Genomic DNA, 57,671 nt, shown 5'->3' with positions numbered 1-57,671 from the left:
CGCGCGTGAAGATCGGCCTCGCAGCGTTCACGACGATCATCGTCGCGCCGACGATCGGCGCGCTGCCGCAGGTCACCGTGTTTTCGGCGGACGGCGTGTGGATTCTCGCCAACCAGTTCCTGATCGGCATCGCGCTCGGCGTGACGATGCAGATCGTGTTCCAGGCGATCGACGCGACCGGCTATTTCATCGGCCTCGGCATGGGTCTCGGCTTCGCGACCTTCTTCGACCAGCAGGCGACCGGCTCGGGCGTCGTGATCTCGCGCTATATGACGACGATCGCGACGCTGGCGTTTCTCGCCGTCGATGGTCATCTCCAGATGATCGCCGCGCTCGTCACGACGTTCCAGTCGGTGCCGGTGTCGGCCAACCTGCTCGCGCCGCACGGCTGGCAGACGCTCGCGAACTGGGGCAGCTCGATCTTTTCGGCGGGGCTGCTGCTGTCGTTGCCGGTCGTCGTCGCGCTGCTGATCGCCAATCTGGCGCTCGGCATTCTCAATCGCGCGGCGCCGCAGATCGGCGTATTCCAGATCGGCTTTCCGCTGACTATGCTGGTCGGCCTGCTGCTCGTGCAACTGATGCTGCCGAACATGATCCCGTTCTTCGTGCGGCTGTTCGATAGCGGCATCGATGAGATGGGACGGGTCGCGGCGGCGCTCAAATAACGCTGAAAATCGCGGACATAAAAAAACCGGCTCGAGTTCATCGCGCCGGTTTTTTAATCGCGCCGCCGAAGCGGCATCAGCTGCCGATGTACTGGAACAGCGACATGTTCTGGATCTTCACGAACGCTTGCTGCGAAGCCTGCAAGGCCGCCTGCTGCATCGTGTACTTGCTGATCGTCGAGACCATGTCGGTCTGCGTCAGGTCCGAGAGATTGCTTTGCGTTTGCAGCGAGTTGGTCTGCGTGACCGTTTGCAGCGCCTTGACTTCCTGCTCGCGGCCGCCCACCGATGCCTGCACCGCGGTGATGTTGTCCAGCGTGTTGCCGAGCTGCGACAGGCCCGTGTTCAACGCGTTCTGCAACGTCGCCGCGGCCGCGGGGTTGCCGCTCACCGGCTGCTGGAGCGCGGTGATCATCGCGTTCAGGTTCGCAAACACATTGGTGCCCGCCTTGTTGGCCGGCTGTACCGTGAAGGTGTCATTGGCGGCCGGCGTGCCCGAGATCTGGACCTTTTGGCCGGCGATCGTGATATCCGAGCCTGACGTGTATGGCTGGGCCGTAGCAACCGGGGCGTTGGTGGTCGTGTCGGTGATCGTGTACGTGAGCGAGCTGCCGCTGCCGCTGAACTGGATCTGGTACGAGTGCGCGTTCCCCGCGTTGGTCGGATCGTTGACCGACACCGCGCCGATCACGCCGCTGCCCGTATTGGCCGAATTGCCCGAGGCAATCGACTGCGCGTTGGTCGCACCTACGCTCATGAACACCGCCAGCCCATTGTCGCCGGTCGCGACTGCGTTGCTATCGGTGACCTGCACCGTGCGCGAGCCGGTGTCGCCCGTATAGGTGACGTTGCCGGCCGCATCGGTCGAGAAGGCTTGGGTCGAATTCTGGAAGCCGGCGAACAGCGCATTGCCGGAGCCGTCGGTCGCATTCGCGTAGCTGAGGAGCTGGTCGCGCAGCGTGGTCAGTTGCGCGGCGATCGCCGTGCGGTCGGCGTCGTTCAATCCGCCGTTGCCGGCGCGCAGGCCCAGCGTGTTCGCGCTTTGCAACGTCGTAATGACGGTGGACAGCGTCGAGTCCTCGGCCTGCAAAGACGTGAGCGCCGCGGTCTGGTTCGTCGTGTACTGCGACAGCGCGGCCGCCGTCGAGCTGAGCTGCACCGCCTGCGCGGCGCCGAGCGGATTGTCGGCGGGCGTGGTGAGGCTCTGGCCGCTCGAGATTTCTTGATAGATCTGCGACAACTGAGCCTGCTGATTGCTCATGTTCGCGACGTTCATGCTGAAGTACTGCTGGGAAGAAATTCGCATGGTTCAACGCCTTACGAGAAGATGCCAAGCAAAGTCTGGAACAGCGTCTGCGCCGTCTGGATGACCTTGCTGTTGGCCTGATAGAGCTGCTGATATTGAAGCAGGTTAGCCGCTTCCTCATTGATATTGACGCCCGACACCGACTGCTGCGCCGACGTGATCTGCGTGACGAGCGAGCTTTGCGTCGTCGCCATCGCCTGGATCTGCGTGGCCTGGTTGCCGATGTTGTTGACGTAGCTCGCGTACGCGCTCGTCAGGGTCGCGGTGCCTCCTGCCAGCACCTTCGCCGAGGTCAGGTTCGACAGCAGTTGCGCGTTGCGGCCGTCGTTGGTCGCGCCGGTGTTCGGTCCGATCGTGAACGAGTCGCCGTTGGCTGGCGTGCCGCTGATCGTGACCGTCACGTTGTTCATCACGCCCGCGTTCGTCGAGTTGGTCGGGTTGGTGATGGTCAGCGTCGCGCCCGAATTCGGCGAGTACGGCACTGCGTCCGTCGCCGTGTTGATCGTGTACGACGTGGACGGCGAGCCGGCGACCGTCACCACCGAGCCGATCGGGAAACCGGTGAGCCCGGTGCCCGCGGTGTAGATGATCTTCGACGCGCTGGTCGGCGCGCTATAGCCGGCCGATACCGTACCTTGCGTGATCGTCGCGCTGCCGGTGTTCGACGTCGACGCCGACGCGAGCACCGGCGCCGCGGCCGCGATCGCCGAGCCCGCCGTGGTGGTCAGCGCGAAGCCGTTCAGCGCGCCGCGGGTCGGCTCGACAGTGAACGAGTCGCCGGCGTTCATCGTGCCGCTCGCGACCGAGAACTGCAGGCCGCCGATCGGCTTGGTCAGGTCCGCCGCCGAGCCGACGATGCTGCCAGTCTGGTTGTCGGTCAGCGTGTAGGCGCTGCCGTTGTACGACAGCGTGTAGTCGCCCGTGGTCGGCTGGCTCGCGTCGGCGAACGAGACGCCGAGCGTCGCGGTGCCGCTGTTCTGCGCGTTCGCGTACACGGTCGGCGAGCCGACGGTGAACAGCGCGCCGCCCGCGGTGCCGTTCAGCGTCAGGCCGAGTTCGTTCTGCGCATTGACCTGCGCGGCGAAGCTGGTTGCGATCGCACCGAGTTGCGCCTCGGCCGGATCGAGCGTTTGCGAGCGGAATTGCACCAGGCCGCCCAGCGTGCCGCCGGACACGCTGCTGTCGGACAGCGTCTGCGGAGTCGGGGTCGGCTTCGCGCCAACCTGGCCGAGATACTGGACCGACAGCTCGGTCGGATCGGCCGACGAAGTCGCCGCGCCGAGGTTGAAGCTGTTGCCGGCCAGCACGAGCGGCTGTCCGTTCGACATGAACAGGCTATAGCTGCCGTTGTCCTGCACGACCGACACGCCAATCAGCTGCGACAGGTTCGACACCGCCAGGTCGCGTTGGTCGAGCAGCTGGTTCGGCGGTTGGCCCTGGCTGCTCGCCTGCGTGATCTGCGTATTCAGCGACGCGATCTGCGCCGTGAAGGTGTTGATCTTCGTGACCGCGTCGCTCATCTGCGTGTTGACGCTCGCGCGCAACTGGTCGTATTGCTGGCCAGCCGCGTTGATCTGGTTCGCGAGCGTCTGTGCGTCGCTGATCGCGGTTTGTCGCGTCGCCACGCTCGACGCGTCGTTGGCGACGTTCTGCAGCCCCGTGAAGTAACCGCTGATCGCGCTCGCAATCCCCCCAGTCGGACTGCCGACGAGGTTGTTCAGCTGGCTGATCATCGTGTTGTACGTGCTGAGCGAGCTGCTCCACGACTGCGCGTTGTTGAGCTCGGTCGTCAGGTACTGGCTATACGCGCGCGTGATGGTGTCGGTGGACACGCCCATCGGCATGTAGCCGGAGCCCGTATAGTTGCCGCCCACCTCCGAATACACCGGAGTTTCCATCGTATAGCCGGGCGTCGACGCATTGCTGATGTTCTCACCAGTCGTCGTCAAACCCCATTGGGCCGCGTTGAGTCCGCTAAGGCCGATATTCAACAGATTGCTGGACATGCGTCATCCTGAAGGGCGGCATCGCAGACATGCCACCGTGTTAGTGGAACATCCTCTTTAACGGCCCGTGGTGCGAAAAATTGAGGGCCACTCCACCTCGTTTGCGCTCGCCGCGATGTTTCCGCGCGATTGCTTCCACTGCGTGTGCAACGTTTGCTTCGCCGGCCAAAAACGTCCGCGCGGCGCCGCGCGTCTCGCGCACGGCCGCCGCGCGTTTGGTTCGCGGCTCAGCGCGCCAGCGAGCGGCGCTTCATTTCGAGCTGCGTGATCAGCCGCTGCAGCGTGTTTTCCGCGCTGCCGGGCAGCGACAGGAAACGGAAGCCGAGCTGATAGCGCTGCGTGCCGTTCGGCATCGCGAGCGAGCGATGCGACACGAGCTGCAGATCGAGCGACAGACGGCCGAGCGCGCCGAGCGTGAGCTCGCAGTCCATCAGGCGCGCGCCCATTGGCAGCTCGGCGACACGCAGGTCGGTCGTGCGCATGCCGACGCCGCCGAGCGACAGGTCGTGCACCTCGAAGCGGAACGTGTCGCCGTCGGGCAGCCGGCCGGTACACATGAACGGGTCGAGAATCGGCGCGGCGACGCGGAAGTACTCGCGGCGCTGCACGTAGAACAGCACCTCGGGGAAGTCGGCCTCGAACGCCGGCATTCCCTCGAAGCGCGTCTCGCGCGGCGTCGGCGTCGTGAACTCGACGCGCACACCGTCGGGCGACGCGTGGAACTGGCAACGCGGGGCGCTGAGCAGCCCCTTGTTCTGCTCGGCGAGCGCGCCCCAATCGAAGGTGAAGGTGCGCTCGCGCACGTCGACGTCGAGCAGGCGCGTGACGAGCTGCCCGCCCGCATATTCGACCGTGAGGAAATCGCCGCGATTGACGATATTGCGCAGCTGCACGCCGATTTCCAGCGGATTGCGGCGGCCGAAATCGGAAGGGCTCTCGTCTTGCGGGACGTGCGGCTGACTGTTCGTGTCAATCAGGCCGTTCGACTGGTTCATATCCATGGGCTTGCCGGTAAGCATGTTCTTGCGGGCACGTGCCAGGGCCTAGCCATCGACTCTGAGGGTCTTCATGCAAAGCCGCAACACACGCGTTCGACCGGACCTTGCAGCGCTGTTCCGGTATCGGGTCTAACTCGTTAGCGGCAGCATCGAGCCAAAATTTAGGGGCTCAATTTAAATATTCGCCGGAAAATGTCGCGCAAACGTTAAAAGCGTATCCGCCCCATTTCCCGCGTTGGATCAGCCCATTTTCTGCATGATCGACAGCAGCTTTTTCGCGTAATGCGGGTCGGTCGCATAACCGGCGCGCTGCATGCCGTTCGCAAAACCGTTCACGTCGCGCGACGAATTGATCACCTGTGCATAACGCGGATTGTTCTTCAACAGGCTCGCGTAATCGGTCATCGCTTCCTCGTACGAGTCGTACGCGCGGAATTTCTCCACCGTGCGATGCGGCTTGCCGTTCACGTATTCGGTCGTGACCGTCGACACGGTCTTGCCGGTCCAGTCGTTGCCCGCCTTGATGCCGAACACGTTGTGGCTGGTCGAGCCGTCGGCCTTCTTGATCTCGCTCTTGCCCCAGCCCGATTCGAGCGCGGCCTGACCGATGATGAAGCGCGCCGGAATGCCGGTCGCCGCGCTCGCGGCCTGCGCCGGCGCGGCGAGCTTGTCGACGAACGCATCGACCTTCGGCGAGCTGCCGTCGCCGCGCGTCGGCGGAGTCAGCGCGCTATTGGCCGAGTAGCCGCGGCCCAGCGCGAGCTGGCCGTTGGCCTGGGCGTTGCCGTAGGCGCGCGCGAGCGCGTTGAGCGCGGCGCTCTGGCCTTCGTCGCCGCCGCCGCTGCCGCCGCCGAGCGCGTTGGCCATGCCGGCGAGACCGCCCGCCGCGCCCGCGCCGTTCGCGCCACCAACCTGCATGCCCTGGTTGCGCATCAACTGCTTGAGCATCGCGTCGGCGACGCCGATGCCTCGCTTCGACAGCTGTTGCGCCATCTGCTGGTCCATCATCGACGTAAAAGTCGCCGTGTCGTGCGAATCGAACGGACTGTCCTGCGGCGTCGCATCGCGCATGCTCTTCAACATCATCTGCGTGAACACGGCGTCGAACTGCTGCGCGGCCATCTTCATACCGGCTTGCGGCGAGGCCTTCGCCTGCGCGCTCAGTGCGCCGAAGCCCTGGACGTCGAGCGCGAACCGGCTGGTCAGGTCGCCGGCGGAGTTGACGCCATTGGTCGGATCGGAATTCATCTCGTGTGCTCCTTAGATGATTTCAAGGTCGGCGCGCAAGGCACCGGCGGCTTTCATGGCTTGCAGGATCGACATCAGATCCGCGGGCGTCGCGCCGAGCGCGTTGAGCGCCTTCACCACCTCGGCGAGGTTCGCTCCGGCATTCACGAGTTTCAGCGCGCCGTTGTCCTGCTTCATCTGGATCTGCGACTGCTGCGCGACCACGGTGCGGCCGTTCGAGAACGCGCCCGGCTGGCTCACCACCGGCTGCGTATTGATCACGACCGACAGATTGCCGTGCGCGACCGCGCAGCTCTGCAGCGTGACCATCTGGTTCATCACGATCGAGCCGGTGCGCGCGTTCAGGATCACCTTCGCGGCCGCCTGCCCGGGGCGCACTTCGAGGTTCTGCAATTGCGCCATGAACGAGACCTGCTGCTGCGGATCGGCCGGCGCGCGCAGCTGGATCGTGCGGCCGTCGAGCGCGGTCGCGGTGCCGCTGCCGAACGCGTTGTCGATCGCCGCGACGACGCGCTGCGTGGTGTCGTAGTCCATGTCGTTCAGGTCGAGCTGCATCATGCCCGCCTGCGACACCGCGGTCGGCACCGCGCGCTCGACGATCGCGCCGCCGGTGACGCGCCCCGCGGCCAGCTGATTGACCTGCACCTTGCTGCCGTTCGCGCTCGCGCCCGCGCCGCCCACGGCGACGTTGCCCTGGCCGAGCGCATACACCTGGCCGTCGGCGCCCTTGAGCGGCGTGAGCAGCAGCGTGCCGCCGCGCAGGCTCTTCGCATTGCCGAGCGACGACACGGTGATGTCGATCGCTTCGCCCGGCCGCGCGAACGGCGGCAGCACCGCGGTCACCATCACGGCGGCGACGTTCTTCAGCTGGATGTTCGACAGCGACGATTGCGAGTTGCTCGAGCCCGCCGCCTGGTTGTTGATCGAGATGCCGAGGTTCGCGAGCATGTTCGCGAGCGTCTGCGTCGTGAACGGCGTCTGCGTGGTCTGGTCGCCGGTGCCGTCGAGGCCGACCACGAGGCCGTAGCCGATCAGCGGGTTGTCGCGCACGCCCTGGATCTGCGCGAGGTCCTTCAGGCGCTCGGCATGCGCGGGCGTCGCGGCCGGCAGCGCCGCGCAGGCGAGCGCGACGAACATCAGTGCGCGGCCCGCGCGCGACAGCGTGTTGAAAACAGTACCCATGATCACCACGGCGCCACGTTGAGGAAGAACCGCTGCAGCCAGCCCATGGTCTCCGCTTCGTTGATGTAGCCCTTCGCGGAGTATTCGATTTTCGCGTCGGCGACCTGGGTCGAGTACACGGCATTCAGGCTGGAAATCGTGTTGGGATTGACGACACCCGAGAAGCGCACGAACTCGTTGCCCTGATTGATCAGCATCTGCTTCTCACCGCTCACGATCAGGTTGCCGTTCGCCTGCACGCCGGTCACGGTCACGGTGATCGTGCCGTTGAAGGTATTCGACGCATTCGCGCCGCCGGTGCCGGCAAAGCCGTTGGTGCCGGTCGCGCTCAGGTTGGTCTTGGCGAACAGTCCGCCGAGGAAGCCCGCGGTCGGCACGTTGAAGTTCGTGCTGCCATTGCGACTCGCATTCGCGCCCGAGTTCTTGGTCGCGTTGATGTTCTCGGCGATCACGATCGTGATGATGTCGCCCACGTTGCGCGGCCGCTGATCTTCGAATAGCGGACGGCCCGCGAAGCCCGGGTTGTAGATCGAGCCCGGCGCCTGCGCCTGCGGCGGCACCGGCGGCAGTGCGGTCATCGGCTGCTGGATGATCGGTTGCTTCGGCACGAGCGCGCAGCCGCCGAGCGCGGCGAGCAGCGTGAGCTGCACGAGCGCCACGGCCGTGCGCGAATGAACCGGAGTGCGAGTGGAATGCGACATCATCGTTTACCGCCTTAAATTTCCAGTCCTCAAACCGGCATCTGGCTCAAGGTCTGCAGCATCTGGTCGGAGGTCGTCACGGCCTTGCTGTTGATTTCGTACGCGCGCTGCGTCTGGATCATGTTCACCAGCTCCTGCACGACGTTCACGTTCGACGCTTCCACGTAACCCTGGTTGAGCGTGCCCGCGCCGTTCAGACCCGGTTGCGCCACGTTCGGCGCGCCCGACGAAGCCGTCTCCGCGAACAGGTTCTCGCCCTTCGAGTCGAGGCCGGCCGGGTTGATGAAGGTCGCGAGCTGCATCGTGCCGAGCTGCTGCGTATTGCTCGAGCCGGCCACGGTGATCGACACCGCGCCGTCGCTGCCGATCGTCAGCGAGGTCGCATTGTTCGGGATCGTGATCGCCGGAATCACCTGGTAGCCGCTCGACGTGACGAGCTGGCCCTGCGCATTGGTCTGGAACGAGCCGTCGCGCGTGTAGGCAGTCTGGCCGTCGGGCATCTGCACCTGGAAGAAGCCCGCGCCGTTGATCGCGACGTCCTTCGAGTTGCCGGTCTGCTGCAGGTTGCCCTGCGTGTACAGACGCTCGGTCGCGACCTGTTGCACGCCGGTGCCGAGCTGAATGCCGGACGGCAGCTCGGTTTGCTGCGTCGAGTTCGCGCCCGGCTGGCGGATGGTCTGGTACAGCAGATCCTCGAACACCGCGCGCGAGCCCTTGAAGCCGTTGGTGCTGACGTTCGCGAGGTTGTTAGAAATCACGTCCATCTGCGCCTGTTGCGCATTCATGCCGGTGGCGGCGATATAGAGTGAGCGGTTCACTTATGGTTCTCCTGGTCTCGGGGCGAGCCTCGTAGGGCGCCCCGTGGCAATCCGTTAACTGAAGCTGAGAATCTGGTTGGCGGACTGATCGTTCTTGTCGGCGTTTTGCAGCAACTGCGTCTGCATCTGGAACTGGCGCGCGTTGGTGATCATCGAGACCATCGCGCTGACCGGATTCACGTTGCTGCCTTCGAGCGACGCCGGCGCGAGCATCACGGTCGGATCGGCGTCGGCGGGGTTGCCGTCGGCGGTGCGGAACAGTCCGTCATCGCCGCGCGTGATCGACTGCGGATCGGGATTGACGAGCTTCAGCTGATCGATGGTGACGACCGCGGTGGGCGGATCGCCGGGCGTCAATGCCGACACCGTGCCGTCCTTGCCGATCGTGATCTGCGCGCCCGGCGGCACCGATACCGGCCCGCCGTTGCCGAGCACGACCTGATTGGTCGCGTTCACGAGCTGGCCGTTTTCGTCGATGTGCAGATTGCCCGCACGCGTGTAGGCCTCGTTGCCGTCGGCGGTCTGCACCGACAGCCAGCCGGCCCCCTGAATCGCGACGTCGAGCGGATTGCCGGTCTGCTGGATCGGCCCCGGCGTGTAGTCGGCGCCCGGTGTCGACGACAGCACGAAGGTGCGGGTCGTGTTGTCGTTGATCGTGCTGCCGTCGCCGAACGACATCGGCACGGCGCGGTAGGTTTCGAGCTGCGCGCGAAAGCCCGTGGTCGACGCGTTCGCGAGGTTGTTCGCGACGATCGCCTGCTGTTCGAGCGCTTGCGCGCTGCCCGACATCGCGGTGTAGATCAGCCGATCCATGAAGAGGTCCCGTTGGCTTACAGGTTGATCAGGGTCTGGTCGACGGCCTGCTGGGTCTTGATCGTCTGCGCGTTCGCCTGATAGTTGCGCTGCGCGGTGATCAGGTTGACCAGCTCGCTCGTCAGATCGACGTTCGAGTTCTCGACCGCGCCGCCTTGCAGCACACCGTGATTGGTCGAGCCCGGCGTCGAGATCTGCGCGACGCCGGAGGCCGACGTCTGGCCGTACTCGTTGTTGCCGAGGTTGACGAGGCCGTTCTGATTCGCGAAGTTCGCGAGCACGATCTGGCCGAGCGCCGCGGTCTGGCCGTTCGAGTAGTTGCCGGTCAGCGTGCCGTCAGAGCCAACCGTGAAGCTGGTCAGCTGGCCCGCCGCGTAGCCGTTGGTGGACAGGCTGTTCACGCCGTTCTTGCCGCCGTACTGGGTGGTGGCGCCGAGGTTCAGCGTGATGTTCTGCGGTGTGCCCGAACCGTCGGTGGTCGGGATCGACAAGCTGAACCCGCCGAGCGTCGTAGTCGCGGTGAACGTAGGCGGGTTGGCGATCGGGGTGTTGACCTGGCTCGTGCTGACCAGCGTGCCCGACGAGTTGAAGTTCGCCGTGCCGATCAGCGTCGCGGTGCCGGCCGCCGGGCCCGCGTACACGTTCCACGTGCCCGAGCCGGTCTTCGCGAAGTACATGTTGACCGTCTGCGAGCCGCCGAGCGAATCGTAGGCGGTCGTGCTCGTCGAGTAGTTGTAGGTCGTCGAGCTGTTCTGGTTGAACGCGGTCGGATTCGGCGCGACCGTGTAGCTGTCGTTGGTCGCCGGCGTGCCGCTGAAGGTGATGCTCTCGCCGTTGCCGAGCGTGATCGCAGTGCCGGCCGTGTAGGTCTGCGCCGCCGAGGCCGGGCCGCCGTTTACCGAGACCGTGTAGGTGGTCGGGCTCGTGAAGTTGATCGTGTAGTTGTCGGTGTTGCTGCCCGCGGCCGCGTTGGTGATCGTCGCGCCGGTCGTGGTCAGCGTGCCGGTGTTGGCGCCGCCGGCCGCGACGGTCGGCGCGCCGAGCATGATGTTGTCCTGCGCGTTCAGGTTCAGGCCCGCGGTGATCGAGGTGGTCGCCTGCGGCGCGATGTTCGCGGTCGGCACGGTCAGCGGCACGGTCTGCGCGGTGTTGATGATGCCCGAGCTACTGGCCGCGTAACCCATCAGCTTCAAGCCCTGCGCGTTCGTGATGAAGCCGTTCTTGTCGAGCTGGAACACGCCGTTGCGCGAATAGACCAGCGTGCCGTTGTCCGACAGCTGGTAGAAGCCGTTGCCGTTGATCGCGACGTTCAGCGCCTGGTTGGTCGTCGTGATCGTGCCTTGCGAGAACTGCTGCTGCACTTCGGAGAGTTTCGTACCGATGCCGATCTGCTGGCTCGTCGCGGTGGCGACCGAATTGGCGTACATGTCGGCGAATTCCGCGGTGCCGCTCTTGAAGCCGACGGTGTTGGCGTTGGCGATGTTGTTGCCGATCACGTCGAGATCGCTCGACGACGCCGACAGCCCGCTCAAACCTGTTTGATAACTCATGACGTACTCCGTATCTGGAAAGTCGTAACTGGATGGATCCGGACTACAGGATCGCGGCGACGCTGGTCAGGCCGACCGTCGTGCCGTTCGACAGCACGAGGCCCGGCGTGCCGCTGCTCTGCTGGACGATGCTTTGGACCGTCGCGCTGGTGAGCGTGGTGGCCGTCGCCTGCTGGCCATTGATCGTGCCGGTCGCGCTAATCGTGTAGGTGCCGTCGGGCAGCGTGTTGCCTGCCGAGTCGGTCGGCGTCCAGCCAACCGGAATCGTACCGGCCGACTGCTTGCCGAGATCCAGCGTGTTGACGATCGTGCCGGCCGAGTTCTTCACGACGATCTGCAGGTCGCTGACGGAATTCGCGAGCGTGACGCCGAACTCGTTCGCCTTGCCGCTCGACACGGTGACCGAGTTGCCCGGTGCGAGCACGGTCGAGCCGATCAGCAGCGCGGACTGCGCCTGCTGGCTGGCCGACAGCTGGGTCGACAGCGAGGTCAGCGACGTATTGAGGTTGCTGATGCCCTGCACCGTGCTGATCTGGGCAAGCTGCGAGGTCATCTGCGAGCTGTCCATCGGATTGGTCGGGTCCTGGTTCTTCATCTGCGCGACGAGCAGTTGCAGAAAGGTGTTCTGCAGGTCCGAAGCCGAAGTGCCCGAGGTGCCGCTCGTCGAGCTCGTGCTGCTCGTGCCGTTCATCGTGTCGAGCAGCGTCTGCGAAACGGTCGTGCCGTTGCTGCCGATCGTGGTGTTGGTGGTCAAGACTCTCTCCTCAGGTTCCGATCGTGAGCGTTTTCAGCATCAGGGTTTTGGCAGTGTTCAGCGTTTCGACGTTGGCCTGGTACGAGCGCGAGGCCGAGATCATGTTGACCATCTCCTGCACCGGGTCGACGTTGGGCAGCGTCACGTAGCCGTTCGCGTCGGCGGCCGGATTGCCGGGGTCGTACGCGGTCTTCATCGGCGACGGATCGTCGACCACGCCGGTCACCCGCACGCCGCCGACCTGCTGGCCGGAGCGCGTGCGCGCGCCGCCGATCGGGTTCACCGCGAATATGACCTGCTTGGCCTTGTACGGCTGGCCGTCGGGGCCCGTCGTACTGTCCGCGTTGGCGAGGTTCGACGCCGTCACGTTGAGCCGCTCCGACTGCGCCGACATCGCGGAACCCGCGACACCAAAAATATTCATCAGGGATGGCATGTTTCCTGACCTCTCCTGCCGGTTCGCACCGGCTTCACGTTAAGTCCCGTAGCGTTTCTGTTCGTGCGTGCATGCTGCCTGTGTTCAGCCGCTATGCGCCCTGCTCGCGCGGCGTACTCGTGCCCGGCTTACGACGAGCCCGAGGTGATCGCCGACAGCATCGTCTTGATCTGGCTCGACACGACCGTCATACCCGACTGGAAGTGCACCGTGTTGTCGGCGAACTGCACACGCTCGACGTCTACGTCGACCGTGTTGCCGTCGAGCGCCGGCTGCAGCGGCATGCGGTATTGCAGGTTGCCGTAGTCGTCCGGGCTGCCGCCCGTCGCGCTCAGCCTGGTCTTGCCGCTCATGTGGCCGGCCTCGGTCGTGTTCATCGACATGCCGCTCGTCACGCCGGCGGGCTGCGCCATCGCGAGCGTCGAGTTGTTCGATGCGCCCTGCCCGGCGGTGCTGCCGCCCGTCTTCTTCAGCGCGCCGGCGAGCGACGACGCGAAGTCGATATCGCGCGCCTTATAGCCGGGCGTGTCGGCGTTCGCGATATTCGACGACAACAGTTCCTGCCGGTATGCGCGCACATCCATCGCCTGCCGGCCGAACGCGAATTCGGCATCGAGTTTGTCCAGCATCGGAATCTCCCGAGAACGTTTCCAAGGCCGTCCCGTGTGCGCATCATGAAAGACACGCGGCGGGGGCAAAGGCCTTTTTGCATGTGATGCATCTTATGGGTCGGGCGCAAGCGGCAATCGGACGAATAACCGGGAAAGGGGGCTTCTATTCAACGTTTGCGCGAAAGGGGTGCTCACTAGAATGCAAGGCGTACCGATGCATTCGATGGAGACCCGCGATGGACCAGCCCACCAACCCCTTGCCGCAGCGTGCGGGCGGCACGACGAGGCGTCGCGCGGGTGGCGGCGGGGCTGATGAGCGTGTCGATGGTTCGGAGGGCGTGCTCGCGCAACCGCTGCCGCGCTCTATCTCGCGGTGCGTGGCGCGTTGCCTGACGCGGGTGGTGATCAACGTCGCCGTATGGGTTGCGGGCGGCATCGTGTTGCTGCCGGCTACGACCAAGGCGCAGGATGCGAGCGGCCCGATCGTGATTCCAGGGCCCGCCGAGAACAACCCCGCCGCGCTGAACGATCTTGCGCAGCGGATTCAGACGCCGGCGCAGCGCAGCGCGTCGGCGGCGTCGCTCGCGGCGGCGACCGCGCAGTCGCTCGGCCGCGCATCCGCGTTGCGCGACACCGATACCTTCGGGCGTGCGGCGAGCGCAAGCGGCGCGATCGTCATTCCGGGCGCGGGCGAGCCCGCAGCCGCCGCGCCGGCCATCATCCGCACCAACTTCAAACCGGACGCCAACGGCGTCGTCACGATTCCGCCGGCGGCCAGCACGGGAGCATCGGGCGTCGCGCGCGTCAATGTCGAAGCGGGCGCGGCCGCCAGCGCCGCGAATTCGCCCGCGGTCGCCGCCAATGCATCGCAAAGCGATGGCTTCGACAGTCTCGCGGCTCGCGGCGAGCCGCCCGAGTTCGGCGCGAACGGCAAGCCGCTCGCGGCGGCTGCCGCACAGCCGTCGCGTCTGCCAAGTGTGAAAGTGCCCGCGACGTCGCCCGGCGCGCGCCAACCAGTTGCCAACACCGCCACCGCCGTCGCACAGAGAACGCCGCAGACCGCTGCCGCCGCGACGCCCGCCCAACCTACGCCGCTGCCAGGCCAGCAGGACCCGGAAGCGATTCACGCAGCCGCGCTCGCGTTCCTGAAACAGCAGGCCGTCGGCCTGCCCGGCAAGGTGGACATCACGGTCGCGTCCGCGTTTCCGCGCGGCCTCGCTGCGTGCACGTCGCTCGAACCGTTCATGCCGAGCGGCGGGCGCTTGTGGGGGCGGCTCACCGTCGGCGTGCGCTGCGCGGGCGAGCGCCCGTGGACCATTTATCTGCAGGCGCGCATCTCGCTGCATGCAACCTACTACCTCGCCGCCCGCGCGATGGCGCCGGGCGAAGTGCTCACGGCCGCCGACCTCGTGGCGCGAGAAGGCGACCTGACCGGCCTGCCGCAGGCGATCGTCACCGACCCGTCGCAGGCGGTCGGTTCGGTCTCGCTGGTGCGGATCTCGGGCGGCATGCCGCTGCGCCGCGACATGCTGAAGAGCGCGTCGGCGGTGGTGTTCGGCCAGACCGTGCGGGTCGTCGCGGCCGGCGACGGGTTCTCGATTTCGTCCGAGGGCAGTGCGATGAACAACGCGTCGCCGGGCCAGCAGGTGCGTGTGAAGACCGCAAACGGCCAGATCATCTCCGGCATCGTCAAGGACGGCGGCACGGTCGAGATCCAGATGTGAGCGGAATGACGAACGGATATTGAAAGGGGCGGATGGCCGCCTACCGGCGGGCCGGGGTCGAGCGATTGCGCTAAAGTTTTGATCAGCAGTTGCCGTTATCAGGATCAAATCGTAAGGGAAGCCAATCGTGAAAGTCGATCCCACCACCTCTTCGAATCTGCCGTCGTTGAAAGACGCTTTGTCCCGTTCGCAGCAGAGCGGCGAAGCCACGCCGGCAACCAGCGCCACGCAGGGCGCGACGGGCACGGCCGCGCCGGCCGCGGGCAGCGCGTCGGGCGACACGAGCGTCAGCCTGTCGGGTCTGTCGCAGCATTTGCGCAGCCTCGCGGCCTCCGGCTCGGCCGACATCGACACCGCGCACGTCGAGTCGATCAAGCAGGCGATCAAGGACGGCACGCTGCAGATCGACTCCGGCAAGATCGCCGACGGCGTACTGCAGACGGCGCGCGATCTGTTGCGGAACAAAACCTCGTCGACCGGCCACTGATCGGCATTGCGCCGCGCGGTGACCTGCCGGGCGGCGTTCGACCAACGCGGTTCGCGCGTCGTTCGCGAGCCGGTGTGCGTAGCGAGTTGTTGACATGAAAGACGCCCTGGTTGCTACCCTGATCGAAGAATATTCGACCGTCGAGGCATTCGCCTCGATCCTCACTCTCGAAACCAAAGCACTGACGGCGGTCTCGCCAATGGAGCAGTTGCCAGCGATCGTCGAGAAGAAAACCGAACTCATCGGCGTGCTCGCGAGGCTCGAAGCCGCGCGTGACGCACATCTGACCGAACTCGGCTTTCCGACCGGCTGGTCCGGCATGGAGCTCGCGGCGAGCACCGACGCGCGCGTCGCGACGCAATGGAAGCTGCTGCAGAAAGCCGCGGATCGCGCTCGGCGCGTCAACACCAACAACGGCGAGCTGATCCGCGTGCGGATGGACTACAACCAGCGCGCGCTAAAAGCGCTGCAAGTCAACGTGCCGCGCAAGACGAATCTGTATGGGCCGGACGGACGAATTCCGGCTTATTCGGGACTTTGATCGGCCGGCCTGTCAGGCCCGCAATCGAGCAATATCCGAAATGAAAGAAAGGGCCCGTCGACGACGGGCCCTTTCATTTTTCGCCACCGCCTTTTCATCCACGTCCCTCCGCATTCCACGCCGCGTTAGCCGTTCGGCTAGCTGGCGCTAATCCACCTCATCACGTTGAAATGATGACTTCGTTCGAGGTTTCTCCGACGCCGCGGCTTCGACGGAGCCGCGCTTCGACAGGCGAAATCTTGCGGTTGTTTGTGTAGGTGTGTGTATAATGGAGGGTATGATGTATGAACAGTGCCGCGGTCGTCAAATTGATTCAAGCAAATGGCTGGCAGCTCGTCCGCATAGCGGGCAGTCACCATCATTTCAGGCACGCGGGAAAACGGGGGCTCGTCACAGTCCCCCATCCGAAAAAAGATTTGCCGGCCGGCACCCTGAACAGCATTCTGAAACAGGCGGGGCTCAAATGAAGCATCTGATCTTTCCGATCGCCATCGAACCCGGAGACAACACGCACGCGTTCGGCGTCGTGGTGCCCGATATCCCGGGCTGCTACTCCGCGGGCGACACGCTCGAAGAAGCGTATGCGAACGCGAAGGAGGCAATCGAATCGCATCTCGAAACTTTGCTCGACGAAGGGTTGCCGCTGCCCGAGCCGCTCACGCTCGGCGAGCATCGGCGCAATCCCGAGTTCGAGGGGTTCACTTGGGGTTTCGTGACAACGCGCAATATTCCGGCGTTGAAGAAGGCGGTTCGCATCAATATCTCGCTGCCTGAGGTGCTGGTGCAGGAGATCGACGCGTACGCACAGGCGCGCGGCATGTCGCGCTCGGCGTTTCTTGCGCTCGCCGCCGAGCATGAGATGGCGGACGATTGAGCAACGGCGGGCGGCACCGGCGTGCATCGGCATCGCCGCACTGCCGCATGTGAACGGCAGCGCCTGAAGATCGGCAGCCTGCCCCGCAGTGGCGTCAGTTCGTTTCGGCGTTCGCCCAGGCCATTTCGCGCAGCCGGGCGCGCAGGCGTGCCACCGCCTGGCTGTGCAACTGGCATACGCGCGATTCGCTGACTTCCATCACCGCGCCGATCTCGCGCAGATTCATGCCGCGCTCGTAGTAGAGCGACATCAGCAGCTTCTCACGCTCCGGCAAGCGGTCGATCGCTTCGATGAGCGCCGAGCGCAAGCTGTCGTCGAGCAGCGCCGACAGCGGATCGGAATGATCGACGCAGTAGCGGTCCAGAAAAGGTTCGTCGTCGGCGGAGCGGTCGAAGTCTTCGTAGTAGATCAGTTGGCTGCCGTGCAGGTCCTGCAGCATCGACTGATATTCGTCGAGCGGCATCTGCAGGTGCTCGGCGACCTCCGCCTCGCTCGCCGAGCGGCCGAGGTTCTGCTCCACCTTGTGCACCGCGGTTTCCACTTCGCGCGAGGTGCGGCGCAGGCTGCGCGGCAGCCAGTCGTTGCTGCGCAGCTCGTCGAGCATCGCGCCGCGAATCCGCTGGCTGGCATAGGTCTCGAACTGCGCGCCCTGGTCTTCCTTGTAGCGGCCGGCGGCGTCCAGCAAGCCGATCATGCCGGCCTGGATCAGGTCGTCGAGATCGACGCTCGCCGGCATTTTTGCGACGAGCTGCAAGCCGAGTCGACGCACGAGCGGTGCGTACTTCGTCAGAACGTCGGCCTGAGAAATCTTTCCCTGAGCGTTGTACATCGTGCTCCCCTTATCCTTCGTGCACGCCTTTTAAGCGTGATGCGCGGACGGTTGGTCGGCGTGGTGCGCCGCTGTAACTGTCGCAGGCGCCCGCCAGGGCGTTTGCGACGACATCGCTGGCCGCATCGGCCAGTACTGCAATTCGGCGGCGAGATGGCGGAAGTCGCGCGCGGCCGGTGTCGACGGAAACGCGTCGACCACACAGCGCGACAGCTCCAGCGCCCGCGCCATGCGCACGTCGGCCGCGATGCAGCCGGCGCACTCCAACGCGACGGTCAGATAACGGCCGGCCACGCCGGCGAGCTTCGCGAACGCGGCTTGCGCGTCGTTGGCGCTTTGCACGTGATTCGCGAGCACGCGCAACTGCGCGATCGCGTGCGCGTAGTGCAACCGCTTGATGCACGCATACGCGTCGGTGATCGCCTCGCCCGACATGCGCGCGACGATCATCACGTCGTGCGCCTGCTTCGCGAGCGGCGACAGATGCCCTTCGACGTCGAGCTGCGCGTCGATCAGCACGATGTCGGCCGAGCCGCCGAGCAGCACGCTGAGTTCGGCTTCCGTGTGCCCCTCGCGGTTGTTGCGCGACGCGGCCAGCACCGAAAAACCGAGCGCGTGACGCGCGGCGGCGAAGTCGACCGGGGTGTCGCCGCGCATCACCGCCGCGAAGTTGCCGGCGCCGCGCAAGCCGCCAAGCATCGCGCTCACCGAGTTCTCACCGACGCATTCGTCGATCACCAGCACGTCCTTGCCCTGCTGCGCGAGCGCCGCGGCGAGGTTGACCGCTGCGGTCGTATTGCCGACGCCCGACGACGCACCCGCCAACGCGATCACGCGCGCACCGCCGCGCGCGAGCAGCCGCCGTAACCCTTCGGCTTGATCTGAACCGAACTTATCCAAAGCGAACCTCGTGCAGCTCGGCCGTCGAACGTGCGGAAAGCGAGGACAGCAAAGCGGGGATGTCGTCGTCGTGCGGCACGAACGGCGAGTTGTCGCGCGGAATGCAGAAGGTGCTCTTGATCAGGAATTTCTTCGTCGCGACGTACAGGTTCTCCGGCACCTTCTGTCCGGTCGATACGTAATGCACCGGCAGCTTGTAGCGGATCACCGTATCCAGCACGCCGCCGAGGTTGGTCGCTTCGTCGAGCTTGGTCAGGATGCAGCCGGCGAGCGGCTGCTGGTCCGGCGCGCGCTGATAGGCCTGCACGACTTCGTTCAACGTGTCGCCGTGGCTCGTCGCGTTGAGCAGCAACAGACGCTGCACCGGCTGGCCGGCGCGGCTCAGCATCGCGATCTGCTCGGACACGAGGCGGTCGCGCTGGCTCATGCCGATCGTGTCGATCAGCACGATGTGCTTGTTGCGCAATTCCGAGAGCGCGAGTTGCAGATCGGCGCTGTCCTTCACCGCGTGCACCGAAACACCGAGAATCTTGCCGAAGATGCGCAGCTGTTCATGACCGCCGATGCGGTAGCTGTCGGTCGTCAGCAGCGCCACCTTGCTCGCGCCGAAGCGCATCACGCAGCGCGCGGCGAGCTTCGCGGTGGTCGTCGTCTTGCCGACGCCGGTCGGCCCCATCAGCGCGAACACGCCGCCGCGCTCCATCAGCGCGTCTTCGTTCTCCATCACTGGGAGGTTCGATTCGAGCACCGAGCGCACCCAGTCCATGCCGCCGTCCATCGTGTCGACGGCTTCGGGCATGTTGTCGACCAGCATCTGCACGAGCTGCGCGGAAAAGCCCGCGGCGAACAGATGCTTGGTGAGCGCGGCGCGTGCCGGACTGCGGCGCTGTCGATCGCCCCACAGCAGACCCGCGAATTGCTCTTCCATCATGTCGCGGATCGACGACAGCTCGTTCATGACGGTGTCCTTGACGACCTGCTCCATGCGCGCCTTGATCGCTTCGGCGACGGCGGCCGGCGTGCGGCCCTCGTCGCTGGAGGACGCCGTCGCGATCTTCTGCGCGCTGCGGCGCGCGGCGACTTCGGCGGCTTCGCGCGCCCAGTCGGGCGTGTCGATCACCGGCCGCGCGTCGACCGCGTTGCCGAGGCCTTTGGCGGTCGCGACGGCGGGCGTCATGGCGGCGGGACGCGCGCTGTATTGGCCGTCTTGTTGTTGCTGCTGCTCGGCCGCGATGCGGCGCGCGTGATCGATGAGCCACGGATTCGATTCGGCCATCGTGCGCGGCGCGGCGGCCTCGCTCGATGCGACGGCCGGCGGTACCGGCACGCCGGCGGCTTTCAGCAGATCCGCGCGGATGTATTTCGACAGGCGCGTGGATGCGGCGCGGGCGCTCGCGCCGGAAGGCGCGGCGGCAGCGGGCTGGCTTGCGACGGGCGCGGCGCCTGTCGCGATGGCCGCGGACGCGCCGCTCGCAGCCGGCATCGCCGGGCCAACTGGCGAACTGCCGGGCAACGAGGCCGGCGCTGCTTCAGTCGCGGACAGCATGTCGGCCGCCTGGCCGACCGCAAAATTGAGCGCCGAATTGAGCGCCGTCTTGTTCGCCGAGCCGCCCATCGAATCCGCGGCCGCATTCGCCGGTTCGATCGCCGGCATCGCTTCGGCACCCGCTTCCGGGCTCGCGCCGAACACCGACGAAAACACGTCCGGCATGGCGCTCGCATATGGATTCATCGGCGCTGTGGACAAGCCGCGCGGCCCCGCCGTCGATGCCGCGCCTTCACGCGCTTTCGGCGTGATGGCGGCGAGATCGCTATCCGCGAGCGCGACGATTTCGACGCTGCCGTCGTCCATCGTGCGATTCGACAGCACGACCGCATCGGGGCCAAGTGCTTCGCGAACGAGACGCAACGCATCGCGACTGGTAGCACCGACAAATTTACGAATGTTCAAGCTGGACCCCCGATGAGGTATACGGACTGAAGGACCGGCAATACACCGCTTCCCATTGCGATCAATTATTGCGAAACGCGTCGGGCCACGATCGATGGATAAAGACCGTTAAAGGCGGGCAATTCGCGCGATGGACACACGGCAGACACATCGTTCGACGAGCGCTGAAAGGCGCTTGCAAACGAAAACCGGCGCCCCACTGGAGCGCCGGTTTTCGTCGTATCGACAGTGACGAGCGAGCGGCCTGCGTCAGCCCTGTGCGCCGATCAGGTTCACCACCTTGACGTTGCGCGTATCGGGCACTTCCGCATACGACAGCACCTTCAGCTGCGGCAGGCTGCGGCGCAGGAAGCGCGCGAGCATCGGCCGCAGCGCGTGCTGCACGAGCAGCACCGGAGCGAGGCCGAGATTCTGCTGACGCATCATCGCCTTCTGCGTTTCGGTGAGCAGCGTGTTCGCGAGACCCGGTTCGAGACCCGGGTTCGGTCCGGTCGAGAGCGCCTGCGACAGCACCCGTTCGAGGTTCGCGTCGAGGCCCATCACCTGCATGTCGGCGGTGCCGGGGAACCACTGCTGCGTGATCGCGCGACCCAGCGCGAGCCGCACCGCGGCGGTCAGGTCGTGCGGGTCGGTGATCTTGGTCGCGTGCTCGGCGAGCGCTTCGAGGATCGTGCGCATGTCGCGGATCGGCACGCCTTCTTCGAGCAGGTTCTGCAGCACCTTTTGCAGCGTGGTGAGCGGCAGCATCTTCGGCACCAGATCGTCGACCAGCGACGCCGTGTCCTTCTGCATCCGCTCGACCAGCGACTGCACCTCGCGGCGGCCGAGCAGCTCCGACGCGTGCGTGACGACGAGGTGATTCAGGTGCGTCGCGACCACCGTGCTCGAATCGACGACCGTGTAGCCGTATACCTGCGCCTGCTCGCGCAGATTCGTATCGATCCAGATCGCGGGCAGGCCGAACGCCGGGTCCTGGGTCGGCGTGCCCGGCAGCGCGGCCGATACCTGGCCCGGGTTGATCGCGAGCCACTGGCCCGGGTACGCCTCGCCCGAACCGACCTCGACGCCCTTCAACGCGATCCGATAACCGTTTGGCCGCAATTCGAGGTTGTCGCGGATATGAATGACCGGCGGCAAGAAGCCGATTTCCTGCGCGAACTTCTTGCGGATGCTCTTGATTCGCTTGAGCAGCTCGCCGTCCGAGTTCTTGTCGACGAGCGGAATCAGCCGGTAGCCGACTTCGAGGCCGAGCGTGTCGATCATCGTCACGTCGTCCCAGCTCGCCTCGGCGTTTTCGACAGGCGCGAGCGCGGCCGGCGCGACGTCGACGAGCGCCGGCGCGTTCTTGCGCTCCTCGTTGCGCTTCTTCATCGTGCGGCCGAGCTGGATCAGGCCGCCGCCCAGAATCAGGAAAGCGAAGTGCGGCATGCCCGGGATCAGGCCCATCAGCACGAGAATGCAACCCGTGATCATCAGCACGCGCGGGTTCGTGAAGAGCTGCCCGGTCAGCTGCGTGCCGATGTCCTCGTTGGTCGCGACGCGCGACACGATCACGCCGGCCGCCGTCGAAATCACCAGCGACGGAATCTGCGCGACGAGGCCGTCGCCGATCGTCAGCAGGGTGTAGTTCTTGCCCGCCGCGGCAAAGCTCATGTCGTGCTGGATCATCCCGACGATCAGCCCGCCGATGATGTTGATCACCATGATCAGCAGACCGGCGATCGCATCGCCGCGCACGAACTTGCTCGCACCGTCCATCGAGCCGTAGAACTCGGCTTCCTGCGAGATTTCCGTGCGGCGCTTGCGCGCCTGCTCTTCGTTGATGAGGCCAGCGTTCAGATCGGCGTCGATCGCCATCTGCTTGCCGGGCATCGCGTCGAGCGTGAAGCGCGCGGACACTTCGGCGATCCGCCCCGCGCCCTTCGTGATCACCATGAAGTTGATCACCATCAGGATCACGAACACGACGATACCGACCGCGAAGTTGCCGCCCACGAGGAAGTGGCCGAACGACTCGATCACCTGGCCGGCCGCATCGGGACCGGTATGGCCTTCGAGCAGCACGATCCGCGTCGAGGCGACGTTCAGCGACAGCCGCAGCAGCGTCGAGAACAGCAGCACGCTCGGGAACGCCGCGAAGTCGAGCGGCTTCATCGTGTACATGCTGACGAGCAGCACCATCACCGACAGCGCGATGTTGAACGTGAACAGCAGATCGAGCAGGAACGGCGGCAACGGCAGAATCATCATGCCGAGGATCATGCAGATCAGCACCGGCCCGGCGAGGGCGCGCAGGTTGGTGCTGCTCAGCGCATCCGGCCGTCGGGCGAGGAAACCGGCGCGAGCGTTCATGCGGAGGCTCCGTTGTTGTCGCCGCTAGTGGCGTCGTTGGCGTTGTCGGCGGTCGGGTTCAGCGTGTCGGCGGCTTCTTCGGCGGCGTCCTCGTCCGACACGGCGCCCTTGTCGAGCTCCGGCGGCACGTCGAGTTCGGTCGGCGCGAGCGGCACGTCGCCGCCTTCGGCCTTGAAGCGGCGCAGCTGATAGACCCACGCGAGCACTTCGGCGACCGCGCCATAGAGCGGCCCCGGAATCTCGCGATTCAGATCGACGTTGTGATACAGCGCCCGCGCGAGCGGCGGCGCTTCGAGCAGCGGCACGTTGTTTTCGGTGGCGATCTCGCGAATCCGCGCGGCCACGAGGTTCACGCCCTTGGCGACCACCTTCGGCGCGCGCATCTCGCCGTCCGTGTATTGCAGCGCGACCGCGAAGTGCGTCGGGTTCGTCACGACCACGTCGGCCTTCGGCACTTGCGCCATCATGCGGCGCCGCGCGATCGCGCGCTGCTGCTGGCGAATCTTGCCCTTGATGTGCGGATCGCCTTCGCTCTCGCGATGCTCACGCTTCACTTCTTCCTTCGTCATGCGCAGCTTCTTGTGGAACGACCACAGCTGATACGGCACGTCGAGCGCGGCCACCGCGAACATGCCGGCCACCGTCATGCCGCAGCACACCGCGATCAGATGCATGGAGTTGGCGAGCGCGACTTCGAGCGGCTGCGTCGCGAGCGCGAGGAATTCCTCGTGGCGATTCCAGATCGCCGTGCCGCCGATCAGGCCCACCACCAGCGTCTTCGCGAGCGACATGCCGAGCTGGATCGGTCCGTTGATCGAAAACATGCGGCCGAAGCCCTCGATCGGGTTCAGCCGGTTGAACTTGGGCTCGAGCCCCTTCGCCGACAGCTGCCAGCCGCCCAGCGCCATCGGTGCGAGCAGCGCGGCCAGTCCGGTGACGCCGAGTACCGGCACGAGCGCGTACAGCCCTTCGCGACCCGCAGTGCCCGCGCCGATCAGCATGCGGTTGGTGTCGAACACGCTCGCGTGGTTGAACATCAGCGACGCCCGCACCATGTTCTGCAAATGCTCGCCGATGTTGCCGGACATGCCCCATACACCGTAGAACCCGGCCGCGAGCAGCGCGAAGGTCGACAGCTCCCGAGAACGCACGATCTGCCCCTCCTCGCGCGCCTTCTGCAGGCGCCGAGGGGTGGCTGATTCGGTTTTTTCGAGGTCGCTGTCCTCTGCCACAAAGCTCTCCAGTCGGCCGAGGCACGGCGCCTCTTTCCAGTGAGAGCGATTATTCCTGCTCGACGCAAGCGCCGATCGGCGGATAAAGAAGGAGAAACCGGGGTATTTCGACAGATGACCGGACGGCTCGCGCGTGTTTCACGCGCGCCGTCCGGCATCGGATAGACGTGCGGCTTCAGTAGCCGACGAACGGGGAGGGACCGCCGCTCGCGGTCTGATCGAGGTGGTAGTACACGTGGCGGCCGTAGAAGAACGGCAGACCGAGGTCGAAGCTGGCGTTGCCGCTGATCTGACCGGCGAGGTTGTTGAACGCGAAGTTGCTGCCGTTCGCGAACAGCGTCTGCGCACTCAGAATGCCGATGCTAGCGACCGCCGATACCTTGTTCAATCCCACCAGCGTGACCGTGCGGGTTTGCGCCGACGACGGGCAATAGAAGCCCGGGAACTGGCTGCCGCACAGCGTGATCGAGCCATCGGTGAAGAAATAGCCGTTCGAGCCGGAATCGAGGAACGCCTGGACCGTCGCGCCGTTGAAGCTGCTGTTGTCGAGATCGCCGAATGGGCCGGTCGTGAAGACCTGCGCGGCCGCAAGCGGGTTGTTCCCCTGCGTGCCGATGCCGAACACCAGCGTGCCGGTCGCCGACGCCTGCCCGAAGTTCGACACGGGCGCCATCTGTACGATCACGCCGTTGTTGTCGAGCGGGAAGTTCGCGACCGGGTTGGCCACCTGTTGGTTGAGCGGCACCGCGGTGCGCGTGCACGACGTGCCGTTCGGGCAGGCGAAGTAGTTGCTGTAGATCGCCGCGGTCGCCGGGTTCGCACAGGTCCCGCCGCAATCGGTCAGCGCGGTGCCGACGCCGAGAATGCCGTTGGCGCCCAGGTCGCTGACCGTGTTTTGGGGCGAACCGCTGCCGCAGCCGCTCGTGGGTACCGTGCTCGTGGGCTTGTCGCCGATGATCTGCAGCGGGATGGCGCCGGTCGTCGTTTCACCGCCGATCGTCACGAGCGCGGTGCGCACCGAGCCCCACGTGAAGCCGTCCGCGAACGTCGCGCACTCGGCGAGCTGCGGGCCGCCGCTGCCGAGTGTGCTGTTTGGCAGCGCGCCCAGCAGCGTCGAATTGAGCACCGAGCTGACCACGCGCAAGCCGAACGAGCCGGTGTCGAGCTGGATGTTGTTGATGGTCTGGCAGTTGGTGGTCGAGCCCGGCGCGCAGATCGTCACGCTGACGGTCGGAATGTTGATGACGCCGGCCACGCCCCGGCCGACCGTGATCGGCACCGTGTTCGACGCGTTCGCGGCAATCGGCTGCTGGGTCGGGCTGGGCGGCAGCGAACCGCCGTTCAGTCCGTTCGACGTGCCGCCGCCATTGTTGGAACTGGAGTTGTCATCACCGCCGCCTCCACCGCAGGCGACGAGCGTCGCCGCCAGCAGCACGGCAAGCATGGCCTGCATCCAGCCTTTCAGATTCGCGGTCGTGAGCATGATTCGCATCGTCGTCCTCGCCGTTACTGGATGTCGGAACCGCTGACGCCGGCGGGCAGCGCTGACGGCAGCCACGCGACGCCGCTGAACGCGCCCATGTGGCCGCCCGAATGCACCACGATGTTGCCGTCGTTCACGGCGACCGGCCCCCGCGCGTTGCCGCGCGCGGCTCGCGCGGCCTTCACGCCGGCCACGTACTGCGGGAAATAACTGCCGAGCAGATCATTGAGATCGGGCATTTGCGGACCACGCCACGCAATGCCGAATACCGCGCCGCTCGTGCTCAGATATTCGCGCACCACGGTGCCGTTGCCGAACGTGGTCTCGCGTACCGTGTAGGAGGCGGGTGTGGAAGAGGTGGAAGATGCCCCGCTCGCTTGAGAACGCATCACACTTTGCGATGATCCGCTGGCGGGCTGCACCACGCGGGACGACACCGACGCGTCGGACGGGGGGGTAAGCGGCGCGCTGCCCAGCGCCGCATGGGCTGATTGCGCGGCCATCAGGGCCAGTAACGAACATGGCAACACGAGCGCCGTGACTCCGGCGCGACCAATACGACTCCACATGAGAAGCTCCTTCCGGGCCGCGGCACGCTTCGCCGGTTACACGAAGCGGCCGCTTATAGGCAGATGATACGGCGCCACCGCGGCCGCAATGCCGAGGGATCTCCTCGCCACGCGACTGCCCGGCGTTGCGCGGGCCGGGTGCCGTACCGCTTTGACCTCGTAGTATGCCTGCGGATTCTTACAGCCGGCGCAAGGTGCGCCCGCACGTGCGACTTACCGACTACTACTAGCAGGAAATCGTAAGGAAGAAGGGGAGTCGGTGCCGATTGACCGCGTGTTTGGCGTAAATCGCGGAGAAAGCACCAGCCCGGCGCGCTTGCCGGGCCGAATCGTTTGCTCAGAAACCGAGGCTCGCGAGCAGATCGTCGACCTGCGATTGATCCTGGACCACATCCGTCTTGCCTTCCGGATTGATCTGCGGACCGTTGAGCAGATGCTCGGGGCTGCCCGTCGACGACACCTCGGCCTTCAGAGCCGCCGCGTGCGCCGCGAACTGCTCGCGCCTCTCGAGCGCGATGTTCTCGACCAGCACGCCGAGCAGCTGCTGCTCGATCAGATAGACGACCTCGGTGATCTTCTTGATCACCTGGCCGGTGAGATCCTGGAAGTCCTGCGCGAGCATGATCTCCATCAGCTGCGAGTTGGTCGCGCTGGTCGAGTCGGGCACGCCGCGCAGGAAGGTGCGCGTGTCGTTCATCAGCGCGCGCACTTCCTCGCGTTCGATCGGCGCCGCGTACCACTGCTCCCAGCGCGCGTCGAGCGTGCATGCGTCTTTCTGCAACTGCTCCTGGATCGGCTTCGCGATGTCGATCGCCGACAGCACGCGCTCGGCGGCCTGCTCGGTCATGTTGGCGATGTACTTCAGCCGGTCGCGCGCGTCGGGCACGGCTTCGGCCGCGCGCTCGACGTGCTTGTCGAGCCCGAGTTCGCGCATCGAATCGCGCAACGTGCGCGTCAGTTGACCGATGCGCGCAAGGATGCGGTCCGACGCGAAGTCGCCGCTATCGCTGCCCGCTTCGGCGCCAGGCGTTTGGGTCGGCGGCGTCACGTCAGCTCCCGGCTTTCGCCATCTTCTCGAGGATCTTGTTGAGCTTCTCGTCGAGCGTCGCGGCCGTGAACGGCTTGACGACGTAACCGCTCGCACCGGCCTGCGCCGCCGCGATGATGTTTTCCTTCTTCGACTCGGCCGTCACCATCAGCACCGGCAGATGCGCGAGGCTCGCGTCGGCGCGAATTTCCTTCAGCATCGCGAGGCCGTCGAGGTTCGGCATGTTCCAGTCCGAGATCACGAACTCGTAGCTGCCGCTGCGCAGACGCGCGAGACCGGCCTGGCCGTCTTCCGCTTCGTCGACGTTCGAGTAGCCCAGTTCCTTCAGCAGGTTGCGGACGATCCGGCGCATCGTCGGAAAATCGTCAACCACCAGAATCTTCATTCCCTTGTCCATTTCTTTCCCTTTGCTTGATCCATGTTGCGGCGTTGAACCGCGTCATTCCATCCGGCACGCATCATACCCGCTGAACGCGGTCACCCATCGACGACAAACGCGCCATCACGCGCCGGCTCATGTCCGGCAGCGAGGCGATTTCGTCGGCCGCACCGAGAGCGATCGCCTCGCGCGGCATGCCGAACACGATGCAGCTCGCCTCGTCCTGCGCCAGCGTGTAGGCACCGGCTTTTCTCATCTCCAGCAGACCGGCCGCGCCGTCGCGCCCCATGCCGGTCAGAATCACGCCGACCGCGTTCTTGCCCGCATGCTGCGCGGCCGAGCGGAACAGCACATCGACCGACGGACGATGCCGGTTCACCGGCGGGTCGTCGGACAGATGCGCAATATAGTTCGCACCGCTCCTCGCGAGCAACAGATGCGCGTGGCCCGGCGCGATGTATGCGTGCCCCGGCAGCACCCGCTCGCCGTGCTCTGCTTCTTTAACGGTAATCCGGCACAAACCATTGAGGCGTTGCGCGAAAGATTTCGTAAAGCCCGGCGGCATGTGCTGCGCGATCAGCACCGCGGGCGCATCGGGCGGCAGCGGCACCAGCACTTCGCGAATCGCCTCGGTGCCACCCGTCGACGCACCGACGATCACCAGCTTCTCGGTACTGAGCAGCGGGTTGTTGAAGAGCGGCGCCGAGCCGACCGGCGCATGCGCCGCCTGGGTGGCCGCCTGCTGCGCGGGCGCGGCCTGGCGCACGCGCGCGCGGGCCGCCGCGCGAACCTTGTCGGCGAGCTTTTCCGCATAGTCGAGCATGCCGTCGCGAATACCGACCTTCGGCTTGGTCACGAAATCGACCGCGCCGAGTTCGAGCGCGCGCAGCGTGATTTCGTTGCCGCGCTCGGTCAGCGACGACACCATCACGACCGGCATCGGCCTCAGACGCATCAGCTTCTCGAGAAAATCGAGGCCGTCCATGCGCGGCATTTCGACGTCGAGCGTCAACACGTCCGGGTTGTGCTGCTTGATGAGCTCGCGCGCGACGAGCGGATCGGGCGCCGTCGCCACCACCGTCATGTCCGGCTGGCCATTGATGATCTCGGTCATCAGGCTGCGGATCAGCGCCGAATCGTCGACGCACAATACCTTGATCTTTTGCACAGCGCTCACGCCTCCTCTGTGGTTCTGGCGTTGTTGGAATAAGTCGGGCGCGGGCTCGCGCCGAACAGTTCGATTTTCGGCCGCGCGGCGGCCGGCTTCGCGAACAGCTCGACCCGGCTGCGCGCCGCGGCGAGCCGCTCGGCGCGCGCTTCGGCGCTCTGCCGCACGAGCGCCTGTTCGCGCTCGGCGACGCCCGCTTCCTGTTGCAAGCGCAATTTCTTCACCATCACCTGACCGGTGCGCGGCATGAACGCGACCTTGCGCGGATGCGAGCCCTGCAGGTCCTCGGCGACGATGCGGATCTTTTCGGTGGCCAGATAGCGGCGCACGAACTCCGAATTGCGATCGCCGATGTTCATCGTCGTCATGCCCGCGAGCACCGCGCCGCCGCCGAATACCTTGGCCTCGAAGCGTTCGCGCCGGCCGCCCGCCTTGATCAGTTCGTTGATCAGCACTTCCATCGCGTAGGCGCCGTAGCGCATCGAGTCCGACGCGGCCTGCGCGAGATCGGCGCCGTCGTCGGGCAGCATGAAGTGATTCATGCCGCCGATGCCCGCGGTGCGGTCCTGGATGCAGGCCGCGACGCACGAGCCGAGCACGGTCACGAGCACCATGTCTTCGCTCGTCGTGTAGAACTCGTTGGGCAACAGCTTCACGCCGGGGCGCTGGAAGTGGTTGTCGTAGTACAAGTTGGTAGCGATCGGCAGCGTGCTGCTCATGCGGCCACCCCGCTCGCCTGATGCGCGTCATGCGCGTTCGCGCGCGACGGCGCGCGCGCGCCGCTAGCGTCGCGCGTCAGTTCATAGACGGTCTGGCCGCGCAGCCGGAACGCCTGCGTCACGTACGTGAAGTTTTCCGAATGGCCGGCGAACAGCAGGCCGCCCGGCTTCACCAGCGGCTCGAAGCGCGCCAGCACCTGCGCCTGCGTCGGCTTGTCGAAATAGATCATCACGTTGCGGCAGAAGATCGCGTCGAACTGCGTGCGCAACTGGTAATCGCGATCGGTCAGATTCAGTTGCTCGAAGCGCACCAGCGCGCGCACCTCGGGACGCACCTTGACCATCCCCGCGTGCGCGCCCGTGCCCTTCAGGAAGAAGCGCTTCAGGCGCTCGGGCGACAGGTGCTTGACCTGATCGAACTGGTAGACGCCGGCCTCGGCCTTCGCGAGCACCTGGGTGTCGATGTCGGTCGCAAGCACCGATGCCTGGCGCGCGCCGCTGTCGCCGAGCGCTTCGATCAGCGTCATCGCGATCGAGTACGGCTCCTCGCCGGTCGATGCCGCCGAGCACCACATGGACACCGGTTGCGAACGGCGCGGCACGAACTCGGCGAGGATCGGAAAGTGATGGGCTTCGCGGAAGAACGCGGTCAGGTTGGTGGTCAGCGCATTGGTGAACGCTTCCCACTCGGCCGGATCGTTTTCCGCTTCGAGCAGATCGAGATACTGGCGGAACGTATCGATGCCGCGCGCCCGCAAGCGTCGCGCGAGGCGGCTATACGCCATGTCGCGCTTGTGGTCCGACAGCGAGATGCCTGCCACGCGATGAATCAGATCGCGGATGCGGGCGAAATCCGCCGCCGTGAATTCGAAATCGCGTCCCGTCTCGACGGACCTGGCCGGCTCCATGCCGTCAGGTGCCGCCCGCACGGGGCGTTGTGTTGCGCGCGTTGCCATCATCAAAATTCCTGTCTGCGATATGAGCCATCACGCTCGCCGCCCAGCCGCACTGGCTGGGGGATAGGAATTGTTTTCGCGGGGTCGCGCCCTCCCGCGAGTACCATCGACATACGGCCGGCTCGCGACACGCGTGCTGCGCGTGCTTCGATGCTTCGCCCATCCGCGGGCGCGATGCCGGTTGACCACATATCACTCTGCCGTTGCCTAAAACGTTTCCCAGTCCGCGTCCGAGCTTGCCTTCGCCGTGCTCGCCGGAGCGGCGCGCGCGGGCGTGTCGGTCGTCGCGCGAGACGCTGCTGCGGTCGGCCTGGACTTCAAGGCCGGTTCGACGCGTGCGGCTGCATCGTGCTGGCTCTGGGCCGCCGGGGCCGCAGCAGTTGCCTTCGCTTCGCTGCTCGCGCCGGCCGGGTGCACCGGAGTCGCCGCGCTCGCTGCTTGCGGTGCCGCCTTGGCGAACTGCGCGGAGGCTTGCGAACGCGGCGTCGCCGGTGCGCTCTGACGCGCCGGTGTGCCGCCGGCCACCTTCCAGCCACTCAGCACCGCTTGCAACTGCCGCGTCTGATCTTCGAGCGACGCCGCCGCGGCGGCCGCCTGTTCGACCAGCGCCGCGTTCTGCTGCGTGACCGAATCCATTTGCACGACCGCGCGATTGACCTGCTCGATGCCGCTCGACTGCTCTTCCGACGCCGCGCTGATCTCGCCCATGATGTCGGTCACGCGACGCACCGCCTGGACGATTTCATCCATCGTCGTGCCGGCGCGGCCGACCAGTTCGGAGCCGCTCTTCACCTTGTCGGCCGAATCGCCGATCAGCTCCTTGATCTCTTTCGCGGCGCTCGCGCTGCGCTGCGCGAGGCTGCGCACTTCGCCCGCGACCACCGCGAAGCCGCGGCCCTGTTCGCCGGCCCGCGCGGCTTCGACAGCCGCGTTCAGCGCGAGGATGTTGGTCTGGAACGCGATGCCCTCGATTACGCCGATGATGTCGACGACCTTGTTCGAACTGGTCGCGATCTCCTGCATCGTCGTGACGACCTGGCTCACCACCTCGCCGCCGCGCGTCGCGATGTCCGACGCGTTGACGGCGAGCTGGCTCGCCTGGCGCGCGTTCTCGGTGTTCTGCCGCACGGTGCCGGTCAGCTGATCCATGCTCGACGCGGTTTCCTGCAGCGACGCCGCTTGCTGCTCGGTGCGCTGCGACAAATCGGTGTTGCCCATCGCGATTTCGCGCGCGCCGGTGTCGATCGATTCGGTGCCGCTGCGCACCGCACGCAGCATCGTCGCGAGGCTTTCCTGCATCCGCTTGATGCCCGCGAACAGGCGGCCGATTTCGTTGTTGCTGAATGCCTCGACCGGGGTGGACAGGTCGCCCGCGGCGATCCGCTCGAAGCACGCGGTCGCGTCTTTCAGCGGCTGCACGATGAGCCCGCGCAGCGCGAAGCTGATGCCGACCACCACCAGCAGCGCGAACGCCGTGATCACGCTGATCAGCGTGACCATCAGCGATGTGTTCGACTGCGCGCTCGCCTCCTGATCGGCCACGCTCTGCTGCAGCGCCTGGATCACCGCGGCGGCGGCGGCGTCGTAGGCGATGAACATCGGGCTGATCCTGGTGTCCGCGATCGCGTGATATGCGTCGAGATTGTTCGCGTTCAACGCGGCGAATTCGACGTCGACACCGTCGTGCATCACCGTCGTATGTTTGGCAAGCACATCGTCGAGCAAGGGTTGCTCCACGCCGTGCTTCGGCGCGTCGAGATACGCCTGCCAGCTCTGATTGCCCTTGCCGAGCAGCTCCTGCGCGCGATCGAGTGCCTTCTTCGCCTCGTCCGCCTTGCCGGCGGCCGTCAGCGTGTTGAAGCGTTCGATCGCGATGCGCGCGCGCAGCAGATACGCCGACGCGTCGTCGAGCGCATGAATCGCGACCAGTTCGCCGCGCGCGATGCGTTCGAGCGAGCCGCTCGCGCGATTCAGCGCGGTCAGCCCGAGCGCGCCGACCGCCACGGTCAGCGTCACCAGAAGAATCCCCACCATCGTCAACGACGTGCGGATCGACCACCTGCTCAGCATGTTGATGCTCCTTGTACCGGGTTCCGTTACTGCGTGCCGTCAGACGCCGAGCGTCTCGGTCAGCGCCATCTCGGAGCTGGTCATCAGCTTCTCGATGTCCATCAGGATCAGCATGCGGCCGTCGACCGTGCCGAGGCCGGTCAGGTATTCGGTCGTCAGCGTCGCGCCGAATTCCGGCGCCGGCATGATCTGGTCGACCGCCAGCGTCAGCACGTCCGAGACGCCGTCCACGACCATCCCGACCACGCGATGCGCGACGTTCAGGATGATCACGACAGTCTGATGGTCGTACTCGACGCGGCCCAGATGGAATTTGATCCGCATGTCGACGATCGGCACGATGATGCCGCGCAGGTTGATCACGCCCTTGATGAACTCGGGCGCATTGGCGATGCGCGTCACGTTGTCGTAGCCGCGGATTTCCTGCACCTTCAGGATGTCGATGCCGTACTCTTCCGCGCCCAGCGTGAAGACGAGGAATTCCTGACCGCCGGCGTCCGCCTGCGCATCGCGGCGGCCATTCGTACCGCTCGCATTTGCGACGCTCGAATTGATGGATTGGACTTCTGCCACGTTAGCCCCCAAACGGTTGGGATAAATTGAGTTGAAGTTGTGTTGCGATGTCTGTCATTGAGGCGTTTGCTGCATGCGTCACGCGAGGCTCATCGCCTGCGCATGCCCATGCGCATGACGCGTTTCGCGGTTCAGCGCCGCGACGTCCACGATCAGCGCGACGCTGCCGTCGCCCAGAATGGTCGCCGCGGAAATGCCGTGCACCTTGCGGTAATTCGTTTCCAGATTCTTCACGACCACCTGCTGCTGGCCGACGAGTTCGTCGATCAGCATCGCGAAGCGCCGTCCCTCGGTCTGCATGATCGTGACGATGCCCTGGGTCGGCTCCTGCTTCGCCTCCGACACGTTGAACACTTCATGCAACGCGACGAGCGGCAGGTATTCGCCGCGCACGCGCACCACGCGCTCGCCGTTGGCGACCGTGTAGATGTCTTCGGCTTGCGGCTGCAGCGACTCCATCACGAAGTTCAGCGGCAGGATGAAGATCTCGTTGCCGACCTTCACCGACATGCCGTCGAGAATCGCCAGCGTGAGCGGCAACACGATCCGCGTGGTGCTGCCCTTGCCCGCGTGCGACGTGATCTCGACGTGACCGCCCATCGACTGGATGTTGCGCTTCACCACGTCCATGCCGACGCCGCGGCCGGACACGTCGGTGACCTGCTCGGCGGTCGAGAAGCCCGGCAGGAAGATCAGGTTCCAGACTTCCTCGTCGGTCATCGTTTCGCTGACCTGCATGCCCTGCTTGATCGCCTTCGCGAGAATCTTGTCGCGGCGCAGGCCCGCGCCGTCGTCGCTGACCTCGATGACGATGTTGCCGCCGTGGTGCGCCGCCGACAGCACCAGCTGACCGGTCGAATCCTTGCCCGCCGCGCGCCTTGCCTCGACGGTTTCGATGCCGTGGTCGAGACTGTTGCGCACGAGGTGCGTCAACGGATCGATGATCCGTTCGATGAGGCTCTTGTCGAGTTCGGTCGCCTGACCGAAGGTGACGAGTTCGACCTCCTTGCCGAGTTTTGCCGCGAGATCGCGCACCAGACGCGGGAAGCGGCTGAATACGTAATCCATCGGCATCATGCGGATCGACATCACCGCTTCCTGCAGATCGCGCGCGTTGCGCTCGAGCTGCGCCATGCCGTTGAAGAGCCGGTCGTGCAGCGCCGGATCGAACGTGCTGGTGGTCTCCGCGAGCATCGCCTGCGTGATCACCAGCTCGCCGACCAGGTTGATCAGCTGATCGACCTTCTCGACGCCGACGCGAATCGAGCTGCCTTCGCCGGCCGCCGCCGCGGCGGCCGGGCGGGTCGCCTTGCGGTCGTGTTCGGCGGACCCGGCCGACGCCGGTTTGGCTGCCGCCGGAGCCGCCGCGGGTGGTGCTGGCGGCGGCTCGATGCTGTCGGCGTGACTGGCCGCGCTTGCGGGCGCAGCGGCGGGAGCCGGCGGAGCCGACGATGCCGCCTGCTCCGCATGAACCACCGGCTGCGCCTGCGCTTGCGCCGCGGGAGCGGCGGGGGCGACAGGCGCGCTTTGCGCCGGTGTCGGAACGGCGGCAGCGGCGGGCGTTCCAGGTTTGCCCTGCTGCGCGTCGTCCGCCGGCGCGGTGCCACGGCCGATCGTGATCTGACTTTCGTCGATCACGAAGCAGCACACGGCGATGATGTCGTCGGAGGGTACGTCGCTCGAGAGCCACAGCATCAGATCGCCGCCGCTCTTGACCTGCCCGACGATATTGCCCAGGTTGCCCAGCTCTTCGGCGAGCAGTTCCTGGTCTTTCTCTCCCACGCCCCGTAGCGTAATTTTCAGATGTGGGCCGGCGCTGTCGTCCATGCCCGCGGCCTGCCCGGTCTGTGCCGGTTCGCCGTCCATCCATTCGCCCGCCATTTGCACCGCCTGTTCGACGACGTGCTCGGGCGGGGTGCCGCCTTGCTGCTGTACCGCGGTTGTTGCTGTTGTTGTTTGGGTTGCCGGCGGCTGCGCCGCGGCCGGCGCGGTCTGGACGGCTGCCGCTGCCGGCGCTCCGCCCATGCGGCTTTCCGCGTGCAGCTGCTCGAGCTTCGCGCAGATCGCGCGCGCCACCTCGGCGTCGGGCTCGGCGCTCGCGCGGTAGTCGGCGAGCTGGCCGGACAGCACGTCCTTGGTCTCGAGGAACGTGTCGATCATGTCCTTGCGCAGCACCAGCTCGTTGTTGCGCGCGCGATCGAGCAGCGACTCGAGAATGTGCGTGGTCTCGGTGAGCGCGGTGAAGCCGAACGTCGCCGCGCCGCCCTTGATCGAATGCGCGGCGCGAAAGATCGCCGCGAGGTCTTCGGGGTCCGGGCGGGCCACGTCGAGATTGAGCAGCAATTGCTCCATCTGCGCGAGCAGTTCGTCCGCTTCGTCGAAGAACGTCTGATAGAACTGTGTGATGTCGAGTGTCATGCCTGGTTCACCGCGAGAGTGCCTGTCTGGCGTGAGTTGCCGGAGAGGAGCGTCGAGAGCTATCTGTACTGTGTCTAAAGGTATTGATTGCGCGGATCAATCCGGGTCCGGTTCGGCCAGCGCCGCCACCAGCTCGGTCAGCATGTCCGGGTCGAGCGGCTTTTCGATCCAGCCGGTCGCGCCCGCTGCGCGCGCCGCCTCTTTGAAGGGTTCGCCCGATTCCGTCGTGAGGACGAGGATGGGCGTCGCCTGATAGGCTGGATTTCCGCGCAGCGCGGTGATCAGATCGAGACCGGTCTTGCCGGGCATGTGCTGGTCGGTCAACACGAGATCGAACGCCATCGCGAGCGCGTTTTCGAGCCCTTCGTTGCCGTCCGCCGCGAGCGTGACCTCATAGCCGGCGCCCGTCAGCGTCGCGGCGAGGATCTGCCGCATCGATGCCGAATCGTCGACTGCCAGGATGTGCCTGATCATGAAAACCTCGCTGCGCTAAACACTGGGCCGCCTGCCGGGGTGCGCCGCTCGGGCGCGGGTCCCGGCCCGGCGGCCGCGGTCTGTTACTTTGCCGGCGCCGCCGCCGGCAACTTCGGTGCAACCGTCACCGGCTGCGCAAGTTTTTGCAGCAGCGGCTTCGAGCCGGCTGCGTCGTCCGACAGCGTGGTCGTCGTCGAATCGTCGTGATCGAGCGCCGCCTCGGACTTCTTGTTCAACACGATGATGCTGATGCGACGGTTCTCCGGATCGAGCGGGTCCGCCTTGTTCAGGTTCTGCGTCGACGCGAGACCGAGCACGCGCATCACCTTCGCTTCGTCCATGCCACCCGCGACCAGCTCGCGCCGCGACGCGTTCGCGCGGTCGGCCGACAGCTCCCAGTTGCTATAGCCCTTCTCGCCGCCCGCGTACGGCACGGCGTCGGTGTGGCCCTGGACGATGATGCGGTTCGGCACGTCGTTCAGCGTGTGGCCGATCTCGCGCAGGATGTCGCGCATGTACGGTTCGACGACGTCGCGCGCGGTCGCGAACATCGGCCGCTTCTGCGAGTCGACGATCTCGATGCGCAGGCCTGTCAGGGTCGAGTCGATACGGATCTGCTGCTTGAACTGGCGCAGCACCGGGTTCGCCTCGATCGCGGCCATCAGCTTGACCTGCAGATCGTGCAGGCGCACCTGCTCGCGGCGTTCGAGCTCGCCCTGCAGCTGCTTCACCGCTTCCTCGTTGTTGCGCGACGCGGTGCGCTCGGCCCGGTTGCTGCTGCCGTCGGTCGAGCGGGTCACGCCCTGCGCGTCGGTCGAGATGTCACGCCCGCCGCCCTTCAGGATGCTCGAGTCTTCGGCGCTGCGGTCGCCGCCCCACAGCGTGATCTTCAGCGGCTGGTTGAAGTACTCGGCGATGCCCTTCAGCTGCACGGTGGAGGCCGAGCTCAGCAGCCACATCAGCAGGAAGAAGGCCATCATGGCGGTCATGAAGTCCGCGTAGGCGAGCTTCCATGCGCCACCGTGATGACCATGCTTCTTCGGCGCCGAGCGCTTGACAACGATTGCGCGGTCTTTGTCCTTGCTGCTCATCGATTCGGTTCCCGTCGCCGCCTTATTTCGCCTTGACGCGGCGCACGTGCTCTTCGAGCTCGGCGAACGACGGGCGCTCGGTCGAGAACAGCACCTTGCGGCCGAACTCGACCGCGATCGCCGGCGCATAGCCGTTCAGGCTCGCGAGGATCGTCACCTTGATGCACTGGAACATCTTGGTGGACTCGGTCACGCGCTGTTCGGCGACGCTCGCGAGCGGTCCGATCAGCCCGTACGAAAGCAGAATGCCGAGGAAGGTGCCGACCAGCGCCTGCGCGATCATCTCGCCCAGCACCGCGGGCGGCCTGTCGGCCGAAGCCATCGTGTGCACGACGCCCATCACCGCGGCGACGATACCGAACGCGGGCATCGCGTCGCCGACCTTGCTCAGCGCCTGGGCGGGCGCCTCGCCTTCCTGGTGGTGCGTCTCGATCTCTTCGTCCATCAGGCTTTCGATCTCGAACGCATTCATGTTGCCGCCGACCATCAGCCGCAGGTAGTCGGTCAGGAACTCGATGATGTGCTTGTCGGCGAGGATCTTCGGGTACTGCGTGAAGATCGGGCTCTTCGACGGATCGTCGATGTCGGCCTCGAGCGTCAGCGTGCCTTCCTTGCGCGCTTTCGCGAGCAGCACGTACAGGAGCCCCATCAGCTCCATGTAGACGTCCTTGTTGTACTTCGCGCCCTTGAACAGGGTCGGAATGACGCGCAGTGTCGCCCGGATCGTCTTCATCCCGTTACCGAGAATGAACGCGCCAAGTCCGGCGCCGGCGATCATCAGCACCTCAACGGGTTGCAGCAGCGCGCCGAGATGGCCCCCTTCCAGCGCGTAACCGCCGAAGACGGACAACAGCGTCACGAGTGTTCCCACGAATATCAGCACTGCCGAGCCCTCACAAAAATGCGACGGTCACCGTCGTTAGTCAGGTTTACGGCACCGAGGCGGAAAACTTTGGGGAAAAAGACGGCGCTCGCGTCCGGTGTAAACCAGAGGCTTGCGCTGCCTCAACGTGTGCCGCTCAAACTTCGGCGGTGACGAGGATGTCGGGCGTGGGAGCGGTGCAGCGGACCTCGTGAGCCCGCGTGTCGGCCACTTGCGGCACCTCGGCCGGGATTCCGGCGACGGCGGTCTGCTGCTCGGTCTGAGTTTGCGCCGCCTTCTTCGTCTTGCCCGCGCGCGACGGCGGCTGGCACAGCCCGCAAACGAACGCGTGCTGCGGATCGTGCGCGTGCGCGACGAAATGGCCACCGCAGCGGCGACAGGCGCTCAGCTGCAGCATGCCCGAGTCGAAGAAGCGCACCAGCGTCCACGCGCGCGTGAGACTGAGCACCGGCTCGTCGTCGTGCAACTGCACGTGTTCCAGATATAGCCGGTAGCTCTTCACGATCGATTCGATCGCGCGGCAGCCGCCGTAGCCGGCCATGAAACGGTAGATGTTGTAGAACAGCGATGAATGAAAGTTCGGCTGCCAGGTCATGAACCAGTCGGTCGAAAACGGCAGCATGCCCTTGGGCGGCGACACCCCTTTCAATTCCTTGTACAGCTTGATGAGCCGGTCGCGCGACAGGCTGGTTTCCGCCTCCAGCAATTGCAGACGCGCGCCCAGTTCGATCAGCTCGATCGCGAGGGTGATTTCCCGGGCTTCGAGTACGACGCTCTTGCTGGCCATCAGCCGAGCTGCTCGAGCGGCTGGCTCGCCATCAGGATCGCCGAATGAGCCTGCGCGATCGCGCTCGACTTGTCCTTGTCCGCGAGGGCAGACAGCACCGCGTGATCGTCGAAGCGGAAGCGGCATAGCATCTGGTTGGACGCCGCGAGCTTGACGGTCTGCGCCAACGACAGATTGGCGAGCACGTCGGCCAGCTGGTCCGAAATACCCATGCGGAACATGCCCATCGGCTTGTCTTCGCGCAGCAGACGCTGGGCGAGCAGCAGATAGGACAGATTGACTTCCCTGATCTCACTGAGCATGTGGCTAGTCGTGCTCATGATTCCCCCGTTCGTATGCCCGGCTGGTCAGGCCGATTTTTTTGCGGAAACGTTTGCTCGAATGCGCGCGCTGAACCCGCGCGATTCGGCTCGTCTCTGGTCTTGCAAGCATTGTCTCGAAAGGGGGCACACCCGAAAATCGGAGAGACACCCCACCTGGATGACGGATTAATCCGTCATTTGTGTAGGAATTATTCCTACAACGCAGGGTGCGTCGAAGACCAGATTGGGACGAATTGAGGCGCTGGGCGGGGCTGATGATGCGCGCTGGGAATTTTTACGGTTGCGGCGTGTACCGGTTGGTGAGTTTTCAGAACTTCACCGCCGCACCGTAAAACGGTGAGAAAGAATTATAAGACGTTTTCACCCGCCTGCCATCAGGCTCGGTCAGCCGCTTTCCCCTTCATCGGACCCCTGGGTCCGCCGCTTGCTACGGTCCAGTTCGCCTGTTTGCCCGTTCGATTGAGCCGGCGCACTTGCGTTTGCCGATGATGGGGAGCGGTTGCGATTAGACCGTGGGCCTAAGCTGTAACGGTCGATGTTTCGCGCTGTAACAACATTAAGCGTTTGAAAAATAACTCGAATTACCGCGGTCGATCCCGATAATGGAGGCTAAGGGATTACCCGATACCGATTTCGGACCACCCTTCGGGCGGGGAGAAACCGCGCCCAACCGCCCGTTAGGCCTACGTACCTCGAGCGATCCCGCCGTCGTGCGAAGCCCCGGTGAGTGTCAAAAATCTGCATGGGATTCGGGTCAGCGCCCCTCGCGCTAACTCCGATCGATACAGGAGAAAACGCATGCGAATCGCACAAATCGCGCCGCTCTACGAAGCTGTCCCACCGAAACTCTATGGCGGCACCGAACGTGTCGTGTCGTATCTGACCGAGGCGCTCGTCGACCTCGGCCATGACGTCACCCTGTTCGCGAGCGGCGACTCGGTCACGTCCGCCAATCTCGAGGCGTGCTGGCCGCGCGCGCTGCGCCTCGATCCGACGATTCGCGATGCATTGGCGCCGCACGTGCTGATGATGGAAAAGGTCCGCAAGGTCGCGCACGAGTTCGACGTGCTGCACTTCCATCTCGACTACATGCCGTTCCCGCTCTTCACGACGATGGACACTCCGTTCGTGACCACGCTGCACGGGCGCCTGGACCTGCCGGAATTGCAGCCGGTGTTCGACGCGTTCTCGCATGTGCCGGTCGTGTCGATTTCGGATTCGCAGCGTCTGCCGCTGCAGCAGGCCAACTGGCTCAGCACGGTCTATCACGGTCTGCCGGACCAGCTGCTGACGCCGCAGCCGCACAAGAAGCCCGAATACCTCGCGTTCCTCGGCCGCATCTGCCCGGAAAAACGCGTCGATACAGCCATCAAGATCGCCGCGCAAAGCGGTCTGCCGCTGAAGATCGCCGCCAAGGTGGACAAGGTCGACATGGAGTACTTCAAGCGCGAGATCGAGCCGCTGCTGTCGATGGCGCATGTCGAGTTCGTCGGCGAAATCAACGAGGCGCAGAAACCCGAGTTTCTGTCGGGCGCGAAGGCGCTGCTGTTCCCGATCGACTGGTCCGAGCCGTTCGGCCTCGTGATGATCGAGTCGATGGCCTGCGGCACGCCGGTTATCGCATTCAACCGCGGCTCGGTGCCCGAAGTGATCGACCACGGCGTGACCGGCTATATCGTCGAGGACGTGCAAGGCGCGGTAGCGGCTCTGCAGCGTCTGGACGAGCTGTCGCGCACCGAAATCCGCGCCCAGTTCGAACGCCGCTTCAGTTCGAAGACGATGGCGCAGAACTATGTCGACGGCTATTCGGCCTTGATTGAAACGTCGCGGCGCCCGGTATTGCGCCAGGTCGCGGTCGGCTAAGCGCGCTTAAAAACGGCCGGCGCTTTTACGGCCGGCCGTTTTCGGTCCGCTTTGAAGCGGCGCTGTGAACCTTCGCTGATAACGCCCAATAGCGGACGAATCCGGCCTCGGTATCGTTTGCGCGACCGGAAAACGAAGTCATTCTCGCCGCCGGACGCGAAAAATGCCGCCCTGTATGGGCGGCTTTTTTAATACTGCGATGGTGGCGCTTCCACCGCGGATTAGCGCGCAGCGATTAAGCCGAAACGGCAAAAAACCCTTCAGACCGCTTGCACCGCGTCACCTCGGGCGGACATCAGGCCGAGCCAATCAGAAAGCGCTCGCGATTCTTGCCGACGATCCATTTGGGCGGCTTGCCGCGCCCGCTCCATGTATTGCCCGACTTCGGGTCCTGATATTTCGCCGGCAGCGGCGTCTTCTTGGGCGGGCGGCCGCGCTTGGCGGCGACCGCGAAACCGAGATCCTGCGCGGTCAGACCGTATTCGGCGATCTTTTGGCGGATGTCGGCAACGACATTGTCGATTTCCGTGCGTCGCGCTTCTTCTGCCTGTGCCTGCAATTTGGCTATCTGCGCCTTGAGGTCTGCGTATTGAGACATTCGGTTCTCCCTTTCTAGAACTCATTCGACCGCAGACTAGCTGCAATTATAGAAATTCGCAATGGCCACTAATACCGGTTTAGCGAATTTTCCTCTGATAATTATTAAAGCGTGTGAATTGTAAAACACGCGCTTTATCTCGTAATAGTTTATAAATTCTGTCCAGATTGACAATCCTTGACACCTGATTTGGCGCTGCCTACCTAGAATTGCGCGCTCAACGTACGTACTCGCCCTTTTCGATGCGTGCTTCTGAAGTGCCAATTCTTTTTAGGATCACCAATCATGCAGTTGTCAAAGCGCCTCGTTGCCGAACTGTTCGGCACCTTCTGGCTCGTGCTCGGAGGCTGCGGCAGCGCGGTCCTCGCCGCTAACTTCGCCGGGCCGGTTCATGGTCTGGGCATCGGCTTCGTCGGCGTGTCGCTGGCCTTCGGCCTGACCGTGCTGACGATGGCTTTTGCGATCGGCCACATTTCGGGCTGTCACTTGAATCCGGCGGTGAGCGTCGGCCTGACCGTCGCCGGCCGGTTCCCGGTGCGCGATCTGCTGCCCTATATCGCCGCGCAGGTAGTCGGCGCGGTGTCGGGTGCATTCGTGCTGTCGCTGATCGCGTCGGGCAAGCCGGGCTTCGACCTGGTCGCGAGCGGCTTCGCGACCAACGGTTACGGCGAGCAATCGCCGGGGCACTACGCGCTCGCCGCCGCCTTCGTTTGCGAAGTGGTGATGACGGGCTTCTTCCTGTTCGTGATCCTCGGCGCGACCGATCGCCGCGCGCCGGCCGGCTTCGCGCCCATCGCGATCGGCCTGTGCCTGACGCTGATCCACCTGATCTCGATTCCGGTCACCAACACGTCGGTCAATCCGGCGCGTTCGACGGGCCCGGCGCTATTCGTCGGCGGCGCGGCGATCGATCAGCTGTGGCTGTTCTGGGCTGCGCCGATCATCGGTGCGGTGATCGCGGGAGTCGTCTATCCGCTGATCGCCGAGGATCGCTGCAACGATGCGAGCAAGCTGGCGCTCGACTGACGGCCGGTTCGACGCGTCGGTCGCGTGATCGTCGCGTAGTCCGCATGAATGGGCGCCCCGGCGCCCGTTATTCATTGCGAGCGCCAATGCGATATGAATTCCGCGACGGCCGCGTGCCGGAGAGCGCCGCTGCTAGAATCGGGCGACTTCCCAGTCTCGCACAGGTGCTTTCGATGAACCGTTTCCGCGGATTCCTGCAAGGCGTCGCCCTGTCGCTCGGCGGCTTGTGCGCGAGCACGTTGACGTCGCCGGCCGCGTACGCGGCGACGAGCACGGCGACTGTCGTCGCAGCGGCCGCTGCCGCCACGGCTGCGGCGGGCGGCAATATCGAAACCCTCGTATTCGTTCGCCATGGCGAGAAACCCGCGCAAGGCTATGGCCAGCTAGACTGCCAGGGGCTCAACCGTGCGCTCGCGTTGCCAGCCGTGATCGCCGCCAAATTCGGCAAACCCGATGCGATCTACGCGCCCGACCCCGGCCAGCAAAAAGACGACGGCGGTCATCCGTACTATTACGTGCGCCCGCTCGCGACGATCGAGCCGACCGCGATTCAATTCCAGATGCCGGTGCAAACGCCGTACGGCTTTGCGCAGATCGACCAGCTTGGCAACGCGCTCGTCGACCCGGCCAATCGCGGCAAGCTGATTGTGATTGCGTGGGAGCACAAGCTGATCGAGAAGCTGTTGCGGCAGATGTTGAACGCGCATGGCGGTCGCGCGGCCGACGTGCCGAAATGGCAAAGCGACGACTTCGACAGCATTTACATCGTCCGACTCGACTGGCAGAACGGCACGCCGCGCGCGAGCTTTAAGCACGATCGCGAAGGGCTCGATGGGCGGGCGACCGATTGCCCTTGTGCGGCATTGCCCGCAGAGCCGGCGTCTTCGGCAGGGACGGCCTCTTCCGCCAGTTCGAACGCTTCGGCGCCTGCGGCGGATTAATAGGGTAATACAGATGTAAGCCGCGATTACGCGTGCTGGTGCATCAAGCGGCAAGCGTGGGCGACGAGCCGCCTGCCTGCTTGAATTGGCCGGCCGCAAAGCCCCGTGGAGCGCGGCTGCCAACGAAGTGAGGTGTCTGCGCGCAACGTCCGCGCGATCTTTATGCCTGCCTTCGCTGACTTCGACGATGCTTGCAGTCCGTAACATCTGGTCGCAGTCCGCCCCGGCTCGAGTGCGTACATTGGTCCTGTGCGACAAACCTACGTCGCCTCACAGGAGAGACCAACATGAAACGCATCGTCACTCACTTGCTGGTTGCTGCCGGACTCGCGGCGGGCGCATGCGGTGTCGCGCAGGCGCATACGGATCTGAGCGTCGGCCTATCGCTCGGCGCTCCGGTTTATGCCGCGCCCGCGCGCGTCTACGCCGCGCCGGAGCCGGTGTATTACGGCGGCTGGGATCATCGCTATCCGCGCGGCGACTACTACCGCGACTATCACCGCGATGACCGCGGCTGGGGTCACGACGATCGTCGCTGGGGCCATGACTATCGCGGCGAGCACCGCGGCTGGCGGGATTGACGGGCGTAAGCGGAGTGCATCACGCTCCGCGAGCAACTTCTGCGGCCCGCATCCACGCGAGTGTGGATGCGGGCCGCCTTCAATTTGAGTGATTGCGGTTCAGGACGCCAGTTCGTCTTTGAGAGCAAACAGTTTGCGCAGATGATGCGCAACGCCGGCCTCGAAATTGTTGCCAATGCGCGGCACATGCGGCAGACGCGTGATCAGATCGGGATTGGCATTGTTCATCATGAATGGATGGCCGGCCGTCTCGAGCAGATCGATATCGTTCATGTTGTCGCCGAACGCGACGCACTGCGACGCGTCGATAGCGAGTCGCTCGAGCACGATCTGCAGCGCGCGCCCCTTCGACACATTCGCGGTCATCACTTCGAGACAATCCGGCAACGAATACGTCACGTATAGCCGCTCGCCGAATTCGCGTTCCAGATTGGCGGCAACCTGCGCGAGATCGGCGGGATCGCCGATATACAGCGCCTTGGCAATGTCGACGCCATCGTGCTTCGGCAGGTCGGTCACTTCGTACGTGAAGCCAGAGTCCTGGTGAAATTCCAGCAGATGGGGCGCGTCGCGATCGATCAGCCACGCCTCGTCTGCAAACAGACTGACGATCACGCGACCATGCGCGCCGACAATTTCTGGCTGCACGAGACGCTGGACGATCGCGGGCTGCAGATCGTCGGCGTGGATCACCGTGTTGTCAGGCGCGTGAACCCGCGCGCCGTTCGACGTGATCAGGTATGGATTGATGCCGAGCAGATCGCGGATGCCCGCGACGTCGCAGTAATGCCGCCCCGTGGCGATCACGAACTGCAGCCCGTCGCTTTCGAGCTTGCGCACCGTGGCGACCGTGAACGGGTCTACCTGGTGATCGGCGTTGAGCAGTGTGCCGTCGAGATCCGTGGCGATGACTTTATACATGGTGAGTCCGGCGGGCGAGCCGTCGAGGCAGCGTCAAAGCGGATATTTTACAGGTGTCGTCCGGCCAGCCGCTGCGCCTCGCGCCGCGCCAGCTGCAAGCCGCCATGCGCCGAATCCGCCCGCGGCTCGCGCAGGCGCGCCTGATACGCCTGGGGCACGTACTCGCGCAGCGGCGCGCCGAGGCCTCCGCATAGTGCGACCGGCAGCGCGCCAGTCGCGTCCAGCGCGGCGATCATTTTGCCGATTTCGACGCCGGCCTCGCCGAGCAGGCGTGCCGCGAACGGATGTGCGCGGTGTTCGATCGCGATCGGCGCGAGCCGCGCGTAGGCAGTCTGATTCGCCGCGCACAGCCATACGACCAGGCTGTCGCGATCCTGAGTGCCGGTATGCGCGAGCAACGCATGCGCGAGATCGTCGACGGGCGCACGGCCGTCTAGCGCCTGTTGCGCGTGCACGATCAGCCGGAGGCCGAGCCACGCGCCGCTCGCCTCGTCGCCTGACGGAAAGCCGTAGCCGCTGGCCATGCGGAACTCGCCGTCGCTCGCAAGCGAGGCCGCGACGCTGCCGGTGCCGAGTGCGACGATCACGCCGGGCGCGCCTTCGTGCGCGCCGAGCAAGGTCGTGTAGGCGTCGGATTCGACGGCCAGTCCGGCCAGTCGCGGCGCCTGCTCGTGAAACTCGGCGAGCCAGTCGCGATTGTTGACGCCCGCAAGTCCGCAACCGAGCACGCAGCGCGACCAGTCCAGCGCGACTCCGGCTCGCTCGAACGCTTCGCCGCAGGCGGCCTGAATGGACTGCCATGCGCGCGGGATGCCGAGCCCGAGGCCCGATGGGCCGCTTGCCGCCTGCGCCAGTTCGCGGCCCTGCGCATCGCCGAGCACGACGCGCGTGCCGGTGCCGCCGCCGTCGACGCCGATCAGAAAGAAGTCGTGGTTCATCGAATCGAATCAGTTCCGTGGGTGAATAACGCTTAGGGTGGCAGGTCAGTTTGAATCGCGCAATTAGCCGATTGGCCAGCTTGCGGCGTACACCGCTTCCGCTATGCTGGCGATCGATACGACCACGCGGGAGCGCGACAGTGACACAACGATGCAACTGGGTATCGAGCGAAGCGCTCGCACAGTACCACGACACCGAGTGGGGTGTACCCTCGCGCGACGACCAGCACCTGTTCGAGATGCTAGTGCTCGAAGGCGCGCAGGCCGGATTGTCATGGTCGACGATACTCAACAAGCGCGCCGGCTACCGCCGTGCTTTCGCCGACTTCGACATCGGCAAGGTCGCGGCCTTTACGCCGAAGCAGGTGGATGCGCTCGTCGCCGATGAGAGCATCGTGCGGCATCGCGGCAAAATCGAGGCGGCGATCCAGAACGCGCGCGCAGTCCAGCAGATTCAGGCCGAACACGGCTCGCTCGCGAACTTCGTGTGGTCATTCGTCGACGACACGCCGATTCAGAACGAATGGGCTTCGTATAAGCATGCGCCTGCGTCGACAGAAGTTTCCGACGCGCTAAGCAAGGCGCTCAAGCGTTACGGCTGCAAATTCGTCGGGTCGACGATCTGCTACGCATTCATGCAGGCGGTTGGCATGGTCAACGATCATGAGACGACCTGCATGTGCCGAGAGCGATGCGCGTCGCTGGGCAATAAGGGGCGTCGTCGTAAGGCGGGGTGAGGGCGGGGCGCCCGTCTGACTCGCAAACTCGCGAATTGGCGCCCTTTCATGCTCGTAGTCGGTCCTTCGCCGAACGGCGCACGGTGGATACTCGTCGCCATGCGCTCACCGATGCGCGTTCAACAACAAATAACTACCGCCTCGGACGCGGGAGACCGACCATGAAAACTCTTAGCTTCCTGACCCATCAGGATATTTACGATCAGTCTGTCACGCATCTGTTCGAACAGAAACGCGCTGCGTTGCTGCCGAGGGGCGGCGGCGCTTACCGCGGCTATTGTGGCGGCTGCCCGGTCGGCAACCTGATCAAACCGCGCGACTATGTGACCGCGATGGAAGGCGTGCCCGTGCGCTTCATCGGCAAACCACCGACGGAAGTGCCCGCTTACATGGACGTCGGCGTGGCCGCGCTGAAAAAAGCACTGCTGCGCGCCCGCATCAACGTGTATGACCCGGTGACCATCGCTCTGCTTAGTTGCCTACAAAACGTGCACGACGTGTTCGGCACATGGGAGTGGCACGACCGGCTGGGCTCGATCGCGCGCGAATTCGGACTGTCGGCCGAGCGGCTGAGGAACGCGGCGTAACGGCTGCTCGGTGGCGCACAAATCCGACGCCGCAAAAGCAAAACGGCGGTGTGGCTTCTTTCGAAGCTCACACCGCCGTTCGGCGTACGTAAAAAGCGTGCTTAGTGCAGCTTTTTCGGCAGCATCTGGCTGCGCAGACGCTTGTGCAGGCGCTTAACAGCCGCTGCCTTCTTGCGCTTGCGAGCCGTGGTCGGCTTTTCGTACGACTGGCGCTCACGCAGTTCAGCGATCAGGCCGTTCTTTTCGATTGCGCGACGAAAGCGGCGAATTGCCACTTCGAACGGCTCGTTTTCCTTCAGAAGAATCGTCGTCATGTAATTCCTAACTCAATCACTAGATACGGGTTTAATTGCTTGGCAGTAACCGCTCAGGTCACCACTTACGCACCGGCACTCCGGTCGCTTCGATTCATGGCCAGTAACAGGCAAACGCGAGGCTCATAAACAACCCCGGCCAAACCACGAATGAAGCGAGAGGCAAAGCGGCCACGGAGGCCGGAAAAGAGAGGTGGGGAGTTCACCGCGGAACGCGGACAGACGTAATGCAAAAGCCGCGTCTGTTGCCGTTTCGCCAACCTTTCATCAATGAAGAACACTGACGAAACAGGCAAAGATCTCAATTCACTCCCGATGATATCAGGAAACTCTCCATCCTACCAGGGGTTTACCGATTGCGCCAGGCTTTTCCCTGGCGCGGATGGCGTCTGGATCGGCCACCGAGACGGCCGCCTATCAGGCGCTTGCTTCGTCCAGTTCACGAATATCGTCGGCGGTGAGGGACAGGTGGACGGCTGCGACCAGACTCTTCAACTGCTCGACCGAGGTCGCGCTCGCAATGGGGGCCGTAACGCTCGGCCGCGCGATCAGCCATGCAAGCGCGATCGCGGCCGGCGTGCTGCCGTGCCGTTGCGCGACGCGGTCGAGCGCGCGGAGAATCCGCAAGCCGCGCCCGTTCAGGTATTTTTCGACCCGGCTTCCACGCACCTTGCCGGCCAGATCGGCCTCGCTGCGGTATTTGCCCGACAGGAACCCGCTCGCGAGGCTGTAGTAAACCACCACGCCGAGATGATTCGCCAGCGCCACCGGTTCGTTGTCGCTCTCGTATTGCGCGCGGTCGTACAAGTTGTACTCGGGTTGCAGCAACTGATACTCGGGCAGCCCGTTCTCGCGCGACACCGCAAGCGCTTCCTCGACGCGCGCGCCACTATAGTTAGACGCACCGATCACGCGCACCTTGCCCGCCTCGATCAACTTCTGATACGCACCGAGGGTTTCAGCGAGGGGCGTCGCGAAGTCGTCGTCGTGGGAGAAATAGACGTCGATGTAATCGGTTTGCAGGCGGCGGAGCGATTCTTCGACCGCCGCCTGGATATTTGCCGCTGACAGCCCCTTGCGCTGCGGATGCTTCGACACCTTGGTCGCGAGCACGATCCGCTCGCGTTTGCCGCTCTGCCGGAACCACTTGCCGAGGATCGTCTCCGACTCGCCGCCCTGGTTGCCGGGCACCCAGGCCGAGTAGACATCGGCGGTGTCGATGAAATTGAGTCCGGCTTCGACGAACGCATCGAGGATCGAGAAAGAGGTGGCTTCATCGGCCGTCCAGCCGAATACGTTGCCGCCGAACATCAGCGGGGCGACCTGCAACGAGGAAGTGCCGATCCTGCGTAGTTCCATGATGGCTCCGGATTAGGGTGGGCGGAATGGCGTGAGCGAACTGTTCGGGGCGACGCCGGGACCGTTGAGCATACGCCGCCTTGCACTACGTTGCAGCCGGGACCGACGGCTACGCAGCACGCCTCGCGCCTGAACGCGGTCGATGCATGGCGCAAAAGATGACGCAATTGCTCGCGCGCGCCTCAAGCAGTTTCGGAACACCGCTGGAGTTCACGAATGCCGCCCGGCATTGTCCGCATTGCTGACATCCGCTAGCACCTCGAAGTGCTCAGGCTTGAGCCCATCGCACCACCGCTGCCACATGATGCGAAACGCGCGCGACGCGGCATGAGCGATCATACCCGCATCGATAAGGACCGACTGCCTGCAGTAGTCGCGAAGCTCCCGCCGCACTACCGCGAGCGCTTCGGGGTCGGCGGCCAGCGCGGCGCACTTGCGCACGAAGTCGTCCTTGTCCCGCGCGACGAAGGCCGCGTCAAGCCCGAGGTGCGAAAGCCAGCCCGTGCTGCTGCGGCTCGCCATCGAAACGCCGGGCAGGGTCATGGTGGGCACGCCCATCCACAGCGCTTGCATGGTCGTGGTCGAATTGCCGAAGGGGAACGTGTCGAGACAGACGTCGATCAGATGGTGCTGCTCCAGGTAGTGCACGACGTTTCCACGCTTCAGAAAGCTGAGGCGACTCACGTCGATGCCTTCGCCCGCGAGCAGTCCGGTCAGTTTGATGATCTGCTCCGGCTCGCTAATCGCACCGATAAGCAAGCGCGAATCCGGCACCTCGCGTAGCACCCGCGCCCAGAGCGCCACAACTTCGGGGCCGATCTTGACGATCCGGCTGAAGCTGCCGAACGTGATGAAGCCGTTCTTCAGCGCAGGCAGATCGTTGACTTCCGGCGCTTGCGGATGCGGCTTGAACGGCGCGAGCGCGGGGAGGAACACGAGTTTTTCGGAGAACCAGCTCTCGAACTGTTCAAGCGGAGTGACAAACCGGTCCGACAGGTAGTAATCGACGGAATCGAGACCGGTCGTGGCTGGGTTGCCGATCCAGCTCACCTGGACCGGCGCCGGCTTGCGTGCGAAGGTCAGGAGTCGGTTGCGGCCGGTATGGCCGGACAGGTCGATAAGGATATCGATGCCGTCGTTACGGATCTTCTGTGCGACCGTGTCGTCGCTCATGCCGAAGATTTCGCTCCAAGTCTGTGCATGGGCGCGAATCTCCTCGGTGAAGCTGTCAGTCACCGTGTAGTTCGAATAGATGTGCAATGACAAGCTAGGGTCGCGCGCCAGGTGCTCCAGCACCGACAGGAAGAAATACGCAACCGGGTGATTGATAAGGTCGCCCGAAACGAAGCCAATCCGCAAACGCCGCGCTGGATCACGGTCGTTGGTGTGCCGGGACCGACGCGTGTTCAGCGGTGCTTCGTGGCGTGCCGCGAACGCGCGGAACTCCGCGAATGCGCCTGCTGCATCGAGGTCGGGCTTGTGCATCAGGTAGAACAGCAGGTTGCTGTGTGTCACTGACTGCATCGGAGCCAGTTCGAGTGCGCGGCGAAAGGCGGTTTCGGCTTCGTCGTACAGTCCATGCTTGCCCAGCGCGCAGGCGAGCGAGTCGAATTCGTATGCATCGTTCGGCGCTAGCTCCACGGCACGGCGGAGATAGCCAATCCCCTCGGCGAATTTGCCCATTTCCAGCAAGGCAGAGCCCAAGTTGCGGTGCAGTGAAGCATTCTCGGGGTATTTTTCGAGCGCCTGTCTGCAATGCGCCTCGGCACGCTGATACTGGCGAGTGACGATGAGCCGGTCTGCCAGTATTGTCTGGGCGAGGATGTGTTTAGGCAGCAAGCGGGCGGCATGCTCGGCCGCCTCGACGGACTCGTTGAAGCGTCCCGTGAGTTGCAGGACACGCCCAAGTTCGAACCAGCATTCGCCGTGCGCAGGGTATTGCTGCGTCAGTCTGCGGGCAATCTTCAGCGCCGCTTCGAGTTTCCCGCTGTCCAACAAATGCTGGTATTGGCGCATCTCCTTGAGGCTTGCTCGGCGCGTATCGATTTTCACGCGCTCGTCCGTCTCGGGTGCCAGAGGAGGTGCGTTGCAACCGCTCGCGTCGACCTGCGGAGCGGTTGCCTCGCTCTCCGGAGTAGACATGAGCTCATTTTCCCCGTTAATCCGCGCGCCCAGCGTCCGGACGGCTGCATCGGGAAGGCCTTGTTGGCGCGCGACGTCGAGCGCGATCCGCGCCGCCTCGGTCTGCTTGCTGGCGACGAGGGCGTTGATGTAATAGACCCAAATCTGCCCGTTCTGCGGCACCTGCCCGAGCACCGTCTCGAAATGCGGCACAGCCTCGGCGGGCCGCCCCGTTTGCATGAACAGCACGCCGAGGTGGTAGTGCGCGTCGGTGTGATCGCTCGCGACCTCCAGGACAGATGCATAGAGCGCTGCGGCATCACCATATTCCTGCTTCTGATGATGGTCGATCGCGCTCTGCATGGCGAGCGCGATGTCGTGATTCTGCTGTAGTTCGGAGGCAAAGGGGACGGTGTCGGCCGGAATTGGAAAAGCGGTCATGACGAAGGCGCGCGCGTGCGGCAGGAAGTCGGAACGATGAAATTATGGGGGGCGGACAATTTCGCCGATGGTCCGAGCTAGCGTCAAAACAGCCGCCAATTTGGCCTCGATGATGACAAATACGCGGGAAATCCCGCGTGAAACTCATCCTGAACGAGAAGAATGAAGGCAGCGCAAAGGGTTTTGGGCCGTCGCGAACTCCTTCTTTCTTGCCTCAAGTGATTGCGAAAACGGTCCGTTCTTAAGTCAACGCAACGGAAAGGCAAGAAAAAGCCCGCACAAGGCGGGCGGGGGACGCGCGCGCCGCGAACGGCGCGATGGAACGTTAGGGCGGCTTCAGTACCGCGCCATGTTCAGATACTGCCCGGCGTTGCGGCTCGCTTGCATGCTCGCCTGATACTCGGCGCCCAGCGCCTGCTGCGCGGCCTGCGCGGCCTCGACGATGCGGTTGTCGATCTCGTGGATCGCCTGGAGCCGCGCCATGACTTCCTGCGGCTGGGGCGCGCCGAGCGCCATCAAGAGCGGCGAGCGCTCGTCCGCGAGCTGCGCGGCCCGCTCCCACTCGCCGACAGCGACCGCCAGTTCGAGGTCTTTCGTCAACTGCCAGATGCGCTCGACCGGAGCAACGTTGTGCATGGCTCGCTCCTCGTTGCGCTCACTTCTTGTTCGTGGCGAGCGCGCCTGCGCTGTTGGCGCCACCGAACAGTTGCGTGAGGTATTGCGAGTTGTTGCTCATCGTCGCCATCAGCGTGTTGAGCGCCGTGAATTGCGCGGTGTACATGCTAGTGAGCTGGGCCTGCCACGCCGTGAGCGTCGTCTTCTGATTCGAGAGGCTCGTCAGCTCGCTGTTGATCGCATCCGTGCGGTTCTGGATGAGGCCGCCGGACGAGGTGTAGGTCGTGATGCTGTCGTCCAGTTGCGCGGCTATGCCGTTCGTCGGGTTGAACAGCGAGGCTACGACCGACTGGTTGTTCTGGAGCGCATTGCTGAGCGTCGTGTTGTCGACCGAGAGGGTGCCGTCCGTCTGGAGCGTGATGCCGATCGCGGCGAGCGTCGACTTCGAGGTGCCGCTGCCCACGCCGCTGCCCACGATCTTGGCGAGCTGATTCTGGATCATGTTCACCGTAGAATCGCCGATCAGCACGCCCTGCGACGTCGAGTTCGCGTTGTACGCCGTCAGCGATCCCATCGTCGTGACGAGCGTGTTGTAGAGGCTGACGAAATTGTTGATCGCCGAGGACTCTGCGCTGGTGTTCTGCGCGATCGTGAGCGTCTGCGTGGTGCCGACCGCCGCTGCCGTGAGGTTCAGCGTTACGCCGGACACGGCCGCCGTCACGGTGTTCGAGGAGCTGGTAACGCCGACACCGCCGAGCGTAAAGTACGCATCCTGGGCGGCCTGCGTCTGGGTCCAGCCTGTGCCGGTAATGGTCGACTGGCTGGGGTTGATTGCTTTGCCGCTGCTATCGGTACCCGTGAGGTCGCTCGCACTTGAGATCGACTTGCCGGCGGTAGTCGTCACCGCGAGTTGGTTCAGGGCATCGGCGTTGCCGCTCGCATCCTTATTCGAATCGTTGACAGTGATGCTGATGCCGCTCGACGCGCCGGTCGAGGCCGATTGCAGCACGAGGTGCGCGCCGTCCGCGCCCGTCACCACGGTCGCCACCACGCCGGGATTGTCATTTGCGGAATTGATCGCCGATGCAATGCCGGCGATCGAGCTGTTCGAGCCATTCAGGGAAATCGTGCTGCTCTTGCCGTTGACCGTCAGGGTCATCGTGGCCGCGCCGGAAGCCAGGTTCGTGGACGAACCGTAGCCCGCCGAGGTGAGTACTTGCGACGTGGCGACCTGCGCCACATTGAGCGAGTACGAACCCGCCACCGCACCGGTGCTGGCGGTTGCAGTCACACCGCTGCCGCTCAGGGTGGTGGAGAACGAGTTGAGCGTCGCGCCGTCACTGAGCGGGCCGGCGGCTGCCTGCAACGCGGACAGTGCCGCGGATAGCGTGCCGTATGCCGAGATCAGCGTGTTGTCCGCGGTCTGCTCGGCAGCGATGGTCGCGGCCTGGCCGGCCGTCTTGGCATTGACGAGCGCGCTGACGAGCGAACTTGTGTCCATCGACGAATTGGTCGAGCCGCTAATGATCGACTGGGCGGCTGCCTGCACCGTGGCGTTGGCGCTTGCGGTCGTGGTGGCGACTGCACTTGCGATCGCGCTGGTGGTGGATCCGGTTACGGTGGACATGAGAAGGCTCCGAGCGTCGGCAATGCCGGTTAAAGCGATTTAACAAGCGGGGTAACGCGGGAAAAGACAATCGGGAGGCAAGCCTCCCGACGGGTTTGCATCCGGCGCGCATTGAGCCGCGCGCCGGATGCCTGCAGCGGGAAGCGCCTTACTGGAGGAGCTTCAGGATCTGCTGCGGCTGCGAGTTCGCTTGTGCCAGCACCGAGATGCCAGCCTGTTGCAGAACCTGTGCCTTGCTCAGGTTAGCCGTTTCTTGCGCGAAGTTTGCGTCCTGGATCGCCGACTGTGCGCTCGCCAGGTCGGTCGATTGCGCTTGCTGCGTTGAGCCAATGACGCTGAAGCGGTTTTGTGCCGCGCCCAGCGTTGCCTGGAGGCTGTTAAGCGTGTTCAACGCGTTGTCGATCGATTCCATCGCCATGCTGCCGCCGCTCTGGGTGCTGATGTCGATCTTTGCAACAGTCGACGGCGTGTTGAACGCATTGATCTGAGCAATTGCATTGGCGTTGTCGAGACCAGCTTGAGCTGCGTCGACGGCACTTTGCGATCCGGTGCCAGCGGCGAGATTTGCCTTGGCGGTACTGAGCGCAGTCTGGTAGGCGGACGCAGAGCTCACGGCGGCATCCGCAAGCGTCATAGCCGCACCGGTACCGTTGAAGGCGCTGGCGGCCGCACCGAACACACCCGAGACTTCAGTGCTGGTCAGTGCCTGGTTGTTCTGATCCGTGAACGTAAAGCCACCGCTGCCGTCGGAGAGCACGTTGATGGAGGTAATCGTGGCCGTTCCAGTCGTAGCAGCACCGGCCGAGTCCAGCGACAGGTTGGTGAGTGTGCCGAGCGTGTTGCCCTTTACCGGCACGCCGTTGCCGAGCTTCGCAGCCGACATGTCTTGCGTCAGGTTCAGGCTGATCGTCTGGCCGACGTTCGCGCCGACCTGGAACGACACGTTGCCCAGCGTACCGTCGAGCAGGTTCATGCCGTTGAACGTCGTTTGCGACGCGATACGGTTGACTTCCGAAATTTGCTGTGCAACTTCCTTCTGCAGCGCTGCACGGTCATCGTTGGTCATCGAACCGTTCGCCGATTGCGTAGCCAGCTGGCGGATACGCTGCAGGCTGTTCGTCAGCGACGCCAGACCGCTCGATGCCGTTTGCACCATCGAAGTGCCGTCGTTCGAGTTCGACACACCCTGGTTCAGACCGTTGATCTGGGTCTGCATGATGTTCGAGATCGCAAGACCTGCTGCGTCGTCCGCTGCGCTGTTGATGCGCTTGCCCGACGACAGGCGCGTGATCGCCTGCGACAGTGCGCTACCCGAACCAGACAGGTTCTGTTGCGCGACGAGCGAGTTGATATTGCTGTTGATTCCGAGCATTGAAATTCTCCTGATGGGGCCCTCGGCCCAGTAACGGCAGCGGTTCGTTGGTTGGCCGCCTTGTTTGTGATTACGACCCCACCCGGAAAAACTTTAGCCACTCGTTGATACGCCCCTGCCCCCTTCCTACGTCAGCGCGTCGCGGGGGACACGTCATTAGAGATCGGGGGAATCTGGGCTTCGTCCTTCCGGTTTCCGCCGTTTGAGGCTCGCGGGCGTCGATGACCTCTTTCGCGTCGCAATGCTGATGCGTCGCGGATCGCGCTCGATGTGCGCCCGACCTTACGGCTTCGAAAGACAAAACCCGCGCTGCCCGTCATTGTTCGAATTGAACCGCGCTTCGCGCTCAATTCGGGCCGCCACCGCGCGAGCTCATGCCTTAAGCTGCAAATCCACCACTCCTCCACGCCCACCGTGACCGCTACGAGCCCACTCGCCCCCACGCGCCAGCACATTCTGAGCGAAGCCACCGCCCTGAGCGCCACCGGGCAGTTCGCCGACGCACTGGCGCTGCTTGCGCCTCTGGTCGGCATGGAGGCCACCCCCGAGGACTCGCAGCACGCCGATGCGCTCAACCTCGCGGCCGTGTGCGCGACCGGTGCGGGCCAGCCCGCGCACGCGCAAGCTCTATGGTTGCGCTGCATTCAAGCGAAGCCGGATTTCGCCGATGCGTATCTGGGCCTCGGAGCGATGCTCGCGACCCTCAACCAGCTTGCCGAAGCGGAAGCGGTCTACGCGCGGCTCGCCGCAATACGGCCCGATGACCCCGACGTCCACAGCAATCACGGCATCGTGCTGCACCGTCTCGGACGGCACGACGCGGCCGAGACCGCGTACCGCGTGGCGCTCGCACTTCGCCCGGATCACGTCGACGCGAATTACAACCTCGGCATCGTCCTTCACGAACAGCGCCGCCTCGACGAGGCGGAGGCGGCCTATCGCACAGCGCTCGCCGCGAATCCTCAATTTGCGAAGGCGAACAACAACCTCGGCAATCTTTTGTGCGAACGCGGCCGGATCGAAGAGGCTGAAGAAGCGTATCGGCAGGCACTGCTCGCGCAGCCGCAATACCCTGAGGCACTGAACAACCTTGGGGCCCTTTACAGGGCGCGCGGCCGGCTCCGCGAAGCCGAGCTGGCCTGCCGGCTCGCGCTTCAGATCCGTCCGGCCTACGCGGACGCGCTCAACAATCTCGGCTGCGTGCTCACCGAACTGAAGCGCCTGCCCGAGGCGGAAAACGCCTACCGGCAGACGCTCGCGTTGCGCCCCGCCTTCGCCGAGGCGCACTACAACCTCGGTTGCGTGCTGCACGCACTGGACAAACTGGCTGATGCCGAATCCGCGTATCGCGAGGCGCTTCGGCTCGCGCCGAACCGCGTCGAAGCTGTCAATAACCTGGGCTGCACGCTGCTGGCGCAAGCGCGCTTGCCCGAGGCACTCGCGGCGTTTCGCCACGCACTCACATTGCGCGCCGACATCGCCGAAACGCACTTCAACATCGGCAGCATCGTGAAAGAACTCGGCGACCTGGAGCAAGCCGAAGCCGCCTATCGCCACGCGCTCGCGCTGCGCCCCGACTACGGCGACGCGAAGTTCCGTCTCGCCACGCTGCTGATCAGCATGGGCCGCTTTGAGGAAGGCTTTCTGCTCTACGAATGCCGCTACGACATGCCTGGGTTCGCGCATCACGCCTCGCAGTCGATGCTGCGGTGCCCGCGCTGGCGAGGCGAACCGCTCGCCGGCAAGTCACTCCTCGTTTGGCAGGAAGATGGACTCGGCGACATGCTGCAATTCGGGCGCTATCTGCGCCTCTTGAAGGCTCAGGGCGCCGCGCACGTCGCGTTTGCCTGTATGGCACAGCTACAACGCCTGTTCGTCGATGTCGATGGAGTCGACGCCGTGCTCAGTCATGACGAAGCCTCGGCGAGTGCCGGCGATTTCGATTGCTGGACCAGCGCGCTCAGCGCACCGCTGTATCTCGGCACGACGCTCGACACGATTCCGCCGCCCCTGCGCATCACCTTGGCCCCGTCGCGCGTCGACCATTGGCGCGCGCGCCTTGCCGCTCTGGGCGCGGGACACCGCGTGGGTCTCGTGTGGAAGGGCAACCCGAAACACCACAACGACGTGCACCGGTCGCTACCGTTGCTCAACGCACTTGCGCCGCTGTGGAGCCTGCCGGACGTGAAGTTCGTGAGCCTGCAAAAAGGCGCGGGGGAAGACGAAGCGCTGTCATTTCCTGCGAGCCTCCCGATCCTGCCTCTCGGCGCGGATCTCGAAGACTTCACCGACACGGCCGCGGTGATCTCACAACTCGATCTGCTGATCTGCGTGGACACATCTACAGCACATCTGGCAGCCTCGCTCGGCAAACCATGCTGGGTGCTCTTGCCGGCACGCGACGTGGACTGGCGCTGGATGCACGGCCGCGACGACTCGCCGTGGTATCCCGATACAGTTCGTCTGTTCAGGCAAGGGCTGGATGAACCGTGGCCCGCTGTGGCGGAGCGCGTGCGACAGGCCTGCGCTGCGTGGTTCGGCGCGTGACATCAACGCCGCGCTTGCGGTGCCTTGAGCAGACAATTAGTCGGGTCTGAATAATTCGGTTGGGTCGGCGCTTGCCCTCAAGCCTGGAAGTCTACGGTGATTGATCGGCTAAGCCAGGCGATCAGAACAAGGGCGTAAAAAAGCCTCAGCTTTCTGAGGATCAT

54 protein-coding genes (1 of these 54 running past the window's edge) are annotated in these 57,671 nt (G+C 64.7%); 13 read left to right on the top strand and 41 right to left on the bottom strand.

The annotated features are described in order from the left end of the window. On the top strand, positions 1–665 hold the 3' portion of the coding sequence (fliR, locus tag AB3X95_RS31695; RefSeq protein ID WP_176124498.1) for a flagellar biosynthetic protein FliR. Its footprint begins 118 nt before the window's first position; 665 of the gene's 783 nt are visible here — the last part of the coding sequence; its start codon lies off the left edge, out of view; it ends in the stop codon at positions 663–665. Positions 666–741: 76 nt separating this feature from the next. Here the strand turns inward: fliR and flgL are convergent, their stop codons facing one another. From flgL to flgB, 12 genes are all read right to left on the bottom strand, one after another. Next, complete coding sequence (gene flgL, locus AB3X95_RS31690; RefSeq protein ID WP_176367751.1) at positions 742–1,971, bottom strand: flagellar hook-associated protein FlgL; 1,230 nt, start codon at positions 1,969–1,971, stop codon at positions 742–744. Positions 1,972–1,982: 11 nt separating this feature from the next. Further along, positions 1,983–3,977: a flagellar hook-associated protein FlgK gene (flgK, locus tag AB3X95_RS31685; protein WP_368623361.1), complete on the bottom strand. Its 1,995-nt coding sequence runs from the start codon at positions 3,975–3,977 to the stop codon at positions 1,983–1,985. A gap of 227 nt (positions 3,978–4,204) precedes the next feature. Beyond that, positions 4,205–4,978, bottom strand: a complete 774-nt coding sequence (locus AB3X95_RS31680) for a flagellar brake protein (protein ID WP_176124492.1) — start codon at positions 4,976–4,978, stop codon at positions 4,205–4,207. Between the two features lie 237 nt (positions 4,979–5,215). Then, positions 5,216–6,223, bottom strand: a complete 1,008-nt coding sequence (flgJ, locus tag AB3X95_RS31675; protein WP_176124485.1) for a flagellar assembly peptidoglycan hydrolase FlgJ — start codon at positions 6,221–6,223, stop codon at positions 5,216–5,218. A 12-nt stretch (positions 6,224–6,235) separates the two neighbouring features. Beyond that, positions 6,236–7,405 (bottom strand): flagellar basal body P-ring protein FlgI, encoded by a 1,170-nt coding sequence (locus tag AB3X95_RS31670; RefSeq protein ID WP_281375070.1) that lies wholly within the window; start codon positions 7,403–7,405, stop codon positions 6,236–6,238. 2 nt (positions 7,406–7,407) lie between these two features. Next, a complete protein-coding gene (flgH, locus tag AB3X95_RS31665; protein ID WP_176124629.1) occupies positions 7,408–8,106 on the bottom strand; it encodes a flagellar basal body L-ring protein FlgH in 699 nt (232 codons plus the stop codon). A 29-nt stretch (positions 8,107–8,135) separates the two neighbouring features. Further along, positions 8,136–8,924: a flagellar basal-body rod protein FlgG gene (gene flgG, locus AB3X95_RS31660; RefSeq protein WP_184226244.1), complete on the bottom strand. Its 789-nt coding sequence runs from the start codon at positions 8,922–8,924 to the stop codon at positions 8,136–8,138. 54 nt (positions 8,925–8,978) lie between these two features. Further along, positions 8,979–9,737, bottom strand: coding sequence for a flagellar basal-body rod protein FlgF (flgF, locus tag AB3X95_RS31655; protein WP_176124484.1), 759 nt, complete (start codon positions 9,735–9,737; stop codon positions 8,979–8,981). A 17-nt stretch (positions 9,738–9,754) separates the two neighbouring features. Continuing rightward, entirely contained in the window at positions 9,755–11,287 is a 1,533-nt protein-coding gene (locus AB3X95_RS31650; RefSeq protein WP_368623360.1) for a flagellar hook protein FlgE, read from the bottom strand. 43 nt (positions 11,288–11,330) lie between these two features. Then, positions 11,331–12,041 (bottom strand): flagellar hook assembly protein FlgD, encoded by a 711-nt coding sequence (locus tag AB3X95_RS31645; protein ID WP_176367753.1) that lies wholly within the window; start codon positions 12,039–12,041, stop codon positions 11,331–11,333. Positions 12,042–12,051: 10 nt separating this feature from the next. Next, the gene (flgC, locus tag AB3X95_RS31640) at positions 12,052–12,477 is read right to left on the bottom strand and encodes a flagellar basal body rod protein FlgC (protein ID WP_013090881.1); all 426 of its coding nucleotides are present in this window, start codon (positions 12,475–12,477) and stop codon (positions 12,052–12,054) included. 128 nt (positions 12,478–12,605) lie between these two features. Continuing rightward, entirely contained in the window at positions 12,606–13,106 is a 501-nt protein-coding gene (gene flgB, locus AB3X95_RS31635; protein WP_176367754.1) for a flagellar basal body rod protein FlgB, read from the bottom strand. Positions 13,107–13,324: 218 nt separating this feature from the next. Here flgB and flgA point away from each other — a divergent pair, with 218 nt between their 5' ends. The 5 genes from flgA to AB3X95_RS31610 all read left to right on the top strand — a co-directional run bounded on the left by flgA (position 13,325) and on the right by AB3X95_RS31610 (position 16,714). Then, entirely contained in the window at positions 13,325–14,812 is a 1,488-nt protein-coding gene (flgA, locus tag AB3X95_RS31630) for a flagellar basal body P-ring formation chaperone FlgA (protein ID WP_368623359.1), read from the top strand. Between the two features lie 127 nt (positions 14,813–14,939). Further along, positions 14,940–15,299, top strand: coding sequence for a flagellar biosynthesis anti-sigma factor FlgM (flgM, locus tag AB3X95_RS31625; RefSeq protein WP_176367756.1), 360 nt, complete (start codon positions 14,940–14,942; stop codon positions 15,297–15,299). Between the two features lie 94 nt (positions 15,300–15,393). Beyond that, a complete protein-coding gene (locus tag AB3X95_RS31620) occupies positions 15,394–15,840 on the top strand; it encodes a flagella synthesis protein FlgN (RefSeq protein WP_176109983.1) in 447 nt (148 codons plus the stop codon). A gap of 284 nt (positions 15,841–16,124) precedes the next feature. Then, a complete protein-coding gene (locus AB3X95_RS31615) occupies positions 16,125–16,307 on the top strand; it encodes a type II toxin-antitoxin system HicA family toxin (RefSeq protein WP_368623358.1) in 183 nt (60 codons plus the stop codon). After that, positions 16,304–16,714, top strand: a complete 411-nt coding sequence (locus AB3X95_RS31610; RefSeq protein ID WP_176124476.1) for a type II toxin-antitoxin system HicB family antitoxin — start codon at positions 16,304–16,306, stop codon at positions 16,712–16,714. The genes AB3X95_RS31615 and AB3X95_RS31610 overlap by 4 nt, the downstream gene beginning before the upstream one ends. 94 nt (positions 16,715–16,808) lie before the next feature. On the opposite strand, the gene AB3X95_RS31605 is transcribed toward AB3X95_RS31610, so the two are convergent. From AB3X95_RS31605 to flhD, 20 genes are all read right to left on the bottom strand, one after another. Further along, entirely contained in the window at positions 16,809–17,543 is a 735-nt protein-coding gene (locus AB3X95_RS31605; RefSeq protein WP_013090888.1) for an RNA polymerase sigma factor FliA, read from the bottom strand. A gap of 30 nt (positions 17,544–17,573) precedes the next feature. After that, positions 17,574–18,443: an AAA family ATPase gene (locus tag AB3X95_RS31600; protein ID WP_176367758.1), complete on the bottom strand. Its 870-nt coding sequence runs from the start codon at positions 18,441–18,443 to the stop codon at positions 17,574–17,576. After that, a complete protein-coding gene (gene flhF / locus AB3X95_RS31595) occupies positions 18,436–20,394 on the bottom strand; it encodes a flagellar biosynthesis protein FlhF (RefSeq protein ID WP_368623357.1) in 1,959 nt (652 codons plus the stop codon). The genes AB3X95_RS31600 and flhF overlap by 8 nt, the downstream gene beginning before the upstream one ends. A 249-nt stretch (positions 20,395–20,643) precedes the next feature. Continuing rightward, entirely contained in the window at positions 20,644–22,746 is a 2,103-nt protein-coding gene (gene flhA / locus AB3X95_RS31590; protein WP_176367760.1) for a flagellar biosynthesis protein FlhA, read from the bottom strand. Then, entirely contained in the window at positions 22,743–23,978 is a 1,236-nt protein-coding gene (gene flhB / locus AB3X95_RS31585) for a flagellar biosynthesis protein FlhB (RefSeq protein ID WP_176124472.1), read from the bottom strand. Before flhB ends, flhA begins: the two co-directional genes overlap by 4 nt. A 175-nt stretch (positions 23,979–24,153) precedes the next feature. Continuing rightward, positions 24,154–25,470: a DUF3443 domain-containing protein gene (locus AB3X95_RS31580; protein WP_368623356.1), complete on the bottom strand. Its 1,317-nt coding sequence runs from the start codon at positions 25,468–25,470 to the stop codon at positions 24,154–24,156. Between the two features lie 14 nt (positions 25,471–25,484). Continuing rightward, complete coding sequence (locus tag AB3X95_RS31575) at positions 25,485–26,030, bottom strand: DUF2844 domain-containing protein (RefSeq protein WP_176124470.1); 546 nt, start codon at positions 26,028–26,030, stop codon at positions 25,485–25,487. 337 nt (positions 26,031–26,367) lie between these two features. After that, positions 26,368–27,078 (bottom strand): protein phosphatase CheZ, encoded by a 711-nt coding sequence (cheZ, locus tag AB3X95_RS31570; protein WP_176109974.1) that lies wholly within the window; start codon positions 27,076–27,078, stop codon positions 26,368–26,370. A 1-nt stretch (position 27,079) separates the two neighbouring features. Next, complete coding sequence (gene cheY / locus AB3X95_RS31565) at positions 27,080–27,475, bottom strand: chemotaxis response regulator CheY (protein WP_008923965.1); 396 nt, start codon at positions 27,473–27,475, stop codon at positions 27,080–27,082. A 61-nt stretch (positions 27,476–27,536) separates the two neighbouring features. Beyond that, complete coding sequence (locus AB3X95_RS31560; RefSeq protein WP_176124469.1) at positions 27,537–28,625, bottom strand: chemotaxis response regulator protein-glutamate methylesterase; 1,089 nt, start codon at positions 28,623–28,625, stop codon at positions 27,537–27,539. 5 nt (positions 28,626–28,630) lie between these two features. Further along, positions 28,631–29,344 (bottom strand): chemoreceptor glutamine deamidase CheD, encoded by a 714-nt coding sequence (gene cheD, locus AB3X95_RS31555; protein WP_176367764.1) that lies wholly within the window; start codon positions 29,342–29,344, stop codon positions 28,631–28,633. Further along, positions 29,341–30,303 (bottom strand): CheR family methyltransferase, encoded by a 963-nt coding sequence (locus tag AB3X95_RS31550; RefSeq protein WP_368623355.1) that lies wholly within the window; start codon positions 30,301–30,303, stop codon positions 29,341–29,343. The genes cheD and AB3X95_RS31550 overlap by 4 nt, the downstream gene beginning before the upstream one ends. 204 nt (positions 30,304–30,507) lie before the next feature. Beyond that, entirely contained in the window at positions 30,508–32,370 is a 1,863-nt protein-coding gene (locus AB3X95_RS31545) for a methyl-accepting chemotaxis protein (protein ID WP_368623354.1), read from the bottom strand. Between the two features lie 39 nt (positions 32,371–32,409). Next, entirely contained in the window at positions 32,410–32,943 is a 534-nt protein-coding gene (locus tag AB3X95_RS31540; protein WP_368623353.1) for a chemotaxis protein CheW, read from the bottom strand. Positions 32,944–33,021: 78 nt separating this feature from the next. Next, positions 33,022–35,361 carry a chemotaxis protein CheA gene (gene cheA / locus AB3X95_RS31535; protein WP_368623352.1) on the bottom strand — a complete coding sequence of 780 codons (2,340 nt, stop codon included), beginning with the start codon at positions 35,359–35,361 and terminating at the stop codon, positions 33,022–33,024. 96 nt (positions 35,362–35,457) lie between these two features. Further along, positions 35,458–35,835 carry a response regulator gene (locus tag AB3X95_RS31530; protein ID WP_176109968.1) on the bottom strand — a complete coding sequence of 126 codons (378 nt, stop codon included), beginning with the start codon at positions 35,833–35,835 and terminating at the stop codon, positions 35,458–35,460. An 83-nt stretch (positions 35,836–35,918) separates the two neighbouring features. Next, the gene (gene motB, locus AB3X95_RS31525; protein ID WP_176124463.1) at positions 35,919–36,926 is read right to left on the bottom strand and encodes a flagellar motor protein MotB; all 1,008 of its coding nucleotides are present in this window, start codon (positions 36,924–36,926) and stop codon (positions 35,919–35,921) included. Positions 36,927–36,948: 22 nt separating this feature from the next. Continuing rightward, entirely contained in the window at positions 36,949–37,809 is an 861-nt protein-coding gene (gene motA / locus AB3X95_RS31520) for a flagellar motor stator protein MotA (protein ID WP_176109966.1), read from the bottom strand. 136 nt (positions 37,810–37,945) lie between these two features. Next, a complete protein-coding gene (gene flhC, locus AB3X95_RS31515; RefSeq protein ID WP_176124462.1) occupies positions 37,946–38,596 on the bottom strand; it encodes a flagellar transcriptional regulator FlhC in 651 nt (216 codons plus the stop codon). After that, entirely contained in the window at positions 38,596–38,916 is a 321-nt protein-coding gene (flhD, locus tag AB3X95_RS31510) for a flagellar transcriptional regulator FlhD (RefSeq protein ID WP_176367768.1), read from the bottom strand. Before flhD ends, flhC begins: the two co-directional genes overlap by 1 nt. Positions 38,917–39,717: 801 nt before the next feature. Between flhD and AB3X95_RS31505 the strand changes: the two genes are divergently transcribed. Then, positions 39,718–40,782: a glycosyltransferase family 4 protein gene (locus tag AB3X95_RS31505; RefSeq protein WP_176124460.1), complete on the top strand. Its 1,065-nt coding sequence runs from the start codon at positions 39,718–39,720 to the stop codon at positions 40,780–40,782. A gap of 295 nt (positions 40,783–41,077) precedes the next feature. Here the strand turns inward: AB3X95_RS31505 and AB3X95_RS31500 are convergent, their stop codons facing one another. Next, positions 41,078–41,380 (bottom strand): H-NS family nucleoid-associated regulatory protein, encoded by a 303-nt coding sequence (locus AB3X95_RS31500; protein WP_013090908.1) that lies wholly within the window; start codon positions 41,378–41,380, stop codon positions 41,078–41,080. A 285-nt stretch (positions 41,381–41,665) separates the two neighbouring features. Here AB3X95_RS31500 and aqpZ point away from each other — a divergent pair, with 285 nt between their 5' ends. From aqpZ to AB3X95_RS31485, 3 genes are all read left to right on the top strand, one after another. After that, entirely contained in the window at positions 41,666–42,406 is a 741-nt protein-coding gene (aqpZ, locus tag AB3X95_RS31495; protein ID WP_176367770.1) for an aquaporin Z, read from the top strand. A 173-nt stretch (positions 42,407–42,579) separates the two neighbouring features. Continuing rightward, on the top strand, positions 42,580–43,347 hold the full coding sequence (locus AB3X95_RS31490; protein WP_176124458.1) for a histidine phosphatase family protein: 768 nt from the start codon (positions 42,580–42,582) through the stop codon (positions 43,345–43,347). A gap of 287 nt (positions 43,348–43,634) precedes the next feature. Further along, the gene (locus tag AB3X95_RS31485; RefSeq protein ID WP_176109961.1) at positions 43,635–43,928 is read left to right on the top strand and encodes a PXPV repeat protein; all 294 of its coding nucleotides are present in this window, start codon (positions 43,635–43,637) and stop codon (positions 43,926–43,928) included. A 99-nt stretch (positions 43,929–44,027) separates the two neighbouring features. Here the strand turns inward: AB3X95_RS31485 and AB3X95_RS31480 are convergent, their stop codons facing one another. Together AB3X95_RS31480 and AB3X95_RS31475 are read right to left on the bottom strand one after the other, a co-directional pair. After that, positions 44,028–44,849, bottom strand: coding sequence for a Cof-type HAD-IIB family hydrolase (locus tag AB3X95_RS31480; RefSeq protein WP_368623351.1), 822 nt, complete (start codon positions 44,847–44,849; stop codon positions 44,028–44,030). 47 nt (positions 44,850–44,896) lie between these two features. Continuing rightward, positions 44,897–45,787: a BadF/BadG/BcrA/BcrD ATPase family protein gene (locus tag AB3X95_RS31475; RefSeq protein WP_176367773.1), complete on the bottom strand. Its 891-nt coding sequence runs from the start codon at positions 45,785–45,787 to the stop codon at positions 44,897–44,899. A gap of 140 nt (positions 45,788–45,927) precedes the next feature. Between AB3X95_RS31475 and AB3X95_RS31470 the strand changes: the two genes are divergently transcribed. Both AB3X95_RS31470 and AB3X95_RS31465 read left to right on the top strand, forming a co-directional pair. After that, positions 45,928–46,524, top strand: coding sequence for a DNA-3-methyladenine glycosylase I (locus AB3X95_RS31470; protein ID WP_176109958.1), 597 nt, complete (start codon positions 45,928–45,930; stop codon positions 46,522–46,524). A 161-nt stretch (positions 46,525–46,685) separates the two neighbouring features. Then, a complete protein-coding gene (locus AB3X95_RS31465) occupies positions 46,686–47,111 on the top strand; it encodes a hypothetical protein (RefSeq protein WP_176109957.1) in 426 nt (141 codons plus the stop codon). Between the two features lie 101 nt (positions 47,112–47,212). Here the strand turns inward: AB3X95_RS31465 and rpsU are convergent, their stop codons facing one another. The 6 genes from rpsU to AB3X95_RS31435 all read right to left on the bottom strand — a co-directional run bounded on the left by rpsU (position 47,213) and on the right by AB3X95_RS31435 (position 54,960). Continuing rightward, a complete protein-coding gene (gene rpsU / locus AB3X95_RS31460) occupies positions 47,213–47,425 on the bottom strand; it encodes a 30S ribosomal protein S21 (RefSeq protein ID WP_006050883.1) in 213 nt (70 codons plus the stop codon). Between the two features lie 417 nt (positions 47,426–47,842). Continuing rightward, positions 47,843–48,784, bottom strand: coding sequence for an aldo/keto reductase (locus tag AB3X95_RS31455; protein WP_368623350.1), 942 nt, complete (start codon positions 48,782–48,784; stop codon positions 47,843–47,845). Positions 48,785–48,994: 210 nt separating this feature from the next. Then, a complete protein-coding gene (locus AB3X95_RS31450) occupies positions 48,995–51,346 on the bottom strand; it encodes a tetratricopeptide repeat protein (protein ID WP_368623349.1) in 2,352 nt (783 codons plus the stop codon). Between the two features lie 336 nt (positions 51,347–51,682). After that, the gene (fliT, locus tag AB3X95_RS31445) at positions 51,683–51,982 is read right to left on the bottom strand and encodes a flagellar protein FliT (protein ID WP_176125407.1); all 300 of its coding nucleotides are present in this window, start codon (positions 51,980–51,982) and stop codon (positions 51,683–51,685) included. 19 nt (positions 51,983–52,001) lie between these two features. Continuing rightward, positions 52,002–53,588 carry a flagellar filament capping protein FliD gene (gene fliD, locus AB3X95_RS31440; protein ID WP_176125406.1) on the bottom strand — a complete coding sequence of 529 codons (1,587 nt, stop codon included), beginning with the start codon at positions 53,586–53,588 and terminating at the stop codon, positions 52,002–52,004. 148 nt (positions 53,589–53,736) lie between these two features. Next, a complete protein-coding gene (locus AB3X95_RS31435; protein WP_176368580.1) occupies positions 53,737–54,960 on the bottom strand; it encodes a flagellin in 1,224 nt (407 codons plus the stop codon). Between the two features lie 414 nt (positions 54,961–55,374). Here AB3X95_RS31435 and AB3X95_RS31430 point away from each other — a divergent pair, with 414 nt between their 5' ends. Further along, positions 55,375–57,507 carry a tetratricopeptide repeat protein gene (locus AB3X95_RS31430; protein WP_368623348.1) on the top strand — a complete coding sequence of 711 codons (2,133 nt, stop codon included), beginning with the start codon at positions 55,375–55,377 and terminating at the stop codon, positions 57,505–57,507. The last annotated feature ends 164 nt before the right edge of the window (positions 57,508–57,671 follow it).

The organism is Paraburkholderia sp. BR13444, assembly GCF_040948755.1.
Taxonomy (GTDB): domain Bacteria; phylum Pseudomonadota; class Gammaproteobacteria; order Burkholderiales; family Burkholderiaceae; genus Paraburkholderia; species Paraburkholderia youngii.
This window is presented reverse-complemented; position numbering and strand designations above follow the sequence as displayed.

Coding starts and splice junctions, on each gene's coding strand:
- fliD (WP_176125406.1), bottom strand. CDS start 53,588: ATGTCCACCGTAACCGGATCCACCACCAGCGCGATCGCAAGTGCAGTC.
- AB3X95_RS31620 (WP_176109983.1), top strand. CDS start 15,394: ATGAAAGACGCCCTGGTTGCTACCCTGATCGAAGAATATTCGACCGTC.
- AB3X95_RS31450 (WP_368623349.1), bottom strand. CDS start 51,346: ATGACCGCTTTTCCAATTCCGGCCGACACCGTCCCCTTTGCCTCCGAA.
- AB3X95_RS31530 (WP_176109968.1), bottom strand. CDS start 35,835: ATGATCAGGCACATCCTGGCAGTCGACGATTCGGCATCGATGCGGCAG.
- AB3X95_RS31545 (WP_368623354.1), bottom strand. CDS start 32,370: ATGCTGAGCAGGTGGTCGATCCGCACGTCGTTGACGATGGTGGGGATT.
- AB3X95_RS31475 (WP_176367773.1), bottom strand. CDS start 45,787: ATGAACCACGACTTCTTTCTGATCGGCGTCGACGGCGGCGGCACCGGC.
- AB3X95_RS31490 (WP_176124458.1), top strand. CDS start 42,580: ATGAACCGTTTCCGCGGATTCCTGCAAGGCGTCGCCCTGTCGCTCGGC.
- flgJ (WP_176124485.1), bottom strand. CDS start 6,223: ATGAATTCCGATCCGACCAATGGCGTCAACTCCGCCGGCGACCTGACC.
- flgH (WP_176124629.1), bottom strand. CDS start 8,106: ATGTCGCATTCCACTCGCACTCCGGTTCATTCGCGCACGGCCGTGGCG.
- AB3X95_RS31670 (WP_281375070.1), bottom strand. CDS start 7,405: ATGGGTACTGTTTTCAACACGCTGTCGCGCGCGGGCCGCGCACTGATG.
- flhA (WP_176367760.1), bottom strand. CDS start 22,746: ATGAACGCTCGCGCCGGTTTCCTCGCCCGACGGCCGGATGCGCTGAGC.
- cheA (WP_368623352.1), bottom strand. CDS start 35,361: ATGACACTCGACATCACACAGTTCTATCAGACGTTCTTCGACGAAGCG.
- flgL (WP_176367751.1), bottom strand. CDS start 1,971: ATGCGAATTTCTTCCCAGCAGTACTTCAGCATGAACGTCGCGAACATG.
- AB3X95_RS31615 (WP_368623358.1), top strand. CDS start 16,125: ATGAACAGTGCCGCGGTCGTCAAATTGATTCAAGCAAATGGCTGGCAG.
- flhD (WP_176367768.1), bottom strand. CDS start 38,916: ATGAGCACGACTAGCCACATGCTCAGTGAGATCAGGGAAGTCAATCTG.
- AB3X95_RS31465 (WP_176109957.1), top strand. CDS start 46,686: ATGAAAACTCTTAGCTTCCTGACCCATCAGGATATTTACGATCAGTCT.
- AB3X95_RS31550 (WP_368623355.1), bottom strand. CDS start 30,303: ATGATGGCAACGCGCGCAACACAACGCCCCGTGCGGGCGGCACCTGAC.
- AB3X95_RS31455 (WP_368623350.1), bottom strand. CDS start 48,784: ATGGAACTACGCAGGATCGGCACTTCCTCGTTGCAGGTCGCCCCGCTG.
- flhC (WP_176124462.1), bottom strand. CDS start 38,596: ATGGCCAGCAAGAGCGTCGTACTCGAAGCCCGGGAAATCACCCTCGCG.
- AB3X95_RS31605 (WP_013090888.1), bottom strand. CDS start 17,543: ATGTACAACGCTCAGGGAAAGATTTCTCAGGCCGACGTTCTGACGAAG.
- motB (WP_176124463.1), bottom strand. CDS start 36,926: ATGAGCAGCAAGGACAAAGACCGCGCAATCGTTGTCAAGCGCTCGGCG.
- AB3X95_RS31480 (WP_368623351.1), bottom strand. CDS start 44,849: ATGTATAAAGTCATCGCCACGGATCTCGACGGCACACTGCTCAACGCC.
- cheD (WP_176367764.1), bottom strand. CDS start 29,344: ATGAGCAGCACGCTGCCGATCGCTACCAACTTGTACTACGACAACCAC.
- aqpZ (WP_176367770.1), top strand. CDS start 41,666: ATGCAGTTGTCAAAGCGCCTCGTTGCCGAACTGTTCGGCACCTTCTGG.
- flgC (WP_013090881.1), bottom strand. CDS start 12,477: ATGCCATCCCTGATGAATATTTTTGGTGTCGCGGGTTCCGCGATGTCG.
- AB3X95_RS31485 (WP_176109961.1), top strand. CDS start 43,635: ATGAAACGCATCGTCACTCACTTGCTGGTTGCTGCCGGACTCGCGGCG.
- AB3X95_RS31650 (WP_368623360.1), bottom strand. CDS start 11,287: ATGAGTTATCAAACAGGTTTGAGCGGGCTGTCGGCGTCGTCGAGCGAT.
- rpsU (WP_006050883.1), bottom strand. CDS start 47,425: ATGACGACGATTCTTCTGAAGGAAAACGAGCCGTTCGAAGTGGCAATT.
- flgA (WP_368623359.1), top strand. CDS start 13,325: ATGGACCAGCCCACCAACCCCTTGCCGCAGCGTGCGGGCGGCACGACG.
- AB3X95_RS31575 (WP_176124470.1), bottom strand. CDS start 26,030: ATGTGGAGTCGTATTGGTCGCGCCGGAGTCACGGCGCTCGTGTTGCCA.
- flgB (WP_176367754.1), bottom strand. CDS start 13,106: ATGCTGGACAAACTCGATGCCGAATTCGCGTTCGGCCGGCAGGCGATG.
- AB3X95_RS31435 (WP_176368580.1), bottom strand. CDS start 54,960: ATGCTCGGAATCAACAGCAATATCAACTCGCTCGTCGCGCAACAGAAC.
- fliT (WP_176125407.1), bottom strand. CDS start 51,982: ATGCACAACGTTGCTCCGGTCGAGCGCATCTGGCAGTTGACGAAAGAC.
- AB3X95_RS31610 (WP_176124476.1), top strand. CDS start 16,304: ATGAAGCATCTGATCTTTCCGATCGCCATCGAACCCGGAGACAACACG.
- flgF (WP_176124484.1), bottom strand. CDS start 9,737: ATGGATCGGCTGATCTACACCGCGATGTCGGGCAGCGCGCAAGCGCTC.
- flgK (WP_368623361.1), bottom strand. CDS start 3,977: ATGTCCAGCAATCTGTTGAATATCGGCCTTAGCGGACTCAACGCGGCC.
- cheY (WP_008923965.1), bottom strand. CDS start 27,475: ATGGACAAGGGAATGAAGATTCTGGTGGTTGACGATTTTCCGACGATG.
- AB3X95_RS31680 (WP_176124492.1), bottom strand. CDS start 4,978: ATGGATATGAACCAGTCGAACGGCCTGATTGACACGAACAGTCAGCCG.
- AB3X95_RS31505 (WP_176124460.1), top strand. CDS start 39,718: ATGCGAATCGCACAAATCGCGCCGCTCTACGAAGCTGTCCCACCGAAA.
- AB3X95_RS31580 (WP_368623356.1), bottom strand. CDS start 25,470: ATGCGAATCATGCTCACGACCGCGAATCTGAAAGGCTGGATGCAGGCC.
- AB3X95_RS31500 (WP_013090908.1), bottom strand. CDS start 41,380: ATGTCTCAATACGCAGACCTCAAGGCGCAGATAGCCAAATTGCAGGCA.